The sequence below is a fragment of the Mesorhizobium sp. M0910 genome (genome assembly GCF_040319465.1).
Classification (GTDB): Bacteria; Pseudomonadota; Alphaproteobacteria; order Rhizobiales; family Rhizobiaceae; genus Mesorhizobium.
In genome coordinates this window covers 1-45780 of sequence record NZ_JAMYNZ010000021.1, presented here as the reverse complement: position 1 = coordinate 45780, position 45780 = coordinate 1, and the positions used below count along the sequence as shown (strand labels likewise).

The following is a 45780-nucleotide window of genomic DNA, read 5'->3' as shown; positions in this document are numbered from 1 at the left end:
TGGACTTCTTAGAAGTCCATGCCGCCACTCAAGCCCGCTTGCGGGCTTGAGCAACGTGAGTTCATGGGCGTGCTTTATGGACTTCTTAGAAGTCCATGCCGCCCATGCCGCCCATGCCGCCGCCGCCCATGCCGCCAGGCATGCCGCCGCCAGCCGACTCCTTCTTCGGAGCCTCCGCGATCATGGCTTCGGTGGTGACCAGCAGGCCGGCGACCGAGGCCGCGTCCTGCAGAGCCGTGCGCACAACCTTGACCGGATCGACGATACCCATGGCGATCATGTCGCCATATTCGCCGGTCTGGGCGTTGTAGCCGAACGTCGCGCCCTTGTTCTCGAGGATCTTGCCGGCAACGATCGATGCTTCCGCACCGGCGTTGGACGCGATCTGGCGGGCCGGAGCCTGCAGCGCGCGACGCACGATAGCGATGCCCGCGGTCTGGTCGGAGTTGGCACCGGTTGCCTTGATGGTCAGCGAGGCGCGCAGCAGTGCGACGCCGCCGCCGGGAACGATGCCTTCTTCGACGGCGGCACGGGTCGCGTTGAGGGCGTCATCGACGCGGTCCTTCTTTTCCTTGACTTCCACTTCGGTCGCACCGCCGACGCGGATGACGGCAACGCCGCCCGCCAGCTTGGCGAGACGTTCCTGCAGCTTCTCCTTGTCGTAGTCCGAGGTGGTCTCCTCGATCTGCTGCTTGATCTGGGCGACGCGGCCCTGGATTTCTTCCTTCTTGCCGGCGCCGTCGACGATGGTGGTGTTCTCCTTGGAGATCGACACCTTCTTGGCGCGGCCGAGCATGTTGAGGCCGACATTCTCGAGCTTGATGCCGAGGTCTTCGGAGATGACCTGGCCACCGGTGAGAATGGCGATGTCTTCCAGCATGGCCTTGCGGCGATCACCGAAGCCCGGCGCCTTGACGGCAGCGATCTTCAGGCCGCCACGCAGCTTGTTGACGACCAGCGTGGCAAGGGCCTCACCTTCGACGTCTTCGGAGATGATGACCAGCGGCTTCGAGGTCTGCACGACAGCCTCGAGGATCGGCAGCATGGCCTGCAGGTTGGAGAGCTTCTTCTCGTGGAGGAGGATGTAGGCGTCTTCCAGATCCGCAACCATCTTTTCGGCATTGGTGACGAAGTAGGGCGAGAGATAGCCGCGGTCGAACTGCATGCCTTCGACGACTTCGAGCTCGGTCTCGGCGGTCTTGGCCTCCTCGACGGTAATGACGCCCTCATTGCCGACCTTCTGCATCGCTTCAGCGATCATCGAACCGACCGAAGCATCGCCATTGCCGGCGATGGTGCCGACCTGGGCAACCTCTTCCGAGGTCTTGATCTTCTTGGCGTTCTTGATCAGCGTCGCGACGACGTCGGCGACGGCGAGGTCGATGCCGCGCTTGAGGTCCATCGGGTTCATGCCGGCGGCAACCGCCTTGTGGCCTTCCTGGACGATCGACTGCGCCAGAACGGTCGCGGTCGTGGTGCCGTCGCCGGCGATGTCGTTGGTCTTCGAAGCAACTTCGCGGACCATCTGCGCGCCCATGTTCTCGAACTTGTCTTCAAGCTCGATTTCCTTGGCGACGGTGACGCCGTCCTTGGTGATGCGCGGTGCGCCGAACGACTTGTCGATGACGACGTTGCGGCCCTTGGGACCGAGCGTGACCTTCACCGCGTCGGCGAGGATGTTGACGCCGCGCAGCATGCGCTCACGAGCGTCGCGGGAGAATTTTACGTCTTTGGCAGCCATTTTTAGCTCCTGGCAGGGGCTTGGATTAAGCCCGAAGATTTAAATGAGGGTGAGGCCGATATTCAGCCGATGATGCCCATAATGTCGGATTCCTTCATGATCAGAAGGTCTTCGCCATTGAGCTTGACTTCGGTGCCCGACCACTTGCCGAACAGGATGCGGTCGCCGGCCTTGACGTCCAGCGGGACGAGCTTGCCGGCCTCGTCGCGGGCGCCGGAACCGACGGCGATGATCTCGCCTTCCTGCGGCTTTTCCTTAGCCGTATCGGGGATGATGATCCCGCCCGCGGTCTTGGATTCGGATTCGACCCGACGAACGACCACGCGGTCATGAAGCGGGCGGAACTTCGACTTTGCCATTTTTTATTCCTCGATGAGAATGGTGAGAACAGTTCCTCCGTCCGGCGGCGCCGGACATGTGGTTAGCACTCATCTTGGGGGAGTGCTAACGTGGCGCTGAAATAGGCTGGCAACTCGCGCGAGTCAAGGCATCCGGTGAGCATCCTCAGGACAATTGCTTCAAACGGATACTTGACTAAGTCAACTAAATGGCTGATCTTGCCGGACAGGAGGATGCCATGACCATTCATCATCACCCAGGCAAGGAGCGGATCGACGCGGTGCGGGCCTTCAACCGCTTCTACACCCGCCAGATCGGGCTGCTCGACGAAGGGCTGCTGAAAAGCGACTTCTCGCTGACCGAAGCCCGGGTGCTCTATGAGCTGGCGCATCGCGATGGCCTGACCGCCACCGAGCTTGCGCGCGATCTCGGCCTCGATGCCGGTTATCTCAGCCGGCTGCTGAAGAAGTTCGAGGAGCGTGATCTGGTCGAGCGTGCCACGATCGAGGCGGATGCGCGGCGCTCGTCGATCGCGCTGACCAAGGCCGGGCGGCAGGCCTTCGCGCCGCTGAACCAGGGTTCGCACGAACAGGTCGCGGCTTTGCTCGAACGGCTTTCGGCTGCCGAACAGGACAGGCTGGTCAGGGCCATGCAGACGGTGCAGCGTCTGCTGGGCGGAAGTGCCGAGCCCAAAGTTCCCTATATGCTGCGGTCTCTGCAAGTCGGCGACATCGGCTGGATCATCCATCGCCAGGGCCTGCTCTACGCGCAGGAATATGGCTGGGACGAAACCTATGAAGCGCTGGTCGCCGAAATTCTCGGTGCCTTCGTCAAATCCTTTGATCCGAAATGGGAACGCAGCTGGATCGCCGAGCGGGAAGGGGAGGTCGTCGGCTCGGTCTTCGTCGTGCGCCAGTCGGACGCGGTGGCGAAGTTGCGCCTGCTCTATGTCGAGCCTTCGGCGCGCGGTCTCGGCATCGGCAGGCGGTTGGTCGAGGAATGCATCGGCTTTGCTCGAACCAAGGGTTACAGAACACTGACGCTGTGGACCAACGACGTCCTCACCTCGGCGCGCCGCATCTACGAGGCGGCCGGGTTCAAGCTGACCGACGAGGAGCGCCACCATTCCTTCGGCAAGGATCTGGTCGGCCAGAACTGGAATTTGGAGTTATAGCAGCGCCGCAGAATTTCGAGCATCGGCCTGCGGCGGTCGCTCAGGTCGCGGGCTTAATGTTTTGGTTCAAGCGAAAGAGATTGGTGGGGTCATACTTGTTTTTTAGCGCGGCCAGCCTCGGATAATTCTCGCGGTAAGCCGCCAGAACCCGATCAATGCCCTCTTCGCCGAGATTGTTGGCGTAGACGCCGCCGGTCGAGAACGGTCTCATTGCATCCCACAGGTCACGCGCCCATCGGATGTGCGTTTCGTCGTCAGACGGATTGTCCCAGATCGATATCGGGAAACAATCGTAAAGAGCATCTCGGTTGGCATAGGGCGTTTCATCCATCGGTACTCGCGAGATGGCGCCGCCAACCTGCTGCAGGACCAGAAGCGACTCGCGGGGTGCGGTCATGTAAGCCGCAAGCATGGCATCGATCGCCTGATCTGCGATTTCGCGCATGAACTGCGCCTTCCAGTAGTAGCGCCGCCCGCGCGGAAAGAGGCTATCCCCGGCCGATTGGATTTGAACATAGGGGACAGGAGCAATCTGGCACTCAACCGGCGTGCCATATTCTCTCAGAGGTTGAATGATTTGCTGGCCCTCGTCGAGTGGGCCGATGCAGCACGCCGATATGCTGAAGAAGCGTTCGCCCGAGGGCGCCGTCACAAGTGCTGCATCCAGGCTCAGCTCATCCGGGGCGCCGCTCGAGAATGCATGATAGAACCGCATCGCATCGCGTGCCTCTTCGTAGCGGTATAGCATCGATCCCGCGATGAGGAGCGGACCCACGGGATGGAGCTTGTATTCGAAGGTCGTGACTATTCCGAAATTGCCACCGCCGCCCCGGATGCCCCAGAACAAATCTGCATATTCGGCCGCGTTTGCCGTGAGCAACCGGCCGTCCGCCGTCACGATTTCGACAGCGACAAGGTTGTCGCAGCTCAGTCCATGTTTGCGGCCAAGCTTGCCGAACCCCCCGCCGAGTGTCAGTCCGGCTATGCCGGTATCCGCGTTGACACCCATGGTCGTCGCAAGACCATGGACCTGAGTGGCTGCGTCGAACTCGCCCAGGTTCAAGCCGGCTTCTGCGCGCGCAACACGGCGGATCGGGTCGACTTCGATCCGCTTCATGCGGGACACATCGATCACCACGCCGCCGTCGCATACCGAACTGCCGGCGACGTTATGGCCACCGGCGCGGACGGCGACGAGGAAGCCTTGCGATCGGGCGAAGTTGACCGCCGTGACGACATCGCTGGATTCGGCGCAATAGAACACAGCCGCCGGCCTCTTATCGACCATGCCATTCCAAACTCTGCGCGCCTGGTCATAGCCAGGGTCGTCCCGAAGGATCAGATCGCCGCGAATCGCCTGCCTGAGCCGAGCGATGTCCGGCGCCTGCAACGTCGGCTCGGAACCGTCCATAAGCTTGAACATGCTCATCGACCCTTCGTGATCCGGCACGGTTGGACAGGCCGCTTTCGTTCACCGACATGCGCCGGACCACAATGATCTCATGCGGCGCCATTCGCTGCAAAATCGAATATCTCAGTCGCTGGATGAGCTAAATTCATCTAAACTGCGTGGATGAGAAAACTTCCGCCGCTCGGATCGCTTCGCGCCTTCGAAGCCGCTGCCAGGCTGATGAGCTTCAGGAAGGCCGCGACGGAACTCGGAGTGACGCCGACGGCCATCAGCCACCAGATTCGATTGCTGGAGGAGGTCTGTGGGCAACTGCTGTTCCGGCGGCGCCCACGACCGCTCGTGCTCACAGGCGTGGGCGAACGGCTATTCCCGGTAATTTGCAGCGGCTTCGACGCTTTCGCTGCGGCAATCGCATCAGCCTCGGCCGGTGTTGGCCAACGCCCGTTGCGCGTGACGAGCCCAAATGCATTTGCCAGCCGATGGCTTGTTCCGCGCCTGTCGAAGTGGCGCGAACAGCATCCGAACATTCCATTGGAGATCATCGGGACAGACGCCGTTCTGGACCTGCAAGCCGGTGACGCCGACGTTGCGATCCGCTATGCGCGCAGGATGCCGCGGGACGTTCCCGCGCAGGAAATTTTTCGGGACGCATTCTTTCCGGTATGCAGCCCGGATCTGTTCGCAGGAGGCGACCGACAGATCGAGCGCGCCGCCGATCTGCGGCAATACCCGCTCATCCATTTCAATTGGACGAACCGCGACCCGGAAGCGCCGACCTGGCAGCGATGGCTGGCGATCGCACGCTCGATCGATCCCAGCATCCCCAATGCGAACCGGGCATGGGACTTGAGTTTCCGCGAAGAGCTGCACGCGATTGACGCGGTAGCGGCAGGCCAAGGCATCGCTATCTGCAGCGATGTGGTCGTCAGTGGCGAACTCGAGGCTGGCAGGCTGGTCAAGGCACATGATCTCTCTCTGCCAGGCTATGGCTATTACCTTGCCGGCGTAGCCAATCACCCCCGACAAGCGCATGTCGAAGCCTTTTCCGCCTGGATGAGATCGATAGTCTGAGCATCTGAACGCCGATCTTCCGCATGCTCGTCACAAGCGCCCGGCGTAATAAATCGCTAACCACTATCGCCCTGCACTGACTGCAATGCACATTTGTCACCCTCTGGCACAATCGGGCTCCTTGAATTATGAGCACGCTTATTATATATGTCGCTCATGGTTTCCGACGGCATCGACAGATTGGGCTTTTTGATCCACGACGTGCAGCGCCTGATGCGCAAGCGCTTCGAGGCGCGCGCCAGTGGTTTCGGCCTTTCTTCGGCGCAATGGCGGCTTCTGGTACGTGTCGCCAAGGAGGCGGGTGTCGCGCAGGCGCGGCTTGCCGAGCTTCTCGAAATCGAGCCGATCAGCGTCTCGCGTCTTGTCGATCGAATGGAGGAGGGCGGCTGGATCGAGCGCCGTCCCGACGCAACCGACAGGCGAGTGCGCATGATTTTCCCGACCGCCAAGGCGAACGCGGCCTACGCCCACGTCAAGAGCCTTGCCGGCGAGGTCTATGAGGAATCGCTCGTCGGCGTTTCGCCGGAAGATCGCCGCGTCCTGGTCAAGGCGCTGGAGATAATGGTGCAGAATCTTGCAGATGGTGAGACGCCGCCCTCGGAAAAAGTGAAGAATACGGAAGGCGCAGCAACATGAACGCGGTAGCCAAACTAGATGAGAATGCGGCCAAGCTGGAGATGGAAGCTCCCGCGAAGCCGGCGGCAGCTCCGGTAACGGTCGCTCCGCAGGTAGCTCCGGCGCCGGTGGTGCCGAAGAAGAAGCGCCGTGTCGGCCGCTTCCTTTTGATGGTTGTGCTGCCCGCTGCGTTGATCGCCGCCGGCAGCTATGTCTGGGTGACCGGCGGCCGCTATCAGGAGACCGAGAACGCCAATCTGCAGCAGGCCAAGGTGTCGATAGCCGCCGATACGGCGGGCCGCATCGTTCAGGTCGACATTTTCGACAACCAGTCTGTCAAGCAGGGCGACGTGTTGTTCGCCATCGACCCCGAGCCCTATCGGATCGCGTTGGCCCAGGCCGACGCGGCGGTGGCCGGTGCGCGGCTCAATGTCGAGCAGCTGCGTGCGGCCTACAGCCAGGCGCTGGCGCAGGGGAAGTCTGACGAAAGCCAGGTCCAGTACGCGCAGTCGCAATATGACCGCGCCGCCGACCTTGCCCAGAAGGGCATCAACGCCAAGTCGTCGCTGGACGAAGCCAAGAACGACCTCGACAAGGCCAAGCAGCAGCTGGCCGTAGCCCAGCAGGGGATCGTCAGCGCCAAGGCGGCACTTGGCGGCAATCCCGACATCGAAACCGACAAGCATCCGACAGTAATGGCGGCGCTCGCCGCACGCGACAAGGCGGCCTACGATCTGGTCCAGACCAAGGTCAAGGCGCCTGCCGACGGCATCATCAGCCAGGCCGCTTCGTTCAAGGTCGGCCAGTATGTCGGTTCGGGCACGCCGCTGTTTTCGCTGGTCGAGACCGGCGACACCTGGGTCGACGCCAATTTCAAGGAAACCCAGCTCACCAACATGAAGCCAGGCCAGAAGGCCGAAATCGTAGTCGATACCTATCCGGGCAAGACCTTCGAAGCCACCGTCAAGGCGATCGGCGCCGGCACCGGGGCCGAGTTCTCGCTGCTGCCTGCGCAGAACGCCACCGGCAACTGGGTCAAGGTCACGCAGCGCATTCCGGTCCGCCTGGAATTGGCCGATGCCGACGCCAAGACGGCGCTGCGCACCGGCATGAGCGCGACGGTCACGGTGGACACCGGCGTTTCCCGCGGGCTGCCGAGCATTTTCCGCGGCGCCACGGCAGGCCAGGCCAAGTAAGGAGGCCGAACAGCGGCCGCATAGCAAACAGTGAGATGGATGCAGGATTGGTCCGAAGAAGGCGCAGGAAAAGTTGAATGCGTAAACGGACTGCGCTGTAGCCTGCCTGAGCAGACAACTCCGCGCAGGATCTTCGGTCCTCAGGTTTCCGGGCGGCGGGCGCCCGCTTGTCGAGACGCTCAGTTGATGTAACCCCCACATCGATGCTCGCGTCCCACCGCGATGAGGGTCTCTCTACGGCGAGGGCCTCGCCGTCCGGAAACCTAATGTACACGTTTTTGTTACCTGCTGGAAGTTTTACGTCATGAGCAGCCCAGAACCCTTTCGCGAAGTACCGCACCGCGGCCTGATCACAGTCGCGCTCATGCTTGCGACGATCATGCAGGCGCTCGACACGACGATCGCCAACGTTGCGCTGCCGACCATGACCGGCGATCTCGGCGCCTCCCCCGACAACATCAACTGGGTGCTGACCTCCTACATCGTTGCCGCGGCGATCATGACGCCGGTGACCGGCTGGCTGGCCGACCGCTTCGGTCGCAAGGAGCTGTTCCTGACGGCCGTGGTAGGCTTCACCGTCTTCTCCATGCTGTGCGGCATCGCCTGGAGCCTGGAGACCATCGTTTTGTTCCGGCTCATGCAAGGCGTGTTCGGCGCCGCCATCGTGCCGCTGTCGCAAACCTTCCTGCTCGACATCAACCCTAGGGAACGCCACGGCCAAGCCATGGCCATCTGGGGCGCCGGCATCATGCTGGGACCGATCCTTGGCCCGACGCTGGGTGGCTGGCTGACCGAGAACTTCAACTGGCGCTGGGTGTTCTTCATCAACCTGCCGGTCGGCATCATCGCCTTCCTCGGCATGGCGGCGTATCTTCCCAGCGTCGCCCGGCGGGTGCGCAGCTTCGATTTCTTCGGCTTCACCATGCTCTCGCTCGGTGTCGGCGCGCTGCAGCTGATGCTCGATCGCGGCGGCGAGGTCGACTGGTTTTCCTCGATCGAGATATGGATCGAGCTCGGTCTTTCCATCACCGGCTTCTGGGTGTTCACCATTCATACACTGACGGCCGAGCACCCCTTTATCGACCCGAAGATCTTCCTCGATCGCAATTTCGTCACCGGGCTGGCGTTCATCTTTGTCATGGGCGTGCTCATCTTGGCGAGCATGTCGCTGCTGCCGCCAATGCTGTCGACCATCTTCGGCTATCCGACCCTCACCATCGGCATTGTCCTGGGACCGCGCGGTGTCGGCACGATGATCGCGATGCTGTTCGTCGGGCGGATCATGCACAGGATCGATGCCAGGATCCTCGTCGTCATCGGCTTCCTGCTGACCGCGCAGTCGCTCTACACGATGTCCAGCTTCTCGCCGCACATGGACGACTGGCTGATCCTCAGTTCCGGCGTCATCCAGGGCCTGGGAATGGGCATGGTGTTCGTGCCGCTGTCGACTGTAGCCTTCGCCACGCTCGACGCACGCTTCCGCACCGATGCCACGGCGTTGTTCAGCCTGGTGCGCAACCTTGGCTCGTCGATCGGCGTGTCGGTGGTGACGGTTCTGCTGGTACGCAACACGCAGATCAACCATGCCGAGCTTTCGGCCTACATCAATCCGTTCAATCCCAACCTCTGGGCGGCATCGCCGGCAGCGGCGGGCGGCGATCCGACGGCGCTGTCGCTGATGGATCGCATGGTCAATGTCCAGGCGATGATGATCTCCTACGTCAATGACTTCAAGCTGCTGATGATGATGACGCTGCTTGCCATTCCGTTTGTTTTCCTGCTGCGCAAGCCAAAGGCCGCGCCGCCCGCCGGTGGGGCGCCTGCCGCCCATATGGACTAAGCCTCAGGGCTTACGGCAACCGCGACCGGCACGAGGCTTCCGTTGGCTGTCCCGGTCGCGTGGCGTTAAGCCAGGTTCACCTGCCATTAGTATATCCGGACCAATATGCACTCGCTTTTGGGTTGAAGGCGAGCCTCCACTGCTTGCCTCAAGCATCAGCGGGAGGAATTGTGTTTGGCCACGAAATCATCCAGGCAAATCGCCGCAGCGCCCGAGTCCGCCAATCTGACGACGCTGGCAAAACTGGCGACTACCTCGTACGAAGTCCTCGAGCGCGAACTTCGTGCCACGATTGCGGCACTTCAGGACCAGGCATTGCGGTTCCAGACCGCGATAGAGAACATCTCGCAAGGCATCTGTTTCTTTGACGCCGATGAACGGCTGATCCTGTGCAACCGACGCTACGCGGAAATCTATCGTCTTGCACCGGAGCAATTGCAGCCGGGTGTGGCGCTGCACGAAATCGTCGAGCGGCGCGTCGCTGTCGGGACCTCGGCAATGAATGCGGACGCCTATCTGGGGTTGGCCCGGGCAGTCAATTCGGGCACGGCTTCGGGGAACTGGACAGCCGAGCTCGCCGATGGCCGGACAATTCAGGTCTGCCATCAGCCGATGCCTGACGGCGGCTGGGTGGCCACGCACGAGGACATCAGCGAGCTCAGCGCCAATCGCTTGGTCGTTGACGAGCGTATCTCCTTGCAGATGCTGATCGACCTGGTGCCTGACTACATGTGGGTGAAGGACACCGAGAGCCGCTTCGTCGTCGCGAACCGAGCCATTGCGTCCGATAGCGGTCGGGACAGTACGAGCGACATGATCGGTCTGAGCGACTTCGACCTTCATGCGCCGGAACTTGCGCAGAAGTTTCGCCATATCGAGCAGCAACTGATGCGCGACGGACAGCCGATGATCGACGAGGAGGAGTTCGTCGTCGATGCGTCAGGCACCGGCAAATGGTTCCTGTCGACGAAACTGCCGTTGCGCAACGTTCAAAACAACATTTTCGGCCTCGTCGGCATTGCCCGCGACATCACTGCGCGCAAGCAGGCCGAAATCCTGCGCGACGGGCAGGCGCATATCCTCGAGATGATCGCAAAGAGCGCTCCCCTCGAAGATGTGCTCGAGCGGCTCATGCGTCTGGTCGAATCCCAACTGGCGGGGATATTCGGTTCGGTCTTGCTGCTCGACAAGGATGGCAGCCACTTGCGTCACGCCGCCGCCCCCAGCCTGGCGAGAGACTACAGCGACGCCGTCGACGGCGCCGCGGTCGGCCCCGGAGCAGGGTCTTGCGGAACCGCAGTCTATCGGCGCGAGCCGGTGATCGTCGCTGACATTATGCACGATCCGCTTTGGCAGGATTATCGCGAACTCGCGCGGCCGCACGGTTTGCGTTCATGCTGGTCGACCCCGATCCTGTCGCATCAGGGCGCCGTGCTTGGCGTCTTTGCGATGTATTCGATGACGGTGCGCGAACCGACCGAGGCCGAGACTCGCCTCATCGATTTCACCACGCGCATCGCCGGGATCGCCATCGAACGCAAACAGGCCGAAGACCGGATCCACTTCATGGCCAACCATGACGTGCTGACCGGGCTTCCCAATCGCGCCTTGTTGGAGGACCGGCTCTCACAGGCGGTCTTGTACGCCCAGCGATACGATCGCTGGGTGACGGTGGTGTTCATCGATCTGGACAATTTCAAATTCGTTAACGACACGCTCGGTCACAATGCCGGCGACGAGCTTCTGAAGACCGTCGCTAGCCGCATGGTCGACTGCGTAAGGGCGACCGATACCGTCGTGCGGCTTGGCGGTGACGAATTTGTCATCGTGCTGTTCGACCAGCCGGCGAACGTTGATCTCGTTTCCGAGACGTTGCAAAAGCTCAGGGCTGCACTCGCCGAGCCGGTTCGGCTCGGAGCACATCTGGTGCGGGCGACGGCCAGCATCGGCATTGCCAATTATCCCAAGGATGGAACGGATCCCGATACGCTGCTGGCAAATGCCGATGCGGCCATGTATCGCGCCAAGGAGTTCGGCCGCGACAATTTCCAGTTTTACGCTCCCGAGTTCAACACCAGGGCGCATGAAAAATTCGTGCTTCAGGAAGAGTTGCGAAACGCCTTGGCGCGTTCGGAATTCACGCTGCTCTACCAGCCGCAGGTGGACCTTCGGTCAGGTCGGATTTTTGCGGTCGAGGCGCTGATACGCTGGAACCATCCAACGCTTGGCACGGTAATGCCGACGATGTTCATCCCGACCGCCGAGGAGACAGGTCTGATCGTACCGATCGGCGACTGGGTTCTGCATGAGGCGTGCCGGCAGAACAGAGCCTGGCAAGACGCTGGACTGCCGCCCTTGACCGTTTGCGTGAATGTGTCGGCGCGGCAATTCAGGGAGCGCAACCTGATCGATCGCATCGTCAGCGCGCTGAAGGACAGCCGCCTGGAGGCTAGGTATCTCGAGCTGGAGGTGACCGAGAGCCTTATCATGCAGGATATCGAGCTGGCGGTCGCCACCATGAACGCCCTGCAAAGCCTGGGTGTCCAGATCTCGATCGATGATTTCGGCACCGGCTATTCCAGCCTCAGCGCTCTCAAGACCTTTCCCGTGGCGCGGCTGAAGATCGACAAGTCCTTCATCAAGGATCTCGCCGCCGACGAGAACGATCAGGCTGTGGCCAGCGCGGTGATTTCATTGGGGCAAAATCTCAACCTGAGGGTCATCGCCGAGGGCGTTGAGACAGATGATCAGGTCGCTTTCCTGCGCAGGAACAATTGCGACGAAATGCAGGGCTATCATTTCAGCAGGCCGGTTTGCGCGCAGGACATCGAGGAATTGCTCGGCGGCGGCCGCAAAGGCTGACGGATCGGTCGCCAGCAGGCTTCCGCCGACCAAATGGCGGAAGTTATCTGCCGAGCACAAGGCACCAGTAGCGAAGCGTGCTGTCGCGGCCGTCGCGCACATAGGCGAGACCGAAGCGGGTGAAGCGCGGGTCGAGCAGGTTGCGGCGGTGGCCTGGCGAATGCACCCAGATATCGAACAGCTTCTGCTGGTCGAAGCGGCCTTCGGCGATGTTTTCGGCGGCAGCGCCGGCAATGCCATTATCTTTGACGCGCGAGGCAAAGTCCTTGCCCCAGCCGGTGGTGTGGTTCATTCGGCCGCCGCGCGCCATATAGCCGGCCTGCTGCAGCGCTGCCTGCTCGAGCTGCAAATCGGGGACAAGCGGCCCGAGACCCGCCGAAGCGCGGATGCCGGCCAGCGTGCCAGCGGCGGAGGCAGAGACACCGGCGCCTTCGCCGGTGGGCAGCACGGTGGCGCAGGCGACGAGCCCGGCAAGGGCGCCAAGGCCGGCAGCTCTGAGCAGCACGCGCCTGCTTAGGCTTGGTTGGGCCCCATAATTTTCGATTTTCGTAACGGTCATGCCCGCCTGACATAAGCGCGATCATGGCTTTTGCCGGGCGGGGCGGTGAAAATGCGTGATGATGGTTTCCGGCTCGATACCAGTCAGGCACGGACAGACAGTTTCTTTTGCCCCATCTCTGCGGCTTCACGAGCGCTGGCGAGGTATCCTCGGTTGCAAATTTTCTCTGGGGGATATCGCTTGCAGTGACGACCGGAGCGATTCGTACGCCTGAGCACCAAGCAGCCTCCGGTATTGGTCTTCGAGACGCTGATTGAAATCGTGGACGGTCCGGATCACCGCAAGCGCCGCGTCAGTTGCAACGATTAATTTGGCCCGTCGGTCGTTCGGATCATGCGAGCGCCGAACATAACCGAGGCGCTCCAGTTCATCGATCAACTCACCCATCGATGCTTTGCCAATGCCCGCACGCTCTGCGAGGACGCTGGGTCGGGTTCCCTCCGCGTCGATGTTGGCGAATAAAGCGCCGTGTTTGGGCTTGATTGCCGAATGGCCGCTCTCCCGGAGAACCTGGACCAAAGCGCTCGCCGACGATTGATAAGCATAGAGAAGCAGAGACTGCGTGTATGGCGGATTATCCATCTTTCCAAACTTATATGGTGCCCATATAGTATGGCAACCGAACTATATGACAGGAGGTCAGCATGGCTGCCGGCAACGTCCGAACTGAAGGGGTGGAAAGTGTCGCGCACAGGCTGATCGAAGCTTGGAATCGTCACGATGCTCGCGCCTTTGCCGCCGTATTCGCGGCAGATGCCGAATTTACAAACGTCTTCGGTATGCAGGCGACTGGACGTGACAAGATCGAGCAGTTCCATGCCCCAATTTTTGAGAAGATGTTCAAGCACAGCCACCTATCCGCGGAAAGCGTGCGGAACAGGCTTGTTCGCCCTGATGTTGCCACGCTCGACCTGCGGTGGTCCATGACTGGCGCACTCGATCCGATGGGAAACGAATGGCCGCGTCGGCTCGGATTAATCAGCGTAGTGGCGACGCGGGATCACGATGAATGGTTGATTGCAACGATGCACAATATGGAACTTGGAGACGATCAAATGGCAAAGTCTCAGGAGAAACTTCAAGAGGATAAGTAGGCTCTTCATTCACGTCAGAGTCGAAAGCGACAGCCATCCAGCATGGTCAGCCGATCTGATCGGGCAATGAGATCGAACGGCGGGTCAGGTGAATCGGGATTGGCGAGCCATGCTACAGGAGTTGGTGCTGGATGGCCCGCGCCTTGCCCGGTTTGGCCGGCCACAATGGCGCGCCATATAAGCCGGTCGCTTGGTCTTGCGGGATCTAATGTATGAACGGCTTGGCGCGCGCTGGGCTCTCGCCGGCAGTTCTTTGCGGCGCGGTGATCGCCGGTCGGCTATTCCGCCGCCACGAGTTTGGTTTCCGGCGTCGATGAAACCCGGCCGGCCCGATCGTCTTCGGTATGTTCCCACCAGTCGCCCAGGGCGTCGATAAGCGGCACAAGCTTGAGGCCGGGCTCCGTGAGGTCGTAATCCACGTGTAGCGGATAGCCGACATGCGCCGTTCGCCGCACGATCCCGGCTTCCTCCAGCTTGCGCAGTTCCAGCGCCAGGATGCGGTGCGACACTGCCGGGTTGTCACGCCTCAAATCGCTGAAGCGCTTGGTACCATCCTTGAGATAATAGAGCAGCAAGGTGGGCCATCGACCGCTGAGCACACGCATGGTCTCCTCGATCGGGCAGCGTGAGACGACATCTTTCATGGCGGGGACCTGGTTACAGAATAGTGCCTAATTTACATGGGGCGACCAGCGTTTAGGGTCAAGTTTCGCTGCGCAGCGTGACCCCTAACATGGAAGAGACAAAGAAATGGAACCTATTCTCCTTTACGGCTTCCCGCTGGGAAGTTCGATGGGGCTTGTCGCTGCTTTTGAACGCCTCGGACAACCCTATCGCCTGTGTCGTGTCGACATGCTCACTGAGATGAAGAACGAGGCCTATGCCAGCATCAACGGCCGTCAGGAAACGCCGGTGTTGATCACGGACGAGGGCAGGGTACTCACCGAGACCATGGCGATTGCCGCCTGGCTCGAAGCCCGCGATACGCAACGCCGTATCAGCTTCGATCCTCGCTCGCCGGAGGCCGACCGGATGCACCAGCTGGTCGCCTTCATAAACACCGGCTTCACCGCCGCCTTCACCCCGCTCTGGGCGGCATATGAAATGGAGTCGGCCGAACCGGTGCTGCTGGCGACTTTACGTGATTTCGGCCGCAAGGTCGTTACCAACCGCCATAACCAGCTTGAGGCGATGATCCTCGACACGGATTTCCTGATCGGCGAGCGGCTGACGCTTGCCGACACCACGTTGATCGGCGTGGCGCGCTGGGCGGAATTCCACCAGGCGGTCGACGGCGCCGCTTACCCAAAGTTGGCGGCGCTACGCCGCCGCATCGAAGCCGATCCGGCCGTGCAATACGCGCTCGCTGTCGAGGCTGGCGAAAAGCTCGCCGGGTCAGGCGCTTGCTTCGGTCACTTGCCGCTGGCCGAGGTGATCGATCGCTTCGCGGCGTAACTGTTCGCTCAGCGCCCGGCGCCTTGGCGCCGGGCGCTGGCGACAAGCACCCCCAGATCGGCTATCATGTCGACGCTCTTGAAGTGGCAGCTGCGGGCGGCCATCCTGGCGGTGACCGCCCCGACACACGGGAGAAAGGTTATGGCCGGCTTTCATGTCATGGCTGATGCACGTGGAATGCATGTGCAGCCCACGGTGCGCCGCATCAGCACCGAGGATCTGATCGATGCGCTCCGTCTCGGCGTCGAGGATTTCTGGGCCAAGCCGTCGCATTATGTGTTCCTGTGCCTGATCTATCCGGTGGTCGGCCTGATCCTGACGCAGTGGACCTCGGGCTCGAACGCCATCCAGCTCATCTATCCGCTGATGTCCGGCTTCGCTTTGGTCGGTCCGTTCGCGGCTATCGGCCTTTACGAAATCAGCCGCCGGCGCGAATTCGGCATGGATACATCCTGGTGGCATGCGCTCGACGTGCGCCACTCGCCGGCGCTCCCCGCGATTGCAGTCATCGGTATCATGCTGCTGGTACTGTTCCTGCTCTGGCTGTTCACCGCGCAGTCGATCTACACCAGCCTGTACGGCAATCAGCCTCCGGCCTCTATTGCCGGCTTTATTCGTGAGGTGCTGACGACCAGCAAGGGCTGGACGCTGATCCTGCTCGGCAACCTGGCCGGGTTCGCCTTCGCAGCGATCGTGCTGGCGACGACCGTCGTCGCCTTTCCGCTGCTGCTGGACCGCGATGTCGGCGCGGTCTCGGCAGTCGAGACGTCGGCGCGCGCCGTCCTGACAAACCCGCTGCAGATGGCGCTGTGGGGCCTGATGGTCGCCGTGCTCCTGGTCATCGGCTCGATCCCGCTATTTGCCGGGCTTGCCGTCGTCATGCCCATCCTTGGCCACGCGACCTGGCATCTTTATCGCAGGGTGGTCGAACCGGAGCGGGCGGAGCAGGTCAGGCGGCCAATGTAGGACCGATCAGCGTTGCGCGTCGGTTGCCATCTTGACGGCCAGCGCGGTCAGCACCGTACCCATCATCCAGCGCTGGATCACCATCCATAAGGGCCGCCCGGCGAGGAAAACCGCGATCGAGCCGGCCGTCACCGCGATGATGGCATTGACGGTCAGGCTGATCGCGACCTGCGTGGCACCGAGCACTAGAAGCTGCGACAGCACGTGGCCCTTGCCGGGGCTGATGAATTGCGGCAGCAGCGACAGATAGAGCACTGCCACCTTCGGGTTGAGCAGGTTGGTCATCAGGCCCATCGCGAACAGCTTGCGCGGCCTGTCTTTCGGCAGTTCGCGGATATGGAAGGGCGAGCGCCCGCCGGGCTTCACCGCTTGCCAGGCGAGCCACAGCAAATAGAGCGCGCCGGCAAGGCGCAGCACATCATAGGCAAAGGGTACGGCGAGCAGCAGCGCGGTGATGCCGAACGCCGCCGACAGCACATAGAACAAGAAACCGAGCGCCACGCCGCCCAGCGAGATCAGCCCGGCCTTCGGCCCCTGCGACAGCGAGCGCGAGATCAGATAGATCATGTTCGGGCCGGGCGTCAGCACCATGCCGAGGCAGACCAGCGCGAAGGCAAGGTGGTTGGCGGGTTCAGGCAAGAGCGCATCTCCGGATGGGAACACTCACCACATGCTTCCATCATCCGCAAGGGCATGAGGGCAGGAGCCTTTGCGCCAGTGCGCCGGGCCTCCTGCCTTAGTTCCCGGACGACAATCTTGCGGACACAATGAAAGCTGGTGACAGGGCGAAGCGCTTCGGTTAATCCGGGCCGGCCGCTACGGACCGTCGGTCGCGGCGCTTGCAAGCATCATGGTACAGGGACAACGGCATGGCGGATTCGCCCGACATCATCGGTTCGCTCGCAGACTTGTCGGGAGCCTATTCAGCCATACTGTGCGACGTCTGGGGCGTGGTGCATAATGGCGAATGGCATTTCCCGGCGGCGGCTGCCGCGCTGATCGCTGCTCGCGCGGCGAGAATACCTGTCGTGCTGATCACCAATTCGCCGCGCCGCAGCGCCGACGTGGTGGCGCAGATGAACGCCATCGGCGTTCCTCCCGCTGCCTACGACCGTGTCGTAACGTCCGGCGACGTTACCCGCGATCTGATCGCCGAAGGGCCGCGAAAGATCTTCCATATAGGCGCCGATCGGGATTTCACGCTCTATGAGGGCCTCGACGTCGAGCTCGTCGAGGAGTTCGAAGCATCCGGCGTGGTCTGCACCGGCCTGTTCGACGACGAGGTGGAGAAGCCGGAAGATTATGCCGATCTTCTGCGGCGGCTGCGTGCCAGGAACCTGCCCTTCATCTGCGCCAATCCCGACATCGTCGTCGAGCGCGGCGAACGGATGATCTGGTGCGCAGGCGCTTTGGCCCGCGAATACGCACAGCTTGGCGGACGCACGCTGATCGCCGGCAAGCCGTACGCGCCGGTCTATGACGTCGCCATGAAGGAGGTCGCCGTCATTCTCGGCCGCCCGGTCGAGCGTTCGCAAGTTCTGGCCATCGGCGACGGCATGATGACCGACATCAAGGGCGCGGCCGACAATGGCTTCGACGTGCTCTACGTATCGGGCGGCATCCATGGCCGCGATTACGGTGAGACGCTGCAGCCGGATCCGGCCAGGCTCGCGGCCTTTCTGGAAAAATACGGCTACAGGCCGGTCGCGGTGATTCCCAGACTGCAATAGGTTCAAGCCATGACGGCAATGTTCGAACGCATTTCCGCAACCGCACCGCTGCCGGCCCATCTGCGCGGCGGCGTGGTGGCTATCGGCAATTTCGACGGCGTCCACCGCGGCCACCAGGCGGTGCTCGAACGCGCGCGCGCCGAAGCGGAGCGTCGCGGCGTACCCGCCCTGGTGCTGACCTTCGTACCGCATCCGCGAAAGGTTTTCAGGCCGGACATGCCGTTGTTCGTGCTGACGCCGCCGCCGATGAAGGCGCGGCTTTTGTCGCATCTGGGCTTTGCGGCGCTGGTCGAGCAGCCGTTCACACGCGAGTTCGCCTCCTTGTCGGCGGAGGCTTTCGTCACCGGCGTGCTCGAGCGCAACCTCGGCATAAGCCACGCCGTCACCGGCTTCGATTTCCATTTCGGCAAGGACCGCCAGGGCGGTCCGGCCTATCTGATGGCTGCCGGCGAGCGCCACGGCTTCGGCGTCACGCTGGTGGATGCGTTTCGCGACGAAAGCGCCGAGGTGGTGTCGTCGAGCCGCATACGCACGCTGCTGTGCGAGGGCAATGTGGCCGAGGCCGCCGGCTTGCTCGGCTACCGTTTCACCGTCGAGGCGGAGGTGATCGGCGGCCAGCAGCTCGGCCGGACACTCGGCTTTCCGACCGCAAACATGAGGCTTTCGCCGGAAGCCACCCTCAAGGAAGGGATTTATGCCGTCCGCTTCCGCCGCGCCGACGGTTCCCTTCATGATGGCGTCGCCAGCTTCGGCCGCCGGCCGACGGTCGACGACAATGGCGCGCCATTGCTGGAGACCTTCGTCTTCGACTTTTCCGGCGACCTCTATGGCGAGATTTGTGCCGTGTCCTTCTTCGGCTACCTGCGCTCGGAGGTGAAGTTCGACGGGCTTGACGCGCTGGTCGCCCAGATGAAGCGTGACGAGGCCGAGGCGAAGGCACTGCTCGCCGGCGTCAGGCCGCTTTCCGGGCTGGACCGCGCGATCGCGTTTTGACAACCCGCGCCGTCGTCGTCCGCGTCGCTTCGCCCTGGGATGACGAAGCTGGGGATTTCAGCCAATCTCGAAGGTATGCGATAGAAATGAACGACGAGCATTACCTGTCGGCGTCCTGCAATCCGCCATGTCGATCACAATTTATCTCTTCAGCGCCAGGCCGACGGCAATGAAGGTCCAGCCTTGGAAAATCAGGTCGACGGCTAGGAACAGGCCGAGCACCCACACGCTGTTGAACGGCCAACCCATGGCGATGACCAGTCCCGCCAGCGCGCTGATGACGCCGGCCGTGACCACCCAGCCCCAGCCCGGCTGCGGCCGGTGGCTGTAGCCGACCCAGGCCCTGAGCACGCCTGAGGCAAGCAGCGCGACCGCCAGGAGGAATGTCAGCACCGCCGAGGCCAGCAGTGGATTGTAGAAGGCGAAGAACCCGGCGACGGCGTAGAGAAGCCCGCTGAGCAGCCAATAGAAGAAGCGGCCCCATGTCTTCACGCCGAAGGCATGGATGATCTCGACAATGCCGGCCATCAGCATCAGCCAGCCGACGACATAAACCGAGGCGACGGTTGCGATGAACAGATTGCCGAAAGCAATGCCGCCGAAGATGAGCAGCAGCACCCCGAGCGCGACGAACCATCCCCACTTCGCCCGCGTCTGGCCAATGGCGTCTTTCATGGCATCGCTGTGCACGGTCATTGCCCTTCTCCGTCAAGGTTGCCTAGCTTCTTTGTTCCGAAAGGTAGCGCCGATCGCCTTGCCCGTCCAGCGAGCAGGGTGTGAGCGCCACACTCCCGAGCGATCCGCTTGCCAACCTTCGCTTTTTATCCGAAGCGGCCAAATACCAGATGGAATATTCGATCGTGTGCAGGGGTGGGCCAGCGCTAAAAGATGACAAGCGGGTTTACGGGCGACCCCCGTCGTCCCGTGTATTCGCCATGGCGCAAGTGAAACGAAAAATTGCCAGCGCTGGCATTGGCCCCTTTATCGATGACGTGCGGCTGCTGCTGTATACCGTTTTCTACGCTTGATGAGGCTGGGGAAGCAAAATGAGCGATATGGACGAACACCGCGATCTGCTGGAGATCAACGCCGTCCGCAGGCTGTTGACGTCAAAACCACGAACGGTCCGCTGGGACGAACGCCGGGCACGGCTCGACGAAGTCGGTTCGGTCTGGCCGGTCGCGGAGGACATCCGATGCGAGCATGCGGTTTTCGATGGCCTCGAGGGAGAGTGGTCCCTGGCGCCTGGCAGTGACAAGGATAAGATTCTGCTCTTTTTCCACGGTGGCGGCTACTGCTCCGGCTCTCTTAAAAGTCATCGTCGAATGGTGACCGAGGCAGGCCGGGCAATGGGAATGCGCACCCTCGCGATCGCCTATCGACGCGCGCCGGAACATCCTTTCCCTGCGCAACATGAAGACGCACTCACCGCATGGCGCTTTCTGAGGCGGCAGGGCATTGCGCCGGATCGCACCGTGGTTGGGGGAGACAGTGCGGGCGGCAACCTCACCCTGTGCCTGGTCAGTATATTGCGCACGGCAGGCGAGCGGTTGCCGCGATGTCTTTGGCTGTGTTCGCCCTGGACGGACCTTTCGATGTCCGGCGCGACACTATCAACAAAGGACGCAATCGACCCTATCATCCACCGGGCGTATTTGGGGGAACTGGCAACCGCCTATGTTCCCAATGGCGTTGATCGGCGCGATCCGCTGATCTCGCCTTTGTTCGCCGATCTGAGCGGATTTCCCCCAATGCTTATACAAGTCGGTTCGGCCGAGACGCTGTTGTCGGACGCAACTCGGCTCGCGGAAGCCGCTGGCGCGGCTGACGTCAAAGTACGTCTCGAAATTTGGCCGCATATGATTCACGCTTGGCCGGTTTGGAATGCGGGGCTGGGTGCCGGTCGGCGCGCTCTTCACAGCGCGGGCATGTTTGCCCGCGAATATTTATAACCCCTGCCGAGGCAGCTGCTGGCGCATTCCAAACGTCTTGATCTGGAATCTTGGTGCGCCAGTACAATTCGCTGCAATGCGGAAAACAGCCCGGCCAATGCCGCCAACGTTACGGACATTAAGTCAAATTTTACCGAACTGGCGCCATGGCTTGGATAAAGGCTGATAGTGTTGGTCAACGCGTTCGACATATGGAGTAATGATGCGGTCTGTCCCGACGGTCTTGGCCGCATTCATGCTCGGCACCTGCGGCGTTGCCAAGGCAGGCGAGGGCACCTTCGGCTGGATGTCCGGAGACTGGTACCTGACGGTCGGCGCCACCGGCATGGTTGCCCCGAATTTCGAAGGCGGCAAAAAGTACCTGCTCAGCGCCTCGCCGATCATCTCGCTCGGCAAGGCTGGTCCCGCGGCGCGCTTCACCTCGCGCAACGACAATATCTCGTTGGCATTGATCGACGATGGCGGCATCCGAACCGGCCTGACAGGCAAGTTCCTGTTTTCCCGCGACGGTGGTGACGCCGACGAGTTGAAGGGCCTCGGCCCGGTGCGCTGGGGCGGCGAGGCTGGCGGCTTCTTCGAATTCTATCCTTTGGATTGGCTGCGTGCCCGCGCCGAATTGCGGCATGGCATTCGCGCCCATAACGGCTTTGTCGCCGACATCGCCGCCGACGCCTTTTACGATGTGACGCCCGATGTCAGGATTTCGGGCGGGCCGCGCGTTTCATTCGCCTCATCGGACTATTTCGACGCCTATTACGGCGTTGATGCCGAGGAGTCCCTGGCCTCGGGGCTCAGCGAATATCATCCCGGTGGCGGGGTGAAGTCGGCGGGCCTGGGCGGCGCGGTGACCTGGAAGGTGACCGAGCCGATGACGGCCAGTCTGTTCGGCGAATATTCCCGCCTGATGGGCCCGGCCGGCGATTCCAGCCTGGTCAAGGAGCGCGGCGATCGCAACCAGTTCACGATCGGCGTGTCGACAACCTACCGCTTCGATTTCTCGATGTGAGCGGGCGGGCGTCGGCTCATTTGATCAAACGGCTGTCGAACGGATAATGGTATAGGCCCGCAATCGTAATGCGTGACGCATCGTCATGGGTCGGGTTGAGCAGATAGTTGTTTGCCTTGCGCATTATGATCGAAGGAATTTTCATGAGCGCGTAACGATTGGCCGAGAGAAAGTCCGTGCCCTGTCGCCGGGTCGATTCCATGTCCTTGTCCCAGCCGTCCTGGATAACCGGTTCGGTCATTTCTATTCCGTCCGGAACGTCGATTTCGATAAGCTGGTAGGTTTCCGGAACGGTTTCGCGCGTCGCATGCACCAGTATCTCCAGCAGTGCCGTCGAAGGGTGGTCGGTGCAATAGACGATGGGCATTCCGCGCCTGTTCCATCTTCCATCAACGAGCGTTCCGCCACGACCCGAGAGATCCGCGAAACTGGAGATGCGCCAGATGCGCATCGTCAGGCAAGCATGCCAAAGTCGATACGGATAAGCTCTTCGGAAACGACGTGGGCGCCGGTCTCTGTCTCAAGGAGATCGATCGGCCTTGCACCATCCAATGCTATGATCTCGCTTCTCAGCCAACGCTGGGCTTTCTCATGGCTACCGAATACCCGATCCGCCTGCTCGGCGATGCGTTCAAGGCGCAGGGCGCGGTCGGATTCAGCTGGCGAAAGCGGCTCGGCATGTTCCTTGCGACGCGCCAGCGTGCGGCGGGGGGCAACGATACGATAGAGTTCTTCGCTACTGAAACCCAGACTGCGCAGATGATCGATCTTGTCCGTAGGGACGGAAAAGTCGCGTGTTGCGCGAATTGCCCTTGCTGCGACCGACATGAATTGTTTCCTTGGCACTGCAGGCCATTTGCCTACAAATGTATGCGCAATTGGCACCTAACGCAAGGAAGCATCAGAGTTCGGGCTTTTCAATATCGCCTGTCTCGGTTAAAAGCCCAGCCATGACGAGCTTTTCGCGCCTTCTCGCGACTGCGATACGAATTACAGGCCCGGTGTTCCGGGCGGCTTGACCGCCGCCGGGGCCGCCGGGAATCTTGCGCGCGGCCTCTCGCGCTTTTTCCAGATCATCAACGCATATCGCCCAAAAGTGGGTCCGGTTTTGGGAAGACGATATGCGTCAAAGCGAAGAACTTCAACGCCCGGCTCTTTTGCCGCCGGCAACGCATATGGCAGACGAATGACTGATACCGAGACCGCCGAGACGATCGACTATTCCAAAACGCTCTACCTGCCGCAGACGGATTTCCCGATGCGCGCCGGTTTGCCGGAAAAGGAACCGCTGCTGGTCAAGCGCTGGCAGGACATGGACCTTTACCGCAAGCTGCGCGAAGACGCAGCCGGCCGCGAAAAATACGTGCTGCACGACGGCCCGCCTTACGCCAATGGCAACATCCATATCGGCCACGCGCTGAACAAGATCCTCAAGGACGTCATCACCCGCTCGTTTCAGATGCGCGGCTATGACTCGAACTATGTACCCGGTTGGGATTGCCACGGCCTGCCGATTGAATGGAAGATCGAGGAGCAGTACCGCGCCAAGGGCAAGAACAAGGACGAGGTGCCGGTTAACGAGTTCCGGCAGGAATGCCGTGAGTTTGCGGCGCACTGGATCAAGGTGCAGGGTTCCGAATTCCAGCGCCTCGGCGTCGTCGGCGACTTCGACAATCCCTATACGACGATGGCTTTCCACGCCGAGGCGCGCATCGCCGGCGAGCTGCTGAAATTCGCCATGTCCGGCCAGCTCTATCGCGGCTCCAAGCCGGTGATGTGGAGCGTCGTCGAACGCACCGCGCTGGCCGAGGCGGAGGTCGAATACCAGGACTATGAGTCGGACACGATCTGGGCGAAGTTTCCGGTCGTCAGCCTCGCTCGCCAGGTCATCAACATCGAGGATGGACAGCCAGCCCTGGATCCCAAGCTGACGCAGACGTCGCTCGATCTGCTTGATGCCAGCGTCGTCATCTGGACGACGACGCCGTGGACAATCCCCGGCAACCGCGCCGTCAATTACTCGCCGCGCATCAACTATGGTCTCTATGAGGTTACGGCGGCCGAGAACGCCTTTGGTCCCCAGCCCGGCGAAAAGCTGATCTTTGCCGAGAAACTTGCAGACGACGCTGCCGCGAAGGCCAAGGTCACCCTGAATCGGCTTCGCAACGTTGGCGCCGAAGAGCTTGAAAATCTTACGCTTTCGCATCCCCTCAAAAGTCTGGGTGGCGGCTACGATTTTCCCGTGCCCATGCTCGCCGGCGATCATGTCACCGACGATGCCGGCACCGGATTCGTCCACACCGCGCCGGGACACGGCCGCGAAGACTTTGACGCCTGGATGGATGCCGCCTCTGACCTTCGCCAGCGCGGCATCGACACTGCGATCCCCTTCACCGTTGACGATGCCGGCTTCTTCACCAAGGACGCGCCGGGCTTCGGCCCGCACCGCGAGGGTGGAGCGGCGCGCGTCATCGACGACAATGGCAAGAAGGGCAACGCCAACCAGGCTGTCATCGACGAGCTGATCAAGCGCAACGCGCTGTTCGCGCGCGGCCGCCTGAAGCACTCCTATCCGCATTCCTGGCGCTCGAAGAAGCCGATCATCTTCCGCAACACGCCCCAATGGTTCGTCTATATGGACCAGGAGCTTGGCGACGGCACGACGCTGCGCGGCCGCGCGCTGAAAGCCATCGACGATACCCGCTTCGTGCCCGCCGCCGGCCAGAACCGCATCCGCGCGATGATCGAGGAGCGCCCCGACTGGGTGCTGTCGCGCCAGCGCGCCTGGGGCGTGCCGATCGCCGTCTTTGCCGATGCCGACGGCAACGTGCTGCGCGACGAGGCAGTCAACCAGCGCATCATGGACGCCTTCGAGAAAGAAGGCGCCGACGCCTGGTTCGCCGCCGGCGCCAAGGAGCGGTTCCTCGGCAATCACGATGCCTCGAAATGGCAGCAGGTCATGGACATCCTCGATGTCTGGTTCGATTCAGGCTCGACGCATGCCTTCACGCTTGAGGACCGGCCCGACCTGAAATGGCCGGCCGACCTCTATCTCGAAGGCTCCGATCAGCATCGTGGCTGGTTCCACTCCTCGCTGCTCGAAAGCTGCGGCACCAGGGGCAGGGCGCCCTATGACACCGTCGTCACCCATGGCTTCACCATGGATGAGGAGGGGCGGAAAATGTCGAAGTCGCTCGGCAACACCGTCGTGCCGCAGGACGTCATCAAGCAGTCCGGCGCCGACATCTTGCGGCTGTGGGTGGTGACGACCGATTATTGGGAAGACCAGCGGCTCGGCAAGAACGTGCTGCAGACCAATATCGACGCCTACCGCAAGCTGCGCAACACCATCCGCTGGATGCTGGGCACACTCGCCCATGACGACGGCGAGGAGGTGCCGCTGGACAAGATGCCGGAGCTGGAGCGGCTGATGCTGCACCGGCTCGCCGAACTCGATGAAGTCGTACGCTCGGGCTACGACGCGTTCGAATTCAAGCGCATCACCCGCGCGCTGCTCGACTTCATGGTGGTCGAGCTATCGGCCTTCTATTTCGACATCCGCAAGGACGCGCTTTACTGCGAAGCGCATTCCAGCGTGAAGCGCAAGGCTTCCGTGCAGGTGGTGCGCCATCTCTTCGACTGCCTGGTGAAATGGCTGGCGCCGATGCTGCCCTTCACTATGGAAGAGGCTTGGCTCGACCGTCATCCGGATGCGGTCTCCGTGCATCTCGACCAGTTCCCGAAAATCCCGGCGGACTGGAAGGACGAGGCGCTGGCGGAGAAGTGGCGCAAGGTGCGGCAGGTCCGCCGTGTCGTCACCGGCGCGCTGGAAATCGCCCGCGCGCAGAAGGTCATCGGCTCTTCGCTGGAAGCGGTGCCGGTCGTCACCCTCGACGATCCCGCGCTCGAAGCGTCGATCGCCGATGTCGATATGGCCGAGATGGCGATCACCAGCGATCTGGTAATCGTGCACGGCAAGGCGTCGGCGGGCAGCTTTACCCTCGACGACATCAAGGGCGTCGCCGTGGTCGTCGAGAAGGCGGAGGACCGTGGCCTGGTGAAGTGCGCGCGCTCCTGGCGCTACACCGCCGATGTCGGCTCAGATCCGGAATTCCCGGATGTTTCGGCCCGTGACGCCGCTGTCCTGCATGAACTCAAGGCTTTGAGCCGCCTCTAAGGCGGTGCACAAATGCCACGGCGGGCGGCCGATCGGCCCCGGCGCGTTGCCCTTAACGAGTGGTTGAGGTAAACACGCGAAACTCCGGACGACAAATTGTCGCCGGAATTCCGTCGGAAGAGCATAGGCGACGGGGACCGGACCTTTCTTTGGCCGGCGGCAATCGAGAGGCTGTCTACAGTGGGACTTTTTGGCATGACCGAGAGAACTTACGCGCGCGTTGCGCTGCTGGCGCCGCTTGTCGTATCGGGCCTTGCCTTGTCCGGCTGCATGGGCTCGCCCACTTATGGGACCGACAAGCCTGCTGCCTCGCAGCTTGCCGACGACCTCACGGGGGCTTTTTCCTTCGCACCCAAGCGCAAGAACAACATCGACTACAAGCCGCGCCCCACGCTGGTGAAGCCAGGGCCGGGGCAGAAGGAAGTCTTGCCGCCGCCCCAGGAAAGCATCGAAACGGCAAGTGCTGAATGGCCCGAATCGCCGGAGCAGCGCCGTGCCCGCCTGCGCGCCGATGCCACCCTGCATCAGGACGACCCGGCCTACCAGGCGCAGATTGTCGATGACGTGCAGACCGACCCGGTGGCCGTCAAGGCCGCGATGGCGCAGTCGGCTTCGAGCCATCCGCCGGCCTGGACTCCAGCGGATTCGGACAAGGGCCGCGCCGCGGAAGTCAAGCGCCGTCTGGCTGAAGGCAAACAGGGCGACCCGACCACCCGCAGATATCTGAGCGAGCCGCCGGTGCAATACCGCGCCGCCGCCCCCACCGCGCCGGTGGATGACCTCGGCGAGGATGAGTACAAGAAGGAACGCCGCCTCAAGAAGGAGGCGGCCGCCAAGAGCAAGAGCGGCGGCATGTTCGACTGGCTGCCCTGGTAGCCTGACAGCGCCAGAGACGTTCTTGCCTGGATTGGCTGACTTGGATTTGGACCGTCTGCCGGACCAGAAAATCAGGGTCCGCGTCGCTCGCGAAAAAAGTCTTTCAGCAGCACTGCTGCAGCGTTCTCGGCCATGCCCGGATAGATGTCGGGCACATGGTGGCAGGTCGGTGACGTGAAGAAGCGAACGCCGTTGACCACTGCGCCGCCCTTCTCGTCGGCAGCGCCGAAATAGAGCCGGCGCAGCCTGGCGAAGGAGATGGCGCCGGCGCACATGGCGCACGGCTCCAGCGTCACATAGAGATCGTGGCCGCTGAGCCGCTCGCTGGAAAGCTTGCGGCAGGCTTCGCGGATCGCCAGCATCTCGGCATGAGCGGTGGGATCGGCGAACTCGCGGGTGCGGTTGCCGGCACTCGCAACGACCGTATCGCCGCCGACGACGACCGCGCCAACCGGCACCTCGCCACGCTGGGCGGCGGCTTCGGCTTCTTTCAGCGCCAGCGCCATGAAATCCTGCCGCCTCACGCGGTTTCCATTCCGATTATCTCCTCGCCACTAGAGCGCGATCCTGTTACTACCCGCGCAAACGAGCAAAGGCCACATGGACGACAAAAATAAGAAATTCCCGCGCAAGGCCGGCCCGAAGCCGGCAGGGCCGCGCGGTCGCGATAGCGCTCCCGGCAAGGGCGGCAAGCCGTCCTTCGGCGCCAAAAGAACCTACACTCCGCGCGGCGATCGGCCGGCGGCCGAAGGCGAACGGCCGAAGCACGACTTCAAAGGCGACCGGCCATTCAGCAAAGGGCCGCGTCCGGAAGGCAAGCCTTATGAACAGCGCGAGGGTCCACGCAAGCCGTACGCACCGCGCGGCGACCGGCCAGCGGCGGCTGAAGGCGAACCGCCGAAGCGCGACTTCAAGGGCGGCGACCGGCCGTTCAGCAAAGGGCCGCGTCCGGAAGGCAAGCCTTATGAACAGCGCGAGGGCCCACGCAAGCCGTACGCACCGCGCGGCGACCGGCCGGCCGCTGCCGAAGGCGAGCACGGTGAAAGGCGCTTCGACCGTCCCAAGCGTGACTTCGGCGATCGTCCTAAGCGTGATTTTGGCGGCGATCGGCCGCAAGGTGCACAAACGGCACGGGCGGCGTCGGACGGCGGCTTCAGGCCGCGCCCGCGTCGCGTCGAGGTAACGGAAGAAGCCGGCGAACGCATTGCCAAGCGGCTGGCGCGTGCCGGCCTGGCCTCGCGCCGCGACGCCGAGGAACTGATTGCGGCCGGTCGCGTCAAGGTCAATGGCAAGGTGTTGTCCTCGCCGGCCTTCAACGTGATGCCCGGCGACATCATCCATCTCGACGGCATGGAGATCCCGCCGATCGAGCGCACCAGGCTGTTCCTGTTCCACAAACCGGCCGGCGTGGTCACCACCAACCGCGATCCCGAAGGCCGCAAGACCGTCTTCGATGTGCTGCCCCCCGGGCTGCCGCGGCTGATGACCATCGGCCGGCTCGACATCAACACCGAAGGCCTCCTGCTGCTCACCAATGATGGCGGCCTGTCGCGCGTCCTCGAACTGCCGGCCACCGGCTGGCTCAGGCGCTACCGCGTGCGCGTCCACGGCAAAGTCGAGGAAAGCGCGCTTGCTGGCCTGCGCGAAGGCCTTGCCGTCGACGGCATCTTTTATGGCGCCATCGAAGCGACGCTCGACCGCGAGCAGGGCTCGAACGCCTGGCTGACACTCGGCCTGCGCGAAGGCAAGAACCGCGAGGTCAGGAATATCCTGGGCTCGCTCGGTCTCGACGTGACGCGGCTGATCCGCATTTCCTACGGGCCGTTCCAGCTCGATGATTTGCCGGAAGGCCATGTGCTGGAGATCAAGGGCCGCGTGCTGCGCGACCAACTCGGCGAGCGTCTGGTCGAAGAGTCCGGCGCCAATTTCGACGCCGATATCGCCAAGCCGTTTTCCAACAAGCCGGTCAGGCGTGAGCGGGAGGAGGAGCCCGAGCGGCCGAAATTCACCCGCGACGGCGAACGCCGGCCGATCGGCGAGGGCGGCCTGATCAAGAACCGCAAGCGTCGCGAAGGCAGCCGCGACGAAGCGCTCGGCAAGCTGTCGACAAGCCCCGACAGGAGCTTTGGGCCGAAAAAGAGCTTTGGCGAGCGTGGCCCCAGACCTGAACGCAGCGACTTCGGGGACAAACCCCGTGGCGACAAGCCGCGTGGCGGCTTCGGTGGGAAGAAGTCCGAACGCGAGCAGCGGCCGATCGAGCCGCCGGGCCAGCGCAAGGCCAATGTCTGGATGGCGCCGGGCGCACGGCCGATCGGCAAGGGCAGGGCGGAGGCAGACGCCGCCAAGGCGGCAGAAAACAAGGCGCGCAAGGCCTCGTTCAAGCCGTCTTACAGCAAGCCCGGCGGCAAGCCGCAAGGCGGCGGCGCAAAGCCGTTCGGCAAGCCACGCGGCGAGCGTCAGGATGGCGGTGGCGACCGGCCGCGCGGCGGCCCGAAGGGAAGCAATGCGGATCGTCGGCGGTGAGTTTCGCGGGCGTCCGCTGGCGACGCCCCGCACCTTTGCCATCCGCCCGACCACCGACCGCACGCGTGAGGCGGTCTTCAACGTGCTGGCGCATCGCTTTCCCGAAAGACTGGTCGGCGCGCGGGTCCTCGACCTGTTCGCCGGCACCGGTGCGCTCGGCCTCGAAGCGCTGTCGCGCGGCGCCTCCTACGCTGTCTTCATCGAGGAATCCGCCGAAGGGCGCGGCGTGATCCGCACCAATGTCGAGGCCTTCGGCCTCACCGGCCGCACCAAGATATTCCGCCGCGACGCGACGGGCTTGGGCGAGGCGGGCACCATCGCCGCATTCGGCCTGGTCTTTGCCGATCCGCCCTATGGCAAAGGCCTTGGCGAACGTGCCTTGCGCTCGGCCAAGGCCGGCGGCTGGCTCGCCCCCGGCGCGCTCTGCATCGTCGAGGAAGCGACGGCGGCGCCGTTCGAGACAGGGCCGGGCTTTTCGGTTGTCGACGAGCGCAACTATGGCGAGACGGTCATCCGGTTCATCGAGGCCGCCTGAGTTCGGTGTCCGCGATGGCGCCTTCAAAATGACGCACAATTCGCTTTGCCTCGACCAGCAACCCCGCCTATCGTCCCACCACCAAACCGGAGCCATCTATGACATTTCAGGCTGAATGGCTGCGCGCAACGCTCTTGGGGCTGGCTCTGGTGATGGCCGCGCCGGCTCTGGCGGGCAACAATCCCGACGACGGCGTCGTGACCGATTTCCTGCTCGACAACGGCATGGAGGTCGTGGTCATCCCCGATCACCGCGCCCCGATCGTCACCCATATGGTCTGGTACAAGATCGGCAGCGCCGACGAGCCGCCGGGCAAGTCCGGCATCGCCCATTTCTTCGAGCATCTGATGTTCAAGGCGACCAGCAGCCATGCGGCCGGCGAACTCGACCGCGCCGTCGCCGCCATCGGCGGCTCGGACAACGCCTTCACCTCCTACGACTACACCGCCTTTCACGAGACGGTGGTGCCGCAGGCGCTCGGTGAGATGATGGGCTTCGAGGCTGACCGCATGCGCAACCTCATCCTCACCGACGATGTCATCAAGACCGAGCGCGACGTCATCCTCGAAGAGCGCCGCTCGCGCATAGATAGCAATCCGCAGGCGGTGCTCGACGAAGAGATCGACGCCACGCTGTGGCAGAACCAGCCCTACCGCATTCCGGTCATCGGCTGGATGCAGGAGATGGAGAAGCTGAACCGCACCGACGCGATGGCCTTCTACAACAAGTACTATACACCCAATAACGCCGTGCTGGTGGTGGCCGGCGATGTCGAGCCGGAAACGGTCAAGGCGCTGGCCGAAAAGACCTATGGCAAGGTCGCGCGCGGCCCGGATCTGCCGCCGCGCATCCGCCCGGTCGAGCCGGAACAGAACACCAGGCGTACGGTGACGCTGACCGACGGGCGCGTCAGCGTGCCGAGCCTTACCACGCAATGGGTGGTCCCGTCCTATCACACGGCAAAGCCGGGCGAAGCCGAAGCGCTCGACGTGCTGTCCGAAATCCTCGGCGGCGGCAACCGCAGCCGGCTCTACCAGGAGCTTGTCGTCAGGCAAGGCATCGCCGCGACGGCCGGCGCCTTCTTCCAGGGCACCATGCTCGACGACACCAATTTCACCGTCTACGGTGCGCCGCGCGGCGATGCCAAGCTTGCCGACGTCGAGGCCGCGGTCGACGCCGAGATCGCCCGCATCGCCAAAGACGGCGTCACCAGCGACGAGCTGGAAAAATCCAAGGACCGTTTCGTTCGCTCGATGATCTTCGCCCGCGACAAGCAGGAGGACATGGCCAACATCTACGGCTCGACACTCGCCACCGGCGGCAACGTCCAGGACGTTCAGCAATGGCCGGACCGCATCCGCAAGGTCACCGCCGACCAGGTCAAGGAAGTCGCTGCCCGCTATCTCAATCTCGACCACGCAACGACCGGCTATCTTCTGCCGCAAATCCAAGCTGGGAATTGATTTGATGATGAGCCAGCATGGTCCCGCTCTGCCTTCTCCCCTCGTGGGCTCCTCCCCTTCTCCCACAGGGCGAGAAGGGAAGCGCCAGCACGCCGGCCCGCTTCTAGCAACCCTCATCCTCTCCCTCGTCTTCCTCGTCCTGCCCGCGCTTTCCGCCCGTGCTGCCATGAACATCCAGGAGGTGACCTCGTCGAAGGGCATTACCGCCTGGCTGGTGGAGGATTATTCGGTGCCGATCGTCGCCATCCGCTTCGTTTTCGATGGCGGCGCGACGCAGGATCCGCCCGGTAAGGAAGGGCTTGCCAATCTGATGAGCGGCCTGTTCGACGAAGGTGCCGGCAACCTCGACAGCGAGGCCTTCCAGATCAAGCTTGACGAGGTCGGCGCCGAGATGAGCTTCGATGCGCAGCGCGATGGCATTTACGGTTCGATGCGCATGCTGGCCGACCAGCGCGACGGCGCTTTCGACCTGCTGCGCGTGGCGGTCAACCAGCCGCGCTTCGACCAGGTGCCGATCGACCGCATCCGCGCGCAAATCCTGTCCGGCATCATCGCCAGCGAGCGCGATCCCGATACGCTCGCCCAACGCAAATGGCTGGACGCGATCTACGGCAGGCATCCCTATGCGCGGCCCGACCAGGGCACCAGGCAAAGCATCGCGACGATCACGCCGGCCGATCTCAGCGCCTTCCACAAGGCAAATTTCGCCCGCGACGGCCTGCATGTCGCGGTGGTCGGCGCCATCGACGCCGAGACGCTGAAGCAGAAGCTCGACCTGGTGTTCGGCAGCCTGCCGGAAAAGCAGGCGCTGACGCCCGTTCCCGACATCGACCTGAAGCTCGGCCAGCAGCTCGAGGTCGTTTACGACCAGCCGCAGGCCTCGCTGCAGCTCGCCTATCCCGGCGTGAAGCGGAATGCGCCGGACTTCTTCGCCGCGGTGCTGATGAACGAGATCCTCGGCGGCGGCGCCTTCACCTCGCGGCTGTTCGACGAGGTGCGCGAAAAGCGCGGCCTGGCTTACAGCGTCAGCTCCGACCTCGTCGACCACCAGCATTCCGAGGCGCTGTCCATCACCACCTCGACCCGCGCCGACAGGGCGGCCGAGACGCTGGCCGTGGTGCGCGACGTGGTCAAGCGCATGGCCGCGGAGGGGCCGACCGAAGCCGAGCTGGCGGCGACCAAGAAATACATGATCGGCGCCTATGCCATCAACAATCTGAATTCCTCGGGCGCGATCGCCTCAACGCTGGTCGAGATCCAGCTCGGCAAGCTCGGCATCGACTACATGCAGCGCCGCGCCGCCCTGATAAACGCGGTGACGCAGGACCAGGTGAAAGCGGTGGCGAAAAAGCTGCTCTCCGCCGAGCCGGCCGTCATGGTGGTCGGGCCGAAGCTGGGCGCGGCCAACAAGGGATGAGCCCTAGCTTCGGCATCGCCTTTGGCGGCGGCGGCGCGCGCGGGCTGGCGCATATCCATGTTATCGAGGCGCTCGACGAGCTGGGCATCAGGCCGGCGGCAATCGCCGGCTCGTCGATCGGCGCCATCATGGGCGCCGGCATGGCCTCTGGCATGACCGGCAAGGACATCCACGACTATGCGCGCTCGATCCTCGGCCGGCGCGCCGAGGTGGCGACGCGCATGTGGCGGGCGCGGCCCGGCACTTTTGCCGAAGCGATGCAGGGCGGCCTGCGGGTCAGCCAGTTCAATGTCGAGCGCATCCTCAAGGCGTTCCTGCCCGATGCCATTCCCGAGACCTTCGCCGAACTCAAAATACCGCTGAAGGTGACGGCAACGGATTTTTATGGCCACAAGCTCGCGGTGTTGGCCGAAGGCGAACTGCCTTCGGCGCTGGCCGCCTCGGCGGCGATTCCGGCGGTGTTCCGCCCGGTGATGCGCGACGGCAGGATGCTGATCGACGGCGGCATCTACAATCCCGTGCCATTCGACCTGATCGAGCTCGACGCCGACATCATCATTGCCGTCGACGTGGTCGGCGCGCCGACCGAGGCGGGCCGCAAATTCCCGACCTCCGTCGACCTGATGTTCGGCGCCACGCAGCTGATGATGCAGTCGATCATCGCCAGCAAGCTGAACCAGAGCCGCCCCGACATATTGGTCCGGCCGGCGGTGTCGAAATACCGGGTGCTCGACTTCATGAAAGTCGAGGCGCTGATGGCCGAGACGGTGGCGATCAAGGACGAGCTGAAGCGCGAGGTGGAGCAGGCGCTGAAGGCGAGGGAAGACGCTGCGGTCGCGGGCAGGCAGCGGACGGTGTAGGGAAGCTGCCAATCTCCCCCCTTGAGGGGGAGATGTCGCCGAAGGCGACAGAGGGGGTCGTCTCGCGTAATGCGCCACTGTCGAAAGAGAGGAACCGCGCCCGGTCGAACCGACCCCCCTCTGCCCTGCCGGGCATCTCCCCCTCGAGGGGGGAGATTGGCTGATCATGCCGTCCCAGCCGCATACTCCAGCGCCACCACGCCGTTGCTGAATTGCGTGGCCGAGATCAGCTCGAGCGGCAATTGCGCGCCAGGCGGGAACAGCAGCTTGCCCTGGCCGACGGCACCGGGGTAGCTGAGCAGCCTGATGCGGTCGACCAGGCCGTTGCGCAGCAATTCCTGCGCGACGCTGAGGCTGCCATGCACATAGATGTTGCCGCCGCTGCCTTGCTTCAGCCCTCTGACCGCTTCCGGCAAGGCGCCCTGCAGCAGCTCGGCCGGCTGCCAGTCGAGCGCCTGCAAGCTGGTCGAGGCGATATATTTCGGCAGCGCGTTGAACCGGTCGGCGAAGTCTCCGGTCTCCTTGGGCCACGAGCCGGCAAAAATCTCATAGGTCGTGCGCCCCAACAGCATGGCGCCACTGTCGGCAAGCTCGTCGTCCTTGAACTTTTGCATCTCATCGTTCCAGGCCACGCTCGGCAGCTTCTCGACCTCGGCAATGCCATCGACGCTGATGAATTCGGTGATGATGAGTTTTCTCATGGCGGGTTCCTTCTGTCGGGACGGCCGTGCGGGTCTTGTGCGAACTGCACCGTCAACTAGCGCGGCGCCTTTTCAGGGGGAGGGCTTTCCCTGTTCAGATTCGATCTGCAATGACCGTCCGGCTGAGCAATTCCAGTTTCCTGGCCAGTATCTGCGCCACGTCGAAGCATGCGTCGGCGACTGGTACTATGACCCCAGCAAGGTAGAAGAGAGCCGAGCTATCTCGCCGTGGCTAAGGTCCAGCCTATCGCCGATCGTGCGAGGCACGGGCTGCCTACAGCTTGGCAATACCGGCTTTCAGCAGTCCTTCGCGGACGTGCTGCACATCGGACTCCTGGGCATAGTGCAGGGTGGCGATGAATGACTCGAGGTCGAATTGGGGATCGAGCGTTCTGATCTTGCCCAGATGCGCCGCGGCAGCGATTTCGTCGCCGAGCCAGCCGTAGCAGGCAGCGGCGAAGGCGTGCTGAGCCGAGTCCATGGTCGACAGATGCATGAAAGCTTCGATCGCCTCGCCATACTGGCGCGCGGCGAAATGCGCCTTTCCCAGATGGCTCCAGAACCTCTCCGGGTGGTGTGGGTTCAACTGCATGGCCTTGCGGATCCATTCAATTCCCTCTTCCGGCCTCCCGAGCCACGTCAATAACTCGCCTTGCTGCACCACCACGAGGTCGTAATTGGGATTGAGGGCCAGCGCCCGCTCTTGATGGTAGCGCGCAGTGGTCAGCTCATTGTTGTTCACGTTCACTGCCGCGAGAATGCGGTGGACATCGGCATCGTTGTTGTCTAGCGCCAGCGCCCTGTCGAGCGCTGCCATAATGTTGTTCCAGACGGCATCCCTGTCTTCGCACCAGTTATGGACCCAGGCCTGGCCAAGAATGCAGGCCCGCCAGGCATGGGCATGGGCATAATCGGGGTCGAGCGCGACGGCCCTTTCTATCAAGGTTCGCGCGCGTTCATTATCCGCAATCGTGCTTCGGTGATGCAGCACCTTGGCAGCGAGCACACATTCATACGCGGCCATGTTTGCAGGTTTCGCCCGCGCGAGCTGGTCCCGCTGAGCCGCCTCGACACGACCGGGCAGCGTGGCTGCGATCGCCGCCGTCACCTCATCCTGAATCGCGAATATGTCGACCAGCTTCCGGTCATACTTGTCTGCCCAGATATGAGCGTCATTCGCCGTGTCGATGAGCTGAACCGTCACGCGCACCCTCTCGCCGATCTTGCGGACGCTTCCCTCCACCAGATATTGGACCTCGAGTTTCTCGGCCACCTCGCGCACATTCACGGCGCGGTTCTTGTAGACGAAGCTGGAATTGCGCGAGATGACGAACAACTCATGGTGGCGGGACAGTTCGGTGATGATGTCCTCGGTCAGTCCGTCCGCGAAAAATTCCTGCTCGGGGTCGCCGCTCATGTTGGTGAATGGCAGCACCACTATTGAAGGTTTCGAGATGGATCGCTTTGCCTCGACTTCCGGCAGGACAGGACTGTCAAGCCCGATGCGATAGAGGCGAACCGGGCGGCTGATGTTCTTCAACGTCTTCTCGCCCAGGTCCTCCATGGCAATTTCGAGACGGTCGGCAATTTGGGTCGCCACCGCTGCGGTCACGCAGATACCGCCGACGTCGGCGAGTTGCTCGATGCGCGAGGCAATATTGACGCCGTCGCCGAAAATGTCCTCATCGTCGAAAATGATGTCGCCGAGATTTATGCCGATCCTGAATTCGATACGCCGTTCTTGGGGCACATCCGAATTGCGCCGTTTCATGCGCTGTTGGATTTCCACGGCGCATTTCACGGCATCGGTCACGCTCTGGAACTCAACGAGCATGCCGTCTCCGGTGGTCTTGATGATCCGGCCCTTGTTCTTAGCGATAGCGGGATCGACCAGTTCTATGCGATGGGTCCGAAGGCGTGCGAGCGTGCCGGATTCGTCGGCTTCCATTAGCCGGCTGTAGCCCGCCATATCGGCAGCCAGAATTGCGGCTAGTCTCTGTTCCATCGCTGAACCAAAAACCAAGCCTACGCTTCCTGGGCCGCCAAATCCAGCAATTTGGGCTTGTGGCTGAATCAAGTCTTCCTACCGCAGCAGCAGGAAAGGGCGGATCAGAACCTTCCGCCTGGTGGCTGCCAACTCGATCGTATCAATGGCGGGAGGCGCGGCGCCGAGCTCGTCGAGGCGACATATTTCGGCGGCGCGTTGAACCGGTCGGCAAAGTCTCCGGTTCCGTGGGGGCCACGAGCCGACAAAGATCTCATAGCGCCCCAAAAGCATGGCGCCGCTGTCGGCAAGCTCGTCCTCCTTGAATTTTTTTTGCATCTCATCGTTCCAGGTCACGCCCGGCAGCGTCTCGACCTCGGCAATGCCGTCGACGCTGATGAATTCGGTGACGATGAGTTTTGGCAGGGCGGGCTCCTTTCTGGCAGAGGACGGACGGCACGGCCTGGTGCGACAGACTCCGAAAAAGAGCGCAACGTGCGGTGTCGGTCGGCCTAACTGAATGAGCTATTCTTTGGCCTCCTGGCGTGGCTTCTGCCAGCGTTTCGACTGCTTGACCGACCCCAATGCCGCAATGGTTCGAAGCCGTATGGCAAAGTCGTGGGCGTCGTACTGACCGAGTTTTGCCACGGCATCGATTTGCGCTGACGTCGGTTCGATAACCTTTACATTGAGCTGCTTATCCAGGACCGCAATCATGAATGAGTATGTGAACTTGCCCTCTTCGCTGGCTTCATCCCCATACCGCTTCCGCTCGTGGTAGCGTTGGAGCTTGACCAATAGGATCAGATTTCGATCGAGCTCTTTTAGCATCCGCGCAAGGAACGAACGATCACAATAGAGTGCATGTCCATCCTGCCGGTTCTCACTTTCACCCTCACCTTGCCAGCCGCCCCACCCTTCGTACCGGAACGCGACCGAACGACTTTTATCGATCCATGCATGAGACCAAGGCTTCGTCACCGAGAGCTGGAAGTTGGTAATGACGGATGCCGAAGGGCGGTAAGTTGATAGCGCCGTTGGCGCCCCAAACGGATCGTATCTGTCCAGATTCTCCGACTTCTGCGCGTGTGTGATCCACGGATCGCAGGGCTGCATGCCGTCGCGGCGGAAGCCTGGTTCTTCTTCATCGTACGTTTCATAGAACGGCAGCCACATATGGAACGATGGTGACGTTGCCACGGCAAGAGCCGCCAACTCAGCATTCGCTGGAGCAACGAGGGCGGACATGACACTGCAAGTCACACTGTCTGGTGACGACCATGATGCCTGCACGATTGTATTTTTTGACAATGGCTCGCCGAGGCCTGCAAGGGTCGCCAAAAATCGCTTGTCATCTATTGGTAGATCGCGTTCGGCCTCTGGCCCGGTGCCGGTTCTAAGATCGTTGAGCGCCACCAACGGATACCTACTAGTTCCGTCGGAGATCCAATATCCATCCTCGCGCGTGACGCGATACTCCGATAACCAGTTTTGCCAGGGATCGTCATAGTAGCTTTCGTCAGTAATCGGCCGCTCTAAAAGCAGCTGCCCTCCGACCACAGCCAGTGCGTGCCACGCAAGATAGGTGCCGTGCGATTGATGGGCGTCATCGGTAGGCCGATAATATCCGCGCTGGCTAGACGGACGTTCCCTGCCGGAGAAATCATTCATTGAGGTCACGCCGGGCCCCCACTTGCGTACCAACTCGTGGCAGAGGTCGTTTATCTTCCATTTCGGAAGGCCGAAGACTCTGGCAAGATTGTCAATATTTTGCTTCTCAAAATCGTAGTCGAAATAAAAGCGCGGTTCCGGCTCAGGAATATCCTTGGGCCGTTCCCAAGGAAAATCATCCGCCCCCTTGTTGCGAGTTTTGGCAACTGGAAACTTGGATACGTTTATCTTGGCGATCCTGGAAATTAGTTTCTTGGCGTCCATATCGCGTTTTCCTGCAAAGCAGTGTCGCAACGCCTTGCACGCGGCCTCGCGTAGGCCCGCATGTGGAAACATGTCGTCAAAAGCGATCGCTTCCAGCCTCGGACGAAAGCGAATGATCACATCGGGAGAATCTAAAGCGACACGGGCAACGGCTAGTAGAAACCATAACTGGGCGTGATAGCTAAAGAAGGGAAGTGAGCGATCCTGAAATGCCCCCGCATCTGGCGCGTCGAACAAGATAAACATGCGTTCAATGATGCCCCACCGTTGATAACGCGCAATCGAACGCAGAGCATGCGCTGCACGCCATCGCTCTCTTGCGATCGGCGAGCCGAGACGAAACCACAGCAGGCCAGCGGCGATGCTGTCGGCGTCCGTTCCAGCGTCCAGCTCATCTCGCCACGGCCCATCACCAATCGGATCGGCCAGCCTTGCGGCGCCGCTATCAAGTAGACGCTCAAGCGCAATCCGGGGAACGGCAGCATCGGCCCGCTTTGAAAGAATGGTTGCAATGCTCAGCCACGTCATTGCCGCAGCATTTAGTTCACGGGTCGTCGCTGCCTCGACCAGCGCAATGGCGAGTTCATCAATCGGGACGCTCGTCAACTCTGACAATTTGAAGAGGTCAGAACCAAAGCCCCATTTCCTGTTTAGCAATTCTTCGGTGTGTTCCCGCACCAGCCGCAGGCCAATTCCAGAAAGTGCCACTAGTTGGCTCGGGGAGTCTTGCGTCCATTCGTCCTTGATTGCTTGTAAAAGATCGTTCTTTTGGAACAATCCCAGGTTTCGCGCAGCGACAATGACGTCGATGTGCTTTGCACGGTCTCCGTAGAGAACCCGATCGCGTAGTGCCTTGTAGGCGTCAGATTTTTTGTAGGGCCAGCCGGATAATGCGTCTAGCTTTTCGACAAAGCTCTCAAATGACGCAGGATCGGTTGGGTTTACATCTGCCAATGCCTCTTTTAACGCGGTCTGCCGCTCAGCATCTTTACGGGTGATATTGCGATCACTAAGCCCAGATGCTGACGAACGATTTTCCGTCTCGACCTTTCGCGGCGCTACGCCTCGCTGCGTTAACAGCCTGATGCGCTCAGCGAATTTCGCAGCGAGTTTTGGATTGGAGCCAAATGCCTGACCGAGCTCATTGAGGTAATGGCTGGACGATCTGCCCGGAAAGGAATGCTCGTATTGATCGAGGACTTCTTGCAGCATTGGCTCAGTAGCATCCCGCCCGATCATGGCCTTCACCAGGTCATGCCATCCCCAATTCATCAAGACCTCGGGATCAACCAACCAGAGTAGCGATACACCAATCGCCGGGCTTAGAGCGCTGTTCTTCACAAGGTATGTCAGCGCAGATGGCAAGGTTAGGCTTAGATCGACTTTGTCGCGGTCATGCCACCGGGCAATCTGCGCCAGGTAAGTGGCGCCTGACGCGCGCGTAAGTGCCCGCGCGGTGAGAGGCCAGTGCCATTTGTGCGAGTCATACACGTTGATCTCGCATATCTTAGCCAGGCGAAGCGCCAGCTCCGGCTTCAACCGACCATCGCGCAAGGTGGCCGTAAAGTTCAGAAGTTCATTGGCAAACTCATAGTCGCCCGAGCCTATGGCATCGAGTTCCCTCAGCCCCCGCTTGAAGATTAGCGCAGACTCGGCGAGATTTGCTTGCAGCAACGCACGCGACAAGCTGGCGAACAGTTGGCTGCGACGCTGTACGTCGTCCTCACGTTCGACAAGCCGAATTGCCAGCACCGCCAACTTTCCGGCTTCGTTGTGACAGCTGCGTGTTGCTGCGAACCGCTTTACAACGCGAATGACGCTTTCCGGTGCTAGTACCTCGCAACGCTCCAGGCATGAGGACAACCGTCTGGCCGAATCGGGAATGGCCAACTCGAGTGCCGCAAACATCTCGATTGCACACCCTTTGAAGAGAGCGTCTGTGAATCGAAGCTGTTCTCTCTGCACATAGGCACCTCGCCTACTTGCATTGGTTTGAGCCGCCTCCCACGCATCGAGAAAGGCCAGTGTTGTACTATGAGCTTCGGTTTTCTTAGGCGCCGCAATTATGGACGTGAGCAGCCTCACCAAGGCGAGGAGGGGAATGACACCATCGGAAATTTTTTCGGATGCATGATACCTGTCAGATGACGACAGGGTGCTTTTCTTGCGCCGTTCCTCGATTTCTACCGATGCCTCTGCTTTTGACTTCTCCAGCTCCTTCAAGCGTTCGCTGAGGAGCTTTTGCTGGGCCTCATCGGTCGTAGGCCGTGGTGCGTCCTCGACCAACATCCAAAGTTCTTTGGGCAGGCAATCGAAGAATTCGGCTGTCCGAGATTCGTTCGCGCAGCGTGCGGCGACACTCAATGCAAAAGGGATGAGTAGATCGATGTGCCACGCCTCGCGTAGCAACCACATGCCATATCGTTGTGGTGCGACGACCTGAATGGTACGATCTGCTTCCTCCACCATGCCAAGGCTTGCCATGCGGACGGCACAGCGTAGCATAGCTTTTCGGTAGGTATCTCGGTGCGCATTGCCGGCATATTCCTCGGGAAAGTGCTCGCTGGGCTTCAGCCTTGCGGCGAGCTTCTTCAGTAGAGTTTTTGCGCGAGAGGGAGATACGAAGCCAGGGAAGGCTGTGAATGCCGCTGCAATCAAAGCGGGTGGCGCTTTTGCCAACGAGACCACTTTGTTCACGGTTTCTATAAGCTTCGGGAGGTTGCCGAGTACTTCTGTGGCCACGCAATGTTCGAATAGGCGGCTCGCTATCAGAAACCCATAGAAGGGCTTCCAATGACCAATGTATCGAGCGGCGTTGGCCGGTCGACTCCTTGCTAAGAGATAGAACGCGATCGACGCGTAGTCGTCGTGATCTGGTCCACCTCCTCCATTTGACTCCTTGTCCTGGTTGCTATGCCACCGGTGCCAATTATCCGCCCTCACGGCATGACCATAAGCTTCGGCGGCATCGCCATCGGCCAAATAGGCTACCGCCAATCGAGCATGGCGCGTGCCCGGCCAGCCTGTTCGTGCCTCGAACAGACGCCGAAGCGCTTCGGGGTCACCCAGACCGACTACAAGGTCGGGCTCTTCAAGCAGATAGTCCTCGCCGCGTTCATCAACGATGACCAGCGAAGCGAGCTCCACCAGGAGGTCAACGGTGGCGCTAAAGTCTCGGTCCTTTGCCGCTGCCCCTACCGCCGTCCGCAATCTGTTGAGCCGAATTGCCCGCTTCGCAAGATCGCTATCGAGTTCGGGAGGAAACCGTGTGTCGAAGGCAAGGCTCCGCAACAGGTCGGTTTTGCCCATAGCGAAGAGCAAGCCGGGAAGCGACCGAGCGGCGTAAACCGAAGAGACCTGCGCGTCTCTTAAACGAGCCACAACTCCGTCGAGAAGGGAGAGCTGCTGCCCATAGGTCTGACGGACCAGCGTTTCGGTCGGCTCATCGCGAAAGATAAGGCCGTGCCTTGTGCGCTCCAGTAGTGGCGAGAGATCCGCAGCAAAGCTCTCCACCTCGGACACAGTGATTCCAAATGCCGTTGCGATCTCATCGGTAGGAACTGGTGGGGGCAGTACGGACAAGGCGCAGAGGAAAGCCGCAATCTCTTGGCGAGTACTGCCCTTGTCGTCAGCCAGGGATATCGCTTTTTCAATCCGCTGGCGGATGAGATCGTTCAGGTCGATATCGGTGGTAATGGTGTCGACCTCGGCGAGTGACCGATCGGGTTCGATCAAATTGGCCATTACTCGTGGATTGCCATTTGACCGACGGTGGATAGCCTCGACCTGGGCTAGGGTGGCTTCCGGGCGACGCTTTTCGATGAAGGAACGGCTCTCGGCAGAAGAGAACGCATTAAGTGCGAAGTCACTGCACTGACTTCGGCCGATTGCCATTGCGCGCCGTTCGGGCCGACCCGTGGCAACGCAAACCAGGCCGTCGACGGGCGAAGACAGGTGCGAAAGACCTTCCAGCAACATCTGAGGGAACGAAGCTTGTCCTCTATCCCTCGCTTCCATTCCGGCATTGTCGGCAGCGTCGATGATAATAACCAAACGCGCCTTCGGTCGAGCGCGGCGTACAACCTCAATCGCCTGTCCAAACCGTTCGATGCTTCGTCGTACTACTTCGGTCGGATCGGAGGCGCCCGGTAGAATCGGATCGCATAGGCCGCGACAGGCAAGTTCGTTGACGATATGCATCAATCCCCGTTCGGGGCGATGTCGAACATCTAGGGGCGAGCGATAGGCGCCGCCTCCGAAACAATCAAAGACCACGACTTCATCAACCGTGCCGAGCCGGGCTGCCGCACTCTGCACAAACACGGTCTTTCCGACGCCGCCGGTGGCGTGGACAAACCATAAGCCGGAGCTCGCCATGCCGTCGATGAAGCATTGCAGCTGTTCACGTTCAACGATCGGGCCAGGCTCGGCAAACGCCTGTGGCGTTGGAAGCAGATCGCTTTCGTGTGCGATTCTTAGCGCTGCCAATACGTCAATATTGATGATGACGTTGTTGTTGTGACCTGAGTGACCTGCCTTGTTGCGCACAAGCTGCTGAAGCTCTCCCAATCTGGCACGTGCCAACACATCGTTGGAAGCAGACCAATCGGCGACGATTCGGGCATTGCCCTTTTCGACGGCGTTTAGGTCGCCTCCTCCGCCAATGAGTGACACCTTTGCCGCAAACGCCTTGCGATGGTCGCCATCCAAGGGAATGACAGCTAAGATTTGATTGTATTGGGCGCGAACGTTTTTCTTGGAGGGCACGGTTCCTTCGGCCAACGCAGATATTGCATCGGCCAGATCGGAACCCACGGGTCGATTAGTATAGATCGCATAAGCAATCTTGCCCGCCACATTTGCTTGGTCGGGTTTCGACAGAAAGCCGGCCTCCGACTTAGCAAATTTCCCAAGCGTCTTAGCTACATCGGAGGCCAGAAATTTCGTGGTTTCTCTGGCAATAGAATACTTGAACTGCGCTATTTCTATGCGCGTAGCATCCTGAAAGTTGGGAACGGCACCAAAATAGAACGTGGCATCCGCAATCTCGATAGTGTCCTGGCTGGCGCCTTTTTGATCTTCAACTGCCAATCCCTCCACGGCGATTCCGCAAAGTTGGTCGTGCGGAAGCAGCAAGCCAAGCGCGCGCCTCGCCAACCATGCTTCGTGGTATTGGTGCCCGTCGCGTGAGGCACGTACCTTATCGACGGCAATGTTTGCCATAGGTCTCCATACCTTCGGTTGACGAGCTTGCTAGTTGACGCCAGCGCCGAAGGGGAGGCGGGTCAATCAATAAAACAGAATCGCAATCTCGAATCTAATTCCCAAAAATGTTTCAGTGCAATCCTCGACTAGTAATGTTTACTTGTGGGAAAGCGCACACCGAAACAACGCGCACCGCACTATGATTCTCGTGAAGCTGCTAGGGCGCTGGCACCTAGATGGTAGGGAAGACCGAGCGACCTAATGTCCGCTTCGTGCGCAACGCGGTCGTACACGACGGCACCTGGCAAGAAATCTCGGACGCCCATAACTAGGCCATTACCCCTTGCCAAACCCCTCCACCTTCCCCTAATCTTCCTCTGAGAAAACCTTTTCCCAAATCGCGTCGCATCCGCTGACCTCACCATCCAGCGTTTTGCAGGGCTATAAGAGAAAAGCTTTTCTCACCTGGGAGGATCGATATCCAAATCAGGGCGTCCGACGCCCAGCCAGCGCCCACCAAGACCCCCGTCACTCTCCGCGAGGTGGCGGCACTCGCCGGCGTCAGCGTTGCCACGGCCTCAAAAGCGCTGAACGGGCAGGGGCGGATGACGGCCGAGACGCGGACCCGCATTCGCGAGACGGCGCAGCGGCTTGGCTTTCGCCCCAACAGCCTGGCGCAGAGCCTGTCGCGGCGGCTCCCTTACCGTCGGGCCCGCTGACCAACGACCTATCGCCGCGTCTTCGGCGCGCATTGGTGACGGTTCACCGCCTCCATGACGCAACTCTGATGTCTATTATCATCGTGCGATGCCAAGCCGTTGCGTGAGCGGATGCGGGTAACATCGGCGAAATGGAACAATCCGGCAGCCGGCGGGTTTGTAGGATGAAGGGCGATCTGTTTCGGAGGAAGATTACGATGAAACGCGTCCTTGCCCAACATGCGGTGCGACTGATGCTCGGCGCCGCCTGCCTGCTCACAGTTGTCGAGATTCCCAACCCAATTGCGCCGTTGTCGCTTGTGTCCGAGGCAAGGGCTGCCACCACCGTTTCGATCAGCACATTCTACGAAGAGCTGTCTTCCTATGGTGATTGGGTCTCGTATCACGGAGCGACCGTTTTCGTGCCGGTTGATGTGCCTGACGATTGGCGTCCGTATACCGTTGGACACTGGGCCTATACCGAGCAGTATGGCTGGCTGTGGGTATCGGACGAGCCATTCGGCTGGGCGACGTACCATTACGGCCGGTGGGGCTATGCCGACGATATCGGCTGGTACTGGGTTCCGGGCACTCGTTGGGCGCCGGCATGGGTGAGTTGGCGTCGTGACAGGGAGCACATGATTTGGGCTCCGCTGCCGCCGCGCCGCGATCCGGATTTGATTTCAATCGAGGTGACCTTCGACACGACGCCGGATTATTACTGGGTTGTGGTCCCCACCCGCGAATTCCTTGCTGCGGACATTTCTACCGTCGTTATCCGTGATGAGCCGGAGTTTGTGCGCATCGTCGAGGCGGCCGAGCCGGCCGGCGACGTGACGATCCGGAACAACGTGGTGATCAACAAAGTCATTGATGTCGATGTGATCGAAAAGGAGACGAACCAGAAGGTGACTGCCGTCAAGGTCAGCAAGACCGACGCGCCCGAGCAGTCCGGCAAACTGGAAAACGATACGGTCGCTGTCTTTGAGGGCGAGGTGAAAGCCGACCCTAAGGCCAAACCAGCTAAGCTCAAAGACATCGAGGAGGTGAAGCAGGTTCAGGCTGGCCGCAAATCGAAGCCGACCGAAGGTGCTGCATCGACCGAGCAGGCCAAGCCCGAAGAAACCGCCAAGCCTGAGAAGCCGAAGGTCGGCGAGCAGCCCGCCGCCGAGCAGCAGCAGGGCGAGCCGGAACAGGCGGCCAAGCCTGAGAAGCAGAAGACCAAGAAGCAGCCCGCCGCCGAGCAGCAACAGGCCGAGCCGGAACAGACGGCCAAGCCTGAGAAGCCGAAGACCAAGAAGCAGCCCGCCGCCGAGCAGCAGCAGGGCGAGCCGGAACAGGCGGCCAAGCCTGAGAAGCAGAAGACCAAGAAGCAGCCCGCCGCCGAGCAGCAACAGGCCGA

General features: G+C 61.5%; 37 protein-coding genes and 1 pseudogene. 23 read left to right on the top strand and 15 right to left on the bottom strand.

The genetic code is table 11. From position 1 onward, the window contains the following. Nucleotides 1–85: 85 nt before the first annotated feature. The gene (gene groL / locus NKH78_RS30310; RefSeq protein ID WP_352884951.1) at nt 86–1741 is read right to left on the bottom strand and encodes a chaperonin GroEL; all 1656 of its coding nucleotides are present in this window, start codon (nt 1739–1741) and stop codon (nt 86–88) included. A 62-nt stretch (nt 1742–1803) separates the two neighbouring features. Continuing rightward, nucleotides 1804–2100 carry a co-chaperone GroES gene (groES, locus tag NKH78_RS30305; protein ID WP_006203049.1) on the bottom strand — a complete coding sequence of 99 codons (297 nt, stop codon included), beginning with the start codon at nt 2098–2100 and terminating at the stop codon, nt 1804–1806. Between the two features lie 218 nt (nt 2101–2318). Between groES and NKH78_RS30300 the strand changes: the two genes are divergently transcribed. Then, on the top strand, nt 2319–3254 hold the full coding sequence (locus tag NKH78_RS30300) for a bifunctional helix-turn-helix transcriptional regulator/GNAT family N-acetyltransferase (protein ID WP_352703374.1): 936 nt from the start codon (nt 2319–2321) through the stop codon (nt 3252–3254). 40 nt (nt 3255–3294) lie between these two features. Here NKH78_RS30300 and NKH78_RS30295 read toward each other — a convergent pair whose 3' ends face one another. Further along, on the bottom strand, nt 3295–4683 hold the full coding sequence (locus NKH78_RS30295) for an FAD-binding oxidoreductase (RefSeq protein WP_352884950.1): 1389 nt from the start codon (nt 4681–4683) through the stop codon (nt 3295–3297). A gap of 144 nt (nt 4684–4827) precedes the next feature. Here NKH78_RS30295 and NKH78_RS30290 point away from each other — a divergent pair, with 144 nt between their 5' ends. The 5 genes from NKH78_RS30290 (at nt 4828) to NKH78_RS30270 (ending at nt 12249) form a co-directional block, all read left to right on the top strand. Further along, the gene (locus tag NKH78_RS30290; RefSeq protein WP_352884949.1) at nt 4828–5736 is read left to right on the top strand and encodes a LysR substrate-binding domain-containing protein; all 909 of its coding nucleotides are present in this window, start codon (nt 4828–4830) and stop codon (nt 5734–5736) included. A gap of 156 nt (nt 5737–5892) precedes the next feature. Next, nucleotides 5893–6372, top strand: coding sequence for a MarR family winged helix-turn-helix transcriptional regulator (locus NKH78_RS30285; protein WP_352703393.1), 480 nt, complete (start codon nt 5893–5895; stop codon nt 6370–6372). After that, a complete protein-coding gene (locus tag NKH78_RS30280; RefSeq protein ID WP_352741009.1) occupies nt 6369–7547 on the top strand; it encodes an HlyD family secretion protein in 1179 nt (392 codons plus the stop codon). The genes NKH78_RS30285 and NKH78_RS30280 overlap by 4 nt, the downstream gene beginning before the upstream one ends. Nucleotides 7548–7851: 304 nt before the next feature. Beyond that, nucleotides 7852–9387, top strand: a complete 1536-nt coding sequence (locus NKH78_RS30275; RefSeq protein ID WP_352741007.1) for a DHA2 family efflux MFS transporter permease subunit — start codon at nt 7852–7854, stop codon at nt 9385–9387. Nucleotides 9388–9561: 174 nt separating this feature from the next. Beyond that, complete coding sequence (locus NKH78_RS30270; RefSeq protein WP_352741005.1) at nt 9562–12249, top strand: EAL domain-containing protein; 2688 nt, start codon at nt 9562–9564, stop codon at nt 12247–12249. Between the two features lie 43 nt (nt 12250–12292). Here NKH78_RS30270 and NKH78_RS30265 read toward each other — a convergent pair whose 3' ends face one another. After that, nucleotides 12293–12808, bottom strand: a complete 516-nt coding sequence (locus NKH78_RS30265; RefSeq protein WP_352741003.1) for a CAP domain-containing protein — start codon at nt 12806–12808, stop codon at nt 12293–12295. Nucleotides 12809–12934: 126 nt separating this feature from the next. Further along, nucleotides 12935–13390: a MarR family winged helix-turn-helix transcriptional regulator gene (locus NKH78_RS30260; protein WP_352508890.1), complete on the bottom strand. Its 456-nt coding sequence runs from the start codon at nt 13388–13390 to the stop codon at nt 12935–12937. A gap of 62 nt (nt 13391–13452) precedes the next feature. Here NKH78_RS30260 and NKH78_RS30255 point away from each other — a divergent pair, with 62 nt between their 5' ends. Further along, nucleotides 13453–13902: an SgcJ/EcaC family oxidoreductase gene (locus NKH78_RS30255; RefSeq protein ID WP_352508891.1), complete on the top strand. Its 450-nt coding sequence runs from the start codon at nt 13453–13455 to the stop codon at nt 13900–13902. A gap of 278 nt (nt 13903–14180) precedes the next feature. On the opposite strand, the gene NKH78_RS30250 is transcribed toward NKH78_RS30255, so the two are convergent. Then, nucleotides 14181–14546, bottom strand: coding sequence for a winged helix-turn-helix transcriptional regulator (locus NKH78_RS30250; RefSeq protein ID WP_352508892.1), 366 nt, complete (start codon nt 14544–14546; stop codon nt 14181–14183). Between the two features lie 106 nt (nt 14547–14652). Here NKH78_RS30250 and NKH78_RS30245 point away from each other — a divergent pair, with 106 nt between their 5' ends. Both NKH78_RS30245 and NKH78_RS30240 read left to right on the top strand, forming a co-directional pair. Then, a complete protein-coding gene (locus tag NKH78_RS30245; RefSeq protein ID WP_352508893.1) occupies nt 14653–15357 on the top strand; it encodes a glutathione S-transferase family protein in 705 nt (234 codons plus the stop codon). A gap of 141 nt (nt 15358–15498) precedes the next feature. After that, nucleotides 15499–16323 carry a DUF2189 domain-containing protein gene (locus tag NKH78_RS30240; RefSeq protein ID WP_352649688.1) on the top strand — a complete coding sequence of 275 codons (825 nt, stop codon included), beginning with the start codon at nt 15499–15501 and terminating at the stop codon, nt 16321–16323. A gap of 6 nt (nt 16324–16329) precedes the next feature. Here the strand turns inward: NKH78_RS30240 and NKH78_RS30235 are convergent, their stop codons facing one another. Then, nucleotides 16330–16962, bottom strand: coding sequence for a LysE family translocator (locus NKH78_RS30235; protein ID WP_352479901.1), 633 nt, complete (start codon nt 16960–16962; stop codon nt 16330–16332). A gap of 230 nt (nt 16963–17192) precedes the next feature. On the opposite strand from NKH78_RS30235, the gene NKH78_RS30230 reads away from it, so the two are divergent. Next, nucleotides 17193–18053, top strand: a complete 861-nt coding sequence (locus NKH78_RS30230) for a TIGR01459 family HAD-type hydrolase (RefSeq protein WP_352739156.1) — start codon at nt 17193–17195, stop codon at nt 18051–18053. A 9-nt stretch (nt 18054–18062) separates the two neighbouring features. After that, on the top strand, nt 18063–19046 hold the full coding sequence (locus NKH78_RS30225) for a bifunctional riboflavin kinase/FAD synthetase (RefSeq protein ID WP_254817425.1): 984 nt from the start codon (nt 18063–18065) through the stop codon (nt 19044–19046). 141 nt (nt 19047–19187) lie between these two features. Here NKH78_RS30225 and NKH78_RS30220 read toward each other — a convergent pair whose 3' ends face one another. Further along, nucleotides 19188–19742, bottom strand: coding sequence for an HdeD family acid-resistance protein (locus tag NKH78_RS30220; protein ID WP_254817426.1), 555 nt, complete (start codon nt 19740–19742; stop codon nt 19188–19190). Between the two features lie 80 nt (nt 19743–19822). Between NKH78_RS30220 and NKH78_RS30215 the strand changes: the two genes are divergently transcribed. The 3 genes from NKH78_RS30215 to NKH78_RS30205 all read left to right on the top strand — a co-directional run bounded on the left by NKH78_RS30215 (nt 19823) and on the right by NKH78_RS30205 (nt 22004). Then, a complete protein-coding gene (locus NKH78_RS30215; protein WP_352739158.1) occupies nt 19823–20074 on the top strand; it encodes a hypothetical protein in 252 nt (83 codons plus the stop codon). Between the two features lie 18 nt (nt 20075–20092). Further along, a complete protein-coding gene (locus NKH78_RS30210) occupies nt 20093–20998 on the top strand; it encodes an alpha/beta hydrolase (protein ID WP_352739160.1) in 906 nt (301 codons plus the stop codon). A gap of 199 nt (nt 20999–21197) precedes the next feature. Next, complete coding sequence (locus tag NKH78_RS30205) at nt 21198–22004, top strand: MipA/OmpV family protein (RefSeq protein ID WP_502899876.1); 807 nt, start codon at nt 21198–21200, stop codon at nt 22002–22004. Nucleotides 22005–22020: 16 nt separating this feature from the next. Here the strand turns inward: NKH78_RS30205 and NKH78_RS30200 are convergent, their stop codons facing one another. Beyond that, nucleotides 22021–22455 (bottom strand): RES family NAD+ phosphorylase, encoded by a 435-nt coding sequence (locus NKH78_RS30200; protein ID WP_352479905.1) that lies wholly within the window; start codon nt 22453–22455, stop codon nt 22021–22023. Between the two features lie 2 nt (nt 22456–22457). Next, nucleotides 22458–22832, bottom strand: a complete 375-nt coding sequence (locus tag NKH78_RS30195; RefSeq protein WP_352479906.1) for an Xre family toxin-antitoxin system antitoxin — start codon at nt 22830–22832, stop codon at nt 22458–22460. A 358-nt stretch (nt 22833–23190) separates the two neighbouring features. On the opposite strand from NKH78_RS30195, the gene ileS reads away from it, so the two are divergent. Together ileS and NKH78_RS30185 are read left to right on the top strand one after the other, a co-directional pair. After that, a complete protein-coding gene (gene ileS, locus NKH78_RS30190) occupies nt 23191–26181 on the top strand; it encodes an isoleucine--tRNA ligase (RefSeq protein WP_352739162.1) in 2991 nt (996 codons plus the stop codon). 195 nt (nt 26182–26376) lie between these two features. Beyond that, nucleotides 26377–27057, top strand: a complete 681-nt coding sequence (locus NKH78_RS30185; protein WP_352649680.1) for a hypothetical protein — start codon at nt 26377–26379, stop codon at nt 27055–27057. 71 nt (nt 27058–27128) lie between these two features. On the opposite strand, the gene NKH78_RS30180 is transcribed toward NKH78_RS30185, so the two are convergent. After that, on the bottom strand, nt 27129–27581 hold the full coding sequence (locus NKH78_RS30180; RefSeq protein WP_352739164.1) for a nucleoside deaminase: 453 nt from the start codon (nt 27579–27581) through the stop codon (nt 27129–27131). 76 nt (nt 27582–27657) lie between these two features. On the opposite strand from NKH78_RS30180, the gene NKH78_RS30175 reads away from it, so the two are divergent. From NKH78_RS30175 to NKH78_RS30155, 5 genes are all read left to right on the top strand, one after another. Next, nucleotides 27658–29580, top strand: a complete 1923-nt coding sequence (locus NKH78_RS30175; RefSeq protein ID WP_352739165.1) for a pseudouridine synthase — start codon at nt 27658–27660, stop codon at nt 29578–29580. Next, nucleotides 29561–30115 (top strand): 16S rRNA (guanine(966)-N(2))-methyltransferase RsmD, encoded by a 555-nt coding sequence (gene rsmD / locus NKH78_RS30170; protein WP_352884943.1) that lies wholly within the window; start codon nt 29561–29563, stop codon nt 30113–30115. The genes NKH78_RS30175 and rsmD overlap by 20 nt, the downstream gene beginning before the upstream one ends. A 98-nt stretch (nt 30116–30213) precedes the next feature. After that, nucleotides 30214–31578 (top strand): M16 family metallopeptidase, encoded by a 1365-nt coding sequence (locus NKH78_RS30165; protein ID WP_352739167.1) that lies wholly within the window; start codon nt 30214–30216, stop codon nt 31576–31578. A 166-nt stretch (nt 31579–31744) separates the two neighbouring features. Continuing rightward, nucleotides 31745–32995 (top strand): M16 family metallopeptidase, encoded by a 1251-nt coding sequence (locus tag NKH78_RS30160; protein WP_502899875.1) that lies wholly within the window; start codon nt 31745–31747, stop codon nt 32993–32995. Continuing rightward, nucleotides 32992–33855 (top strand): patatin-like phospholipase family protein, encoded by an 864-nt coding sequence (locus NKH78_RS30155; RefSeq protein ID WP_352703336.1) that lies wholly within the window; start codon nt 32992–32994, stop codon nt 33853–33855. The genes NKH78_RS30160 and NKH78_RS30155 overlap by 4 nt, the downstream gene beginning before the upstream one ends. A 164-nt stretch (nt 33856–34019) precedes the next feature. Here the strand turns inward: NKH78_RS30155 and NKH78_RS30150 are convergent, their stop codons facing one another. From NKH78_RS30150 to NKH78_RS30130, 4 genes are all read right to left on the bottom strand, one after another. After that, a complete protein-coding gene (locus tag NKH78_RS30150; protein WP_352778723.1) occupies nt 34020–34556 on the bottom strand; it encodes a dihydrofolate reductase family protein in 537 nt (178 codons plus the stop codon). 274 nt (nt 34557–34830) lie between these two features. Further along, on the bottom strand, nt 34831–36561 hold the full coding sequence (locus tag NKH78_RS30140; RefSeq protein WP_352739221.1) for an adenylate/guanylate cyclase domain-containing protein: 1731 nt from the start codon (nt 36559–36561) through the stop codon (nt 34831–34833). A gap of 78 nt (nt 36562–36639) precedes the next feature. Continuing rightward, on the bottom strand, nt 36640–36906 hold the full coding sequence (locus NKH78_RS30135) for a dihydrofolate reductase family protein (protein ID WP_352778736.1): 267 nt from the start codon (nt 36904–36906) through the stop codon (nt 36640–36642). Between the two features lie 159 nt (nt 36907–37065). Further along, nucleotides 37066–43698, bottom strand: coding sequence for a hypothetical protein (locus tag NKH78_RS30130; RefSeq protein ID WP_352739173.1), 6633 nt, complete (start codon nt 43696–43698; stop codon nt 37066–37068). Nucleotides 43699–44165: 467 nt separating this feature from the next. On the opposite strand from NKH78_RS30130, the pseudogene NKH78_RS30125 reads away from it, so the two are divergent. Together NKH78_RS30125 and NKH78_RS30120 are read left to right on the top strand one after the other, a co-directional pair. Further along, nucleotides 44166–44440 (top strand): annotated as a pseudogene (locus tag NKH78_RS30125) (LacI family DNA-binding transcriptional regulator); the annotation flags it as partial. Between the two features lie 156 nt (nt 44441–44596). After that, a partial coding sequence (locus tag NKH78_RS30120; protein ID WP_352508906.1) for a DUF6600 domain-containing protein occupies nt 44597–45780 on the top strand: 1184 nt, incomplete at its 3' end.

Coding starts and splice junctions, on each gene's coding strand:
- groL (WP_352884951.1), bottom strand. CDS start 1,741: ATGGCTGCCAAAGACGTAAAATTCTCCCGCGACGCTCGTGAGCGCATG.
- groES (WP_006203049.1), bottom strand. CDS start 2,100: ATGGCAAAGTCGAAGTTCCGCCCGCTTCATGACCGCGTGGTCGTTCGT.
- NKH78_RS30300 (WP_352703374.1), top strand. CDS start 2,319: ATGACCATTCATCATCACCCAGGCAAGGAGCGGATCGACGCGGTGCGG.
- NKH78_RS30295 (WP_352884950.1), bottom strand. CDS start 4,683: ATGAGCATGTTCAAGCTTATGGACGGTTCCGAGCCGACGTTGCAGGCG.
- NKH78_RS30290 (WP_352884949.1), top strand. CDS start 4,828: ATGAGAAAACTTCCGCCGCTCGGATCGCTTCGCGCCTTCGAAGCCGCT.
- NKH78_RS30285 (WP_352703393.1), top strand. CDS start 5,893: ATGGTTTCCGACGGCATCGACAGATTGGGCTTTTTGATCCACGACGTG.
- NKH78_RS30280 (WP_352741009.1), top strand. CDS start 6,369: ATGAACGCGGTAGCCAAACTAGATGAGAATGCGGCCAAGCTGGAGATG.
- NKH78_RS30275 (WP_352741007.1), top strand. CDS start 7,852: ATGAGCAGCCCAGAACCCTTTCGCGAAGTACCGCACCGCGGCCTGATC.
- NKH78_RS30265 (WP_352741003.1), bottom strand. CDS start 12,808: ATGACCGTTACGAAAATCGAAAATTATGGGGCCCAACCAAGCCTAAGC.
- NKH78_RS30260 (WP_352508890.1), bottom strand. CDS start 13,390: ATGGATAATCCGCCATACACGCAGTCTCTGCTTCTCTATGCTTATCAA.
- NKH78_RS30255 (WP_352508891.1), top strand. CDS start 13,453: ATGGCTGCCGGCAACGTCCGAACTGAAGGGGTGGAAAGTGTCGCGCAC.
- NKH78_RS30250 (WP_352508892.1), bottom strand. CDS start 14,546: ATGAAAGATGTCGTCTCACGCTGCCCGATCGAGGAGACCATGCGTGTG.
- NKH78_RS30245 (WP_352508893.1), top strand. CDS start 14,653: ATGGAACCTATTCTCCTTTACGGCTTCCCGCTGGGAAGTTCGATGGGG.
- NKH78_RS30240 (WP_352649688.1), top strand. CDS start 15,499: ATGGCCGGCTTTCATGTCATGGCTGATGCACGTGGAATGCATGTGCAG.
- NKH78_RS30230 (WP_352739156.1), top strand. CDS start 17,193: ATGGCGGATTCGCCCGACATCATCGGTTCGCTCGCAGACTTGTCGGGA.
- NKH78_RS30225 (WP_254817425.1), top strand. CDS start 18,063: ATGACGGCAATGTTCGAACGCATTTCCGCAACCGCACCGCTGCCGGCC.
- NKH78_RS30220 (WP_254817426.1), bottom strand. CDS start 19,742: ATGACCGTGCACAGCGATGCCATGAAAGACGCCATTGGCCAGACGCGG.
- NKH78_RS30210 (WP_352739160.1), top strand. CDS start 20,093: ATGAGCGATATGGACGAACACCGCGATCTGCTGGAGATCAACGCCGTC.
- NKH78_RS30205 (WP_502899876.1), top strand. CDS start 21,198: ATGATGCGGTCTGTCCCGACGGTCTTGGCCGCATTCATGCTCGGCACC.
- NKH78_RS30200 (WP_352479905.1), bottom strand. CDS start 22,455: ATGCGCATCTGGCGCATCTCCAGTTTCGCGGATCTCTCGGGTCGTGGC.
- NKH78_RS30195 (WP_352479906.1), bottom strand. CDS start 22,832: ATGTCGGTCGCAGCAAGGGCAATTCGCGCAACACGCGACTTTTCCGTC.
- ileS (WP_352739162.1), top strand. CDS start 23,191: ATGACTGATACCGAGACCGCCGAGACGATCGACTATTCCAAAACGCTC.
- NKH78_RS30185 (WP_352649680.1), top strand. CDS start 26,377: ATGACCGAGAGAACTTACGCGCGCGTTGCGCTGCTGGCGCCGCTTGTC.
- NKH78_RS30175 (WP_352739165.1), top strand. CDS start 27,658: ATGGACGACAAAAATAAGAAATTCCCGCGCAAGGCCGGCCCGAAGCCG.
- rsmD (WP_352884943.1), top strand. CDS start 29,561: ATGCGGATCGTCGGCGGTGAGTTTCGCGGGCGTCCGCTGGCGACGCCC.
- NKH78_RS30165 (WP_352739167.1), top strand. CDS start 30,214: ATGACATTTCAGGCTGAATGGCTGCGCGCAACGCTCTTGGGGCTGGCT.
- NKH78_RS30160 (WP_502899875.1), top strand. CDS start 31,745: ATGAACATCCAGGAGGTGACCTCGTCGAAGGGCATTACCGCCTGGCTG.
- NKH78_RS30155 (WP_352703336.1), top strand. CDS start 32,992: ATGAGCCCTAGCTTCGGCATCGCCTTTGGCGGCGGCGGCGCGCGCGGG.
- NKH78_RS30150 (WP_352778723.1), bottom strand. CDS start 34,556: ATGAGAAAACTCATCATCACCGAATTCATCAGCGTCGATGGCATTGCC.
- NKH78_RS30140 (WP_352739221.1), bottom strand. CDS start 36,561: ATGGAACAGAGACTAGCCGCAATTCTGGCTGCCGATATGGCGGGCTAC.
- NKH78_RS30130 (WP_352739173.1), bottom strand. CDS start 43,698: ATGGCAAACATTGCCGTCGATAAGGTACGTGCCTCACGCGACGGGCAC.